Here is a 55385-nt window from a genome sequence, read left to right as displayed (position 1 = left end):
CCGAGCGTGCCGCGTTCCTCGGTGATCGACTCGCGGCCCGCGAGCGCCTCGGACGGATCGGTGCTGACGTGCTCGGCGAGCCGTCCGGCGTCCGGATGCGCGAGGCGGATGCCCGCGTCATCGGTGATCACGACGAACAGCGCACCGTTGCGCTGCGTCGCGTCCACCGCGAGCCGCTCGAGCGGGCCTGCGGCCAGCTCCCGGCGCACGGCGGGATCGTCGGCGACCGCCCCCGGCGCGTACCTCCCCACCTCGGCGCGCACCACCGGATCGGCGGCGACGGTGCGCGCGACGGCCAGCGCGCGCTGGCCGTAGGCGTCGCGCAGCCGCTGGTCGCTGAGGTAGCCGAACACCGCGAACGCGACACCGAGGGTCAGCGCGACGACCAGGATCTGCGACAGCAGAACCTGGGTCCGCAATCGCACGGCCCGCGCGCCCTCAGTGGCCATGGGCGCAGCATAGGCGCGAATTACCGCGCGCGGGGAGCGTGAGCGGAATGCGCAAAACCTGCGAATCCCGCGTTTGTGGCGGTTGTGCGCACAAGCTCCGAGGTGTGACCGGGGCCACGTACGTTCGCCCTACCCGATCTCGCAGGAGTAGGAAGCAATGACGCAATCACTCATCGAGCTGCGGAGCGCGACCAAGCGCTTCCCCGGCACCGGCGGTGGCATCCACACCGCCGTGCGCAATCTGAACCTCACGGTGCGGCCCGGCGAATTCGTCGCCGTCGTCGGCCCGACCGGATGCGGCAAGTCCACCACGTTGTCGCTGGTGTCCGGGCTGGAACCGGCCTCGGCCGGCCGGACGCTGGTGCGCGGCGAGGACGTCGACGGCATCCCGGACGGCATCGGCTACATGTTCCAGCAGGACGCGGTGCTGCCGTGGAAGAGCGTGCTGGACAACGTCGCGCTCGGCCCGCGCCTGCGCGGCGCGCCGAAAGCCGAAGCGCGCGCGAAGGCGTCGGGATGGGTGCGCAAGGTGGGCCTGGCCGGATTCGAGAGCTACTACCCCCATCAGCTGTCCGGCGGCATGCGCAAGCGGGTGGCGCTGGCGCAGACGCTGGTCAACGAGCCGGAGATCCTGCTGATGGACGAGCCGTTCAGCGCGCTGGACGTGCAGACCCGCCAGCTCATGCAGGACGAGCTGCTGCGGGTCTGGGCGGGCACCAACGCGGCGGTCATCTTCGTCACGCACGATCTGGAGGAAGCGATCGTGCTGGCCGACCGGGTGGTCGTGATGACCGCGAGCCCGGCCACCGTCTGCGGGGATTTCCCCGTCGGCTTGGCGCGGCCGCGCAGTGTCGAGGAGGTGCGCCTGACGACCGAGTTCCGCGACATCTACCAGGAGATCTGGCAGACGCTGCGCGATCAGGTCGAGGCCGCGCGCGCGAAGGGAGCTTCCCGTGTCGCATGACGTGCTGGCGCCCGACGCCGCCGCGCCGGTGGTGGAGAACGAGACCGAAGAGCAGATCCTGGCCAGGGTGCGCACCACCGCGCGGCGCGCACGGATCCGCACCTGGGGCCTGCGCGCCGCGCTGGTGGCGCTGTGGCTGGGCGCGTGGGAGCTCACCGCCACGGTGTGGATCGATCCCTTCTTCTACTCCAAGCCCTCGCTGATCTGGGCGCGATTGGTGGAATGGTTCACCGAGGGAACGCAATTCGGCTCGATCTGGCTGCAGATCTACACCACCGTGCAGGAAGCCGTGCTCGGTTTCGCGATCGGCACGGTGGCCGGCGTCGTGCTGGGCGTGCTGCTCGGCCGCAGCCGGTACTGGGCCGAAGTGCTCGCGCCGTTCATCAAGGCGCTCAACGCCGTTCCGCGCATCGTGCTGGCCTCGCTGTTCATCATCTGGTTCGGGCTCGGGCTCAGTTCCAAGGTCGCCACGGTGGTGGTGCTGGTGTTCTTCGCGGTGTTCTTCAACGCGTTCACCGGTGCGCGCGAGGTCGACGGCAACGTGATCGACAACGCCCGCATTCTCGGCGCGAGCCGCAGGCAGGTGCTGGTGTCGATCGTCCTGCCCAGCGCGACCACCTGGATCCTGTCCAGCCTGCACACCGCCTTCGGCTTCGCGCTGATCGGCGCGGTCGTGGGCGAATACGCCGGTGCCAGTAAGGGTTTGGGCCTGTTGATCAGCAATGCGCAAGGCACGTTCGACTCGGCGGGCATCTACGCGGGCATGATCGTCATCACCGTGATCGCGTTGATCGCCGAGTGGGGGATCGGCATGGCGGAGAACCGGTTGCTGAAGTGGCGGCCCTCGCAAGCGACCTCGAACCACGGGATCTGATCATGAGGTATCGCAAGCAGCTGGCGCTCGTGGCCGTCGCGATCGCGGCACTGCTGACCGTCACCGGATGCCGGGACTCCCGCACCATTCCGATGGCCGACGGGCGGCCGCAGATCACCATCATGGTGGGTGGCCTGGAGAAGGTGATCTATCTGCCCGCCATGCTCACTCAGCGACTCGGCTTCTTCGAGCGCAACGACATCGACGTGAGATTGCTCGGCGAGCAGTCCGGTGCCACGGCCGAGACCGCGCTGCTCACCGGCGATGTGCAGGGGGTGGTCGGGTTCTACGACCACACCATCGACCTGCAGGCCAAGGACCAGTGCATCCGCTCGGTGGTGCAGATGTCCGATGTGCCGGGCGAGGTGGAGCTGGTGTCGAAGGCGGACGCGGACATCACCTCGGTCGCCGACCTGCGCGGCAAGAAGCTGGGCGTGACCTCGCTCGGTTCCTCGACCGACTTCCTCACCCAGGCGCTCACCGGCCAGCAGGGCATGACGACCGCCGAGTACACCCGGGTGAAAGTCGGTGCGGGACAGACCTTCATCGCGGGCATGAACCACGACGGCATCGACGCGGGCATGACCACCGATCCCACCGTGGCGCAGATGGTGAACTCCGGGGAGGCGCGGATTTTGGTCGACATGCGCACCGAGGCGGGCACCCGGGCCGCGCTCGGCGGGCTGTACCCGGCGACGTCGCTGTACATGAACTGCGCCACGATCGACGCCCACCCGGACATCGTGCGCAAGCTCGCCGCCGCGTTCGTGCAGACGCTGCAATGGATCCGGACGCACACGCCCGAGGAGATCGCCGCGAAGATGCCGCCGCAGTACGCGAGCGCGGGCAAGGACCTCTACGTCCAGTCGATCCGCGACTCCATCGGCATGTTCAACGGCGACGGCCTGATGAAACCCGAGGGCGCGCAGAACGTGCTGGACATTCTCGGCAAGTACTCGAAGAACGTGCGTCCCGTGCGCGATCGCATCGACCTGTCGGAGACCTACACCACGCAGTTCGTGGAGGAGGCGTTGCGCGCGCCGCGCCAGTAGGCCGGTGACCACCCGTGCCGCCCGAAGCCGGTTGCGCTCGGGCGGCTCGGCCGGTCAGTGCTCGAAGACGCTCACGTCACCGGGTTCGGTTTCGAGCGCCTGCCGGTCGAACGCCAGCAGGGCGAGGAAGAAGACGCCGCCCGTAACGACCAATCCGGCGACTATCACGACCGGGACGACGGCGTCCGAGGGCGTCACCAGGACGAACAACGCGACGGCCGACCACACCAGCGCGGCGATGGCGACCGGCAATTCGAAGCGCCCGAGGTCGAACGCGCCTTTCCTGCGGTCCAACCGGCGGCGCACCGCCAGGTAGAGAACGACCGTCGAGGCGTAGATGAGGGCGGGCAGGATGGTCGACGCCGTGATCAGCTCCAGTAGCGCGTCACCCGGCAGGGCGATCATCAGGACCACACCCAGGAGAAAGATCAGGATCGTCGCCGGGACCGGTGTGTGCGTGCGAGGGTCGACCCGGCGCATCAGCCGGTGGGCGGGGAAGCGCGCGTCGCGGGACATCGCGAAAACCAGTCGCGAGCAGGCGGCCAGCACCACCATCCCGGCGCCGAAGAACGCGAACGTGATCGCCGCCAGCAGCGTCCGCTCCATCACCGGGCCGAGCTGATCGCGCATGATCGCCGCGACCGGCGAGCCGCTGGCACTGATGCGGGGGATGTCGTCGATCGCGACGGTGAGCGCGATCAGGAACAGCAGCCCCAGCATCCCGGCGGCCACCACCGATCCCACGATCGCGCGCGGGACGCTGCGATGCGGGTCCTTGGCCTCTTCGGCGAGGTTGGCCGCGGCGTCGAAGCCGACCAGCGTGCCGAGGCCCATGAGCATGGCGAGCATCAATCCGCCGCCGACGGTGAAGTAGTCGGGAGCGTTCTCGGTGACGCCGCGGGAGGCGAGGTTGCCGGGGGCGCCTCTACCGGTGATCATCACCGCGACGACGAGGGCGATCGCCAGCACCACCACGAGCCCGAGTTCGAGCCCCACCGCGCTGGTGTTGATCATGCTGACGAGGCGCGTCGAGGCGATGGCCAGCACCGCCTGGATGAACAGCACGATGAGCGTGATCAGCCGGGCGGTGTCCTCGTCCGGCTCGATGCCCGCGAGCGGCATGAAGGCCTGGCTCGCCAGCGCGTTGTCGACGGCCACCACGGCGATCGCCAGGTAGCAGAAGGTCACCCACCCGAACCACCAGCCGATCTTGGGGTTAGCCAGTCGCGATGCCCACTGGTAGGAGGAGCCGCTGAGCGGGATGCGCGCCGCGAACTGCGCGACCACCAACGCCACCAGCGCCTGCCCTACCGCCGCGACGATCCAGAGCCAGATACCCACCGGACCGGCGTTGCGCAATACGTCGTCGTAGGTCGCGAAGATGCCGACCGCCACCGAGATGAACGCGAACGAGATCGCGAACACCTGGAAGGAGCCGAGGGTCCGTTCCAGCTCCTGCCGGTAGCCGCCGGCCTCGACGGAATTCTCGTCGGCCTGCGAGTGCGCCGAAGCTCGCGCCACCTTCGCCACCTCACCTTCGATAGACGTGGTGTACCGACCCGGAGGTCGATCGGGAAGGCATCAGGTTCAGAGATTGTGGCGACCGGTCTGCCACCGATCATCCCTTTCCACCCGGGCGATGTCACTGCTCCTTCGCGGAACTAAGTTCCGGAGCCGCCGCTGATCTTCTCAACCGTGGAGACACCGCACCATAGACCGACATGAGAGTTGGTCCCACAAGCCGGTGTACGCCACGGCGGCCGAGGTGCGCGTGCATTATCTGATCGGATTCGTCGGGCTGGCGTGCTTCCTGCTGCTGGCATGGTTGCCCAGTACCGACCGCCGCGCCGCCGCCGGAAGGCTGCCGCGGATCGCGGTCCTGTTGCTCCTGCAGTTCGCGCTCGGTTACCTGTTGCTGAAAACGGGGATCGGGGGGACCGTGATCCGGGCGGTCAGCGACACTTTCGCCCATATCCTCGGCTACGCCGCGCAGGGCACCGCGTTCGTGTTCGGCGACCTGCCCGGCGTCGGCGACAGCGGGCCCGCCTTCCTCTTCGCGGTGCTGATGCCGATCGTGCTCGTCTCCGCGCTGATCGGGATTTTGCAGCATCTGCGGGTGCTGCCGTTCGTCATCAAGTACCTCGGCCTGCTGCTGGCGTGGGTGAGCGGCTTCGGCAAGATCGAGTCGTTCAACGCGGTCGCCTCCGCCATCCTCGGTCAGTCCGAGGTGTTCATCTCGCTGCGCGCCATGCTCGACGACATCCCGTCGCAGCGGATGTACACCTTGGCGGCCTCGGCGATGTCGACGGTCTCGGCGGGCATCCTCGGCGCCTACATGCAACTGATCGACCCGAGGTACGTGATCGCGGCCATCGTGCTGAACATGCTGGGCGCTTTCGTGGTGTGCTCGCTGATCAACCCCTACGCGGTTACCGCCGAAGACGACGCGCGGCTGCTCGGCGAGGAGATCTCCGACAGCCGTAAGGCGCAATCGTTCTTCGAGATGCTCACCGAATACATCCTGGTGGGATTCAAGGTGGCCTTCACCGTCGCGGCGATGCTGATCGGATTCATCGCTCTGCTGGCGATGATCAACGGAATCTTCGCCGCCCTGTTCCACGGCACCACGTTCCAGGATCTGATGGGGCACATCTTCGCCCCCGCCGCCTGGCTGACCGGCATCCCGTGGGACGAGGCGGCGGCCGCGGGCCGATTCATGGGCACCAAGCTGGTGTCCAACGAGGTGGTCGCCATGCAGGAGCTGAACCGGCAACACGGGGGACTGTCCGACCGCACCGTCGCGATCGTGTCCACCTACCTGGTGTCGTTCGCGAACTTCTCCACCATCGCCATCGTCACCGGCGCGGTCCGCAGCCTCAGTGCGAAGCAGGGCAGCGTCATCGCCCGCAACGGGCTCCGCCTGCTCTACGGCGCCACCCTGGTCAGCTGCCTGTCCGCCACCATCGTCGGGCTCTTGAGTTAGTACCGCTTCAGCCGCCCCTCATCGAGTATTCCTGCGCTCGATGAGATCGATAGCGGTGAACTCGCCGAGCCGCGCGCTGGTCTTGCCCTCCGAAACTTGACGAACAATATCTTTGAATTGCCAGAAAATAGTTCTCGATTGCGGTGTGGTGCCCTCCACGGTCTGGGCGTAGGCGGGATCGAGCAATCTGATTTCATGCGCCTTCGGGAGATTCCAGTACGGAATCATCGGCGAGAGGTGGTGATCCAGGTGGTAGCCCTCGTTGTGTATACCCAGCAAATGGTAGGAGATCGGACCCAGCGCGCGATGGCGAGTGGTTTTTAGGTCGATGTCGTTGTTCCCGACGAGGGGGAAATGTTCCAGCAACGCCAGATACCAGTTGATCAGCGGGAACACGAGCAGCAGTGGAATGATCCAGTAGAGCATGAATTGGGAGCCGTAACCGGCTGTCCAGCAGAGTAGACCCAGCATCGCCACGTAGCACACCACTGCCAACCCGGGACGGATCTCGGCCCGGGTTCCGGAGAGTCTCAGCTCCTTCACGATAGCCGATATCTCCCGCCCCAGTAGCGGCATCAGCATGTGACGCCGTACGAAATTCGTGCCGGATTGTGGCTTGTACAAGCCTGCGGCGATATGTGCCCGAAAGTCGGGATCTCTGCGCACATCGCCGAAACTGCCGTGATGATCTCGAATGTGGCTCCGCCGGAACGCTTCGAACGGTTGAAGAATCACATACCCCGAGAACCACGTTCCCAGAAACTTGTTGACGCGCTCGTCCTTGGCCAGCGTCCCGTGCACGGCTTCGTGAACCAGTGTCCCGAGCGCGCGCTGCCTGGTTCCGATAACAGTCAGCCCCACGGTGAGATAAACGAGCCACCACAGCCACCCCGACAGTTGCTCGCAGATTATTACAACGGCCGCGATGACAGCCCAGTCACCGAGCAAGGCCAAGGGCCCGTGCCAGTTGTCCAGCTGTCGAAGGGTTTTGATCTCGGCGTCGATTTCGGGGGCGAACCTGTAGCGGGGTACTCGACCAGGAAGTGGAGCGATGCCATCATTTTGCCGTTCCTCGATCAACATCGCATCCTTGCTGCGGCTTCCTGCCGCTGACGGGTCCGCTGCCGACCGGTGGTACTCGACCGGATCGGCACGTGGGGTGAAGAGAGGCGGGAGTCCTCGATGCAAACACCTCCGGCTCCGCTCGGCACGCGTCGCCATCGATCTTCTCGGCGTGTTTGCACCGACTCGCCGGTCCGGCGCCGCCGGAAGCCGCCGGTAACGCGGACGGCCGTGGGCGGATGCGGCGGCTGATGGTCAGGCGTTTGCTTCCTCGGCCGCACGCAGTTCGGCCTTCCATTCCCTGAAGCCTTCCTCGGTGCGGCCCCGGCGCCAATACCCGGAGATCGACGCTGCCCACTCCGCGGTAACGCCTCGATCCCGGCGGATATACCGCCGCAGATTCTTCATGATCGCCTCTGCTTCGCCGTGGATGAACACCTGGACCTGTCCCGGCGCCCACGACGCGGCGCGGACGGTTTCGGCGAGCACTTCGCCGGGCGACCGGACGCCGCGGTGCAGCCATGTCAGCTCGATGCCGTCTGGCTTCTTCAACGGCAATTCGTCGTCCGGACCGGCGACCTCCACGAACGCCAGTCCGGACGCTTCGGCGGGCATCGCCTCCAGCGCGGCGGCGATGGCGGGCAGCGCAGCCTCGTCACCGGCCAGCAGATGCCAATCGGCATCCGGGCGCGGGGAGTAGGCGCCGCCGGGGCCGTACAAGTCGATGGTGTCACCGGGCTCGACGGCGGCTGCCCAAGGTCCGGCGATGCCCTCCGTGCCGTGGTAGACGAAATCCACCGCGATCTCCCCGGCGACGGGGTCGACCGACCGGACGGTGTAGGTGCGGACCACCTCGTCTCCGTCCTGCGGGAAGATGAACTTCACATACGAGTCGGTGAACTCGCTGGGCCGGAACGCGGCGAAGCCGGGGCCACCGAGGTGCACCCGGATCAGGTGCGGGGTCAGCCATTCCGTGCGCTGCACCGTGAGGGTGGTGCGGGGACGTGCCAAGGGAACCTCCGATAAATGTTATTAGGATTGCCTTACTTACCCTACTCGTGTTCGGCTCAGGGTGCGGCCAACCGCTGACGGCGCGCCGCGCGGGCGAGAAGATGATGCCCATGACGCAGTCCGTGCCGACATCGACCCACGCCGTGCAACAGCGCTACCGCGATCCTCGACCGGTCGAACCCGCGCAGTGGAATCAGGTCCTGCAAGTGCTGCACGAACACCGCTCGGTGCGCCGCTATCTGTCCGATCCGGTGCCCGATGCCACGCTGCGACTGCTGATCTCCGCGGCGCAGTCCGCGCCGACCTCGTCGAATCTCCAGGTCTGGAGCGTCGTCGCGGTGCGCGACCCGCAGCGCAAGGCACGCTTGGCCGCGCTCGCGGGCGACCAGGCCCACATCGTCCAGGCGCCGGTGCTGCTGGTCTGGACGGCCGACTTCGCCCGCCTGCGCCAGCTCGCCGAAGACCGGAGCGCGCCGCTGGAGGGCGCGGACTACCTCGAGTCGAGCTACGTCGGCTTCATCGACGCCGCGCTGGCGGCGCAGAACGCGGTCGTGGCGGCGGAATCGCTCGGACTCGGCACCGTCTACATCGGCGCGCTGCGCAACAAGCCGGAAGAAGTCGCCGCCGAGCTGGGCCTGCCGCCGCAGGTCTTCGCCGTCTTCGGCTTGGTGGTCGGCCACCCCGACCCCGCCGAGGCCGCGCGGGTGAAACCGCGTCTTCCGCAGGAAGCCGTTCTGCACCGAGAAACCTACGATCTTGCCGCGCAGCGGGCGCACGTGGCCGAGTACGAGACCCGGATCGCGGAATTCTATGCCGAGCAACAGCTCGCGCATTCCTGGACCGAGCGTGTGCTGGCCCGGCTGGCCTCGGCGGCGGCGCTCAACGGCAGGCACCGGCTGCGCGAATCGCTGACCAACCACGGCTTCCGGTTGCACTGACCGGCCTCATGCCGCGACCTTCTCGGTGAGCAGTTCGAACGATCGGGCGCGGTCGTCGATGTCGTAGACCAGCGTGTTGATCATCAGCTCGTCGGCCCGCGTGCGCTCGAGCAGGTCCGCGAGCTGACCGCGCACCGTCTCCGGCGAGCCGAGCACCTGCCCGGCCCGGCGCTGCCGGATGAACGCGCGCTCGTGCTCCGACGGGCGGAACGCGGCCGCTTCCTCCGGCGTGGCCAGCGCCTGCGGCGTGCCGCGCACCAGGTTCAGGAAAGCCAGGTCGCGCGGACCGGCGAGGGCATCGGCGCGCTCGTCGGTATCAGCGCAGATCGCCGCGACCGCCACCATCGCGTACGGGCGCTCCAGCTGCTCCGACGGCCGGAAATGCTCGCGGTAGAGCGCGAGCGCGGGCTCGGTGTTGTCGGGGCTGATGTGGTGCGCGAAGGCGAACGGGAGCCCGAGCATCGCGGCGACCTGGGCGCTGTAGCCGCTGGAACCCAGCAGCCAGATCTCCGGTTCCTCGCCGCGACCCGGCGTCGCGGCGATGCCGCCGGGATCGGCGCCGCGGAAGTAGCCCAGCAAAGCGGCCAGTTCCTGAGGGAAGGATTCCGCCGACAATCCGTCCGCGGTCCGTCGCAGCGCACGGGCGGTCGCCTGATCGGTGCCGGGCGCGCGTCCGATGCCGAGGTCGATCCGGCCGGGATGCAGCGCGTGCAGGGTGCCGAACTGCTCGGCGACCACGAGCGGCGCGTGATTGGGCAGCATCACCCCGCCGGAGCCGACCCGGATCGTCGAGGTGGCGGCGGCCAGGTGGGCCAGCAGCACGCTCGGCGCCGAGCTGGCGATGCCGGGCATGTTGTGGTGTTCGGCGACCCAGAAGCGGTGATAGCCCAAAGCCTCGGTGCGCCTGGCCAATTCGGTGGTGGCGTCCAGCCCCTCACGGACGGTGCGGCCGGACTGCACCGGCGCCAGATCCAGCACGGACAGCGGGACGTCGATCATGGGTCTCCTCCACAGTGGCGAACTCCACTGCCAACGCCGCCCGTCCCCGGTGTATTTCGCGCGGCCGCCTCAGCCGCGTGCGATCGTACGAAAGACCTCGATGGTCTCCTGCTCGTCCTGGGTGGTGCCGTGGTCGCTGAGCTTGACGATGACGGTGCCGCTGGGCGGGTCCACGTAGACGTACTGGCCGTACACGCCGACGGCGGTGAGGTCGGCACCGTCCCCGCCGGTCGGGTGCCACCATTGCGCGCTGTAGGGCCAGCCGCCCACCCGGTGCGGCGCCGGCGTGCGAATGCGGTCGATCCAGGCGGGCGGCACGATCTGCGCGTCGCCTGCCCGCCCGCCGTCCAGCACCAGCCGGCCGATCTTGGCGAAATCGCGGGCGGTCGCGTTCAGGCAGCAGAACGCTTTCTCCTGGCCCCCGGAGCGATCGAGGTTCCACAGCGCGTCGTCCTCGGCGCCGATCGGCCCCCAGATGTCGCGCTCCAGCAATTCGGCCAGCGGCAGGCCTTCGACCCGCGCCAGCGCCATGCCCAGCAATTGGGTGTCCACGCTGCGGTACTCGCCCGCGCTGCCCGGCGGGAACCGCAGGCCGTGATGGTCGCGGACGAAGCCGGCCAGATCCTCGGTGAGATACATCCGCGCGGTGCCCGTCAGTGGCAGATACTTGTTGTAGTTCTCCGATACGTCTACCCCGGAGGCCATGTCCAGCAAGTCGCGGATGGTGACGCTGTCGTACTCGCCGCCGGTGGTCAGCTCGGGCAGGATCCGGACCAAGCGGTCGTCCTCGGTGAGTTTCCCCGCCGCGACGGCTCGGCCGGTCAGCAGCGACACGATGGACTTCACCACCGACCACGAGGACTGGCGGGTGGTCGCGGTGAAGCCGTCGCGATACCACTCGTGTGTCACAGTGCCGTCGCGCAGGACGAGAAACGAATTGGTGTGCGTGGTGCCGAGGAAATCGGCCATCGAGAGGTGCGAGCCCTTCCAGGGCACCTGGTCTGGCAGCGGCCGCGGTGCTCTCGGGAGGGGACGCGGGGCGGGGGAGGCGGCCACCGTCCGGCTCTCGAACAGCGCGCCCTGTGCCGACGGCGGGTCGGTCAGCAGGCGCAGCAGTGTCGGCGGCGACGGGATGTGCAGGACGGTCGCCGTCGCGAACGCCGCGCCGACCAGGACGGCGACGATCACGAACAGGACGACGACGGCGCGCAGCGCGAAACGGCCGGGTCGCCGCCTGCGCCGGGGCGATGCTTCGGTCATGACGAAAGCCCATCAGTAGGGGATCCGATGATGGCACGCCCGACGCCCGCTCCGGTAGGTCCGCACCGCGGCGGCGGTCGGCCCAGAGACGACGCGCGCGCCGGCCGGGCGGTAGCGTGGCCCCCTGGGCCGGACCGTGCGATGATCCGACATCGTGTTCCGGCGTACCGGCAGGCGACCGGCGCCGCTGCCCAGCGAGGGAAGGACCGCAGTATGACAGCCTCCGACCGTCACCTTCAGGACGCGGGACCCTCGGATCCGGCGGACGGCGGGGACTCGGAAGGCTACGCGCGGGGCCTGAGCCCGCGCACCATTCAGATGATCGCCATCGGCGGCGCGATCGGCACGGGCCTGTTCTACGGCGCGGGCGGCGCGATCGAGCAGGCGGGCCCCGGTCTCATCCTCGCCTATCTGGCGGCGGGCCTGGCCATCTTCGTGATCATGCGGGCGCTCGGCGAATTGCTGACCTACCGGCCGATCTCGGGCAGTTTCGCCGAGTACGCGCACGAATTCCTCGGCCGCTTCGCCGGTTTCGCGACCGGCTGGTCGTACTGGGCGGTGTGGGTGGCCACCTGCATGGCCGAGATCACCGTGGCAGGCAAGTACGTGGAGTACTGGTTCGACATCGCGCCGTGGGTCACCGCGCTGGTCGTGCTCGCGGTGATGTTCTGCGCCAACTTGATCTCGGTGCGGCTGTTCGGCGAGGGCGAGTTCTGGTTCTCCACCATCAAGGTGACCGCGATCGTCGGCATGATCCTGCTCGGCATCGGCGTGCTGCTGTTCGGTTTCGGTCACGCGCCCGACCCCACCGTCACCAATCTGTGGGCCGACGGGGGCGTGTTCCCCAACGGTCTCGGCCAGTCGCTGCTGGTGTTGCAGATCGTGCTGTTCGCCTATGTCGGTGTGGAGTTGGTCGGCGTCACCGCGGGGGAGGCGCGCGAGCCCCGCAAGACGCTGCGCAAGGCGATCAACACGCTTCCCTTCCGGATCGGCCTGTTCTACGTCGGCGCGCTCGTGGTGATCATGGCGGTGTCCAGCTGGCGCACCTTCCACGCGGGCAAGAGCCCGTTCGTGGAGGTCTTCGAGCAGATCGGCATCCCCGGCGCGGCGGGCATCGTCAACTTCGTGCTGCTCACCGCGGCATTGTCGTCGTGCAACTCGGGGATCTACTCGACCGGCCGGATGCTGCGCACCCTGTCGCTGCGCGGCGAGGCGCCCGCCGGGCTGAGCAAGCTGAGCGCGAACGCGGTGCCCTACACCGGGATCATCGCGTCTGCGGCGGCGATGGTGATCGGTGTGGTGGTCAACATCATCTCCCCGGACAAGGCGTTCGCCTACATCACCTCGGTGTCGACCATCGGCATCATCTTCGTCTGGGGCGTCATCCTGGTCTGTCACCTGCTCTACCGGGCCAAGGTGGCCCGCGGTGAGTTGCCCGCGAGCGACTACCGGCTGCCCGCCGCGCCCTACACCACCGTGCTGGCGCTGGCGTTCCTCGGGCTGGTGGTCGTGCTGCTGCTGTTCACCGACAGCGGGCGCACCGCGATCGTCGTCGGCGTGGTGTGGGCGGCGCTGGTGTCGGCCGGGTACCTCGCGCTGCGCAAGATCGGTGACTCCAGCGCCGCGACCGACCCCGTGCGCACCAGCTGACGGGCGGTCGTCGCTAGGCGGCCGCGAAGAGGGCGACAGCGCCGGCCGTCTCCACCACGCCGTAGAACCAGGTCGGGTAGAAGGCCGTCCGCTCATCGAGCACGGCGGACGCCACCCGGCCGACGGCCATGCCCGCCAGCGCCGCGCCGACGGCGACCATGATCCCGCCACGCAGCGTTCCGAGGTCCGCCGCGGCCACCGCGAGCACGGCCGCCATCGCGAGGCCGAAGCCGCCGTAGACGGCGCGCACTTCGTATCGGGCGCTCGCCTCGGTGAGCCGGACGCCGAACGGCCGGATCAGCGCGGCGGGCGCGGCGAGTGCGTACACGCCCATGCCGAGGAAGAAAACACCGACTACTCCGCACACTGCCTGCGCCACTGCGACCTCCAACTCTCCGGTTCGGTTCGGGAAGCCCAGCTTGCGCCAGGGTCGGGGCCGGACGCTTCCGAAAACCCGCTGCCTCGAGTCGTGTCGGCGCTCACCGGGCCTGCTTCGCGAGTCGGTCGGTCGCAGGCCGCCGGGGCATCATGGCCGCGGCCACGACCATCACCACGGCCATCACCGCGATCGTGACGAAGACCAGATGCACCGCCGAGGCCAGTGCGGCGGGCAGCGGGTGATCGGTATGGCCGACCCGCGAATTCACGATCGCGCCGAACACCGCGACGCCCACCGCGCTGCCGATCGAGCGCGCGAACATGTTGGCGGAGGTCACCACGCCCCGTTCGGTCCATTCGGCGCTGGTCTGCGCCGCGATCAGGGTCGGAGTCGCGACCAGGCCCATACCGGCGCCGATGACGAAGCACGACCCGGCGACCTGCCACAGCGCCGAGTGCTCGGTGATCAGCAGCGTGCTCGCGGCGCCGAGCGCCGCCAAGCCGCTGCCGATCAGGGCGGTCGCGCGGAAGCCGATGCGCAGGTACACCTTTCCGGCTTGGGACGCGGCCAGCGGCCAGCCCAGCGTGAGCGCGCCGACCGTCAGGCCCGCGACCAGCGCTCCCGTGCCGAGCACACCCTGGGTGAAGGTCGGCACATAGGAGGTCGCGCCGAGCAGGACGGCGCCGATCAGCACCGACACCAGGCTGCTGGCGATCACCACCCGCCGGGTGAACACCCACAGCGGCAGGATCGGATTGCGCGCCCTGCGTTCGACCAGCCCGAACAGCACGAGCAGGAGCACGCCGCCCGCGAAGATCGCGACGCTCACCGGCGAGGACCACGCCCAGGCCTGGCCACCCTCGAGCAGTCCGAGGATCAACGCGCCCGCCCCCACCGCCAGCAGCGCCGCACCCGGATAGTCGACGCTCTGCCTGCGGCGCGGCGCGGCCTCGGCGAAATTGCGCACCAGCATCCATCCGGCCAGCGCGCACAGCGGAAGGTTGATCAGGAAGATCCAGCGCCAGCTGACGTACTCGGCGAACAGGCCGCCCAGCAACGGGCCCGCCACACTCGACATGGCCCACACGCTGGCCAGATATCCCTGGACCTTGGCGCGCTCCGACAGCGTGTACAGGTCGCCCGCGATCGTCATCGTCATCGGCTGGATCGCTCCGGCGCCGATGCCCTGGACGGCGCGGAAGAAGATCAGCCCGAGCATGCTGGTCGCCACGCCGCACAGCAGCGAACCCAGTGCGAACATCGCGATCCCGAACAGGATCACGGGTTTACGCCCTACGGTGTCGGCGAGCTTGCCGTAGATCGGCACCGTCACCGCCTGCGCCAGCAGATAGATGGAGAACAACCAGGGGAACTGCGCGAAGCCGCCGAGGCTGTCGGTGATGGTGAGCACCGCCGTGGCGATGACCGTCGAGTCGAGCGCGACCAGCGCGGTCGCCAGCATCAGCGAGCCGAGGATGGCGCCGCGCTCGGATCGGAGCCCTACGGACGCCGTCACAGTCTCGGTCGCCACCGCGGCCCCTCTCGTTCGCCTGTCTAACCACTCGAACGACCGTATCCGCCCTCCGGCTATTCCCGCATACGGATTTTTCGTGTTCGGAGCGGCCCGGCCACCGCGGCGTCGGTCCGGCGGGACCGAAATCGTCGGTGGCCGGCGCCCCGGGTCACCGGTGCGGGTCCGCCCCGGTCGGGGGCGGCTGTGCCTCGAGGACGGCGAGTTCCTCGTCGGTGAGCAGTCGCGAGCGGATCAGGAAGCGCACCCCTTCGGGCGCCTCCAGGGAGAACCCGCTGCCCCGGCCCGGCACCACGTCGACGGTGAGATGGGTGTGCCGCCAATACTCGTACTGGTCGGCGCTCATCCAGAACGGGGTGTCCGCCGCCGGATACCCCAGCAGCACGTCCGACGCGCCGACCCGGAATTCGCCGCGCGGATAGCACATCGGCGCACTGCCGTCACAGCAGCCGCCGGACTGATGGAACATCACCGGGCCGTGCTGCTCGATCAGTCGGCGCAGCAGCGCTCGCGCCGGTCCGGTGAACTCGACGCGACCGTCCGGATCCGGCATCAGAAGAATCCGAGTTTGTCCGGCGAGTAGCTGACCAGCAGATTCTTGGTCTGCTGGTAGTGGTCGAGCATCATGCGGTGGTTCTCGCGCCCGATGCCGGACTTCTTGTAGCCGCCGAAGGCGGCGTGCGCGGGGTAGGCGTGATAGCAGTTGGTCCACACCCGGCCCGCCTTGATCTGGCGGCCGAGGCGGTAGGCGGCGTTGATGTCGCGAGTCCATACCCCCGCGCCGAGTCCGTAGAGGGTGTCGTTGGCGATCTTCAGCGCCTCGTCGACGGAGTCGAACGTGGTCACCGACACGACCGGTCCGAAGATCTCCTCCTGGAAGATCCGCATGTCGTTGCGCCCGGAGAAGATCGTCGGCTCGACGTAGAAACCGCCGGGGAACTCGTCGACCTTGCGCGGGCCGCCGCCGGTGAGCACCTCGGCGCCCTCCTGACGGCCGATGTCGATGTAGGACAGGATCTTTTCGAACTGGTCGTTGCTGGCCTGCGCGCCGATCATGGTGGCCTCGTCGAGCGGGTTGCCGCTGCGGATGGCTTTGGTGCGTTCGATACACCGGGCGATGAACTCGTCGTAGATCGAGGAGTGGATCAGCGCGCGGGACGGGCAGGTGCACACTTCGCCCTGGTTGAGCGCGAACATCACGAAGCCCTCCACCGCTTTGTCGAGGAAGGCGTCGTCGGCGGCCATGATGTCGGGCAGGAAGATGTTGGGACTCTTTCCGCCCAGTTCGAGCGTGACCGGGATGATGTTCTCGCTGGCGTACTGCATGATCAGCCTGCCGGTGGTGGTCTCCCCGGTGAAGGCCACCTTGGCCACGCGCGGGCTGGCCGCCAGCGGCTTGCCCGCCTCGACACCGAAACCGTTGACCACGTTGAGAACTCCCGGCGGCAGCAGATCGGCGATCAGCTCCACGACCTTCAGGATCGAGGCCGGGGTCTGCTCCGCGGGCTTGAGCACCACCGCGTTCCCCGCGGCGAGGGCGGGTGCGAGCTTCCAGGTGGCCATGAGGATCGGGAAGTTCCAGGGAATGATCTGCCCGACGACGCCGAGAGGTTCGTGGAAGTGGTAGGCGATGGTGTCGGCGTCGATCTCGCTGATGCCGCCTTCCTGGGCGCGGACCGCCCCGGCGAAGTAGCGGAAGTGATCGACCGCCAAGGGCAGGTCGGCGGCCAGCGTTTCCCGGACCGGCTTGCCGTTCTCCCAGGTCTCGGCCACTGCCAGCGCCTCGAGGTTGTCCTCGATCCGGTCGGCGATCTTGTTGAGCAGGTTGGCTCGCTCGGTGGTCGACGTGGCGCCCCACGCGTCGGCCGCCTGGTGCGCGGCATCCAAGGCCAGTTCGATATCGGCGGCCGACGACCGCGCCACCTCGCAGAAGGTCTGGCCGTCCACCGGCGAGGGATTCTCGAAGTAACGGCCTTCCACCGGGGCGGTCCACGCACCGCCGATGAAATTGTCGTAGCGCTTTGCGAATTCGACGACGCTGCCCTCGGTTCCCGGCTTCGCGTAACTCATGGCGGGTGACTCCTCGCTGGTTGCGGACGTGATGCACACGGCGCGGCGGCCGTGATGCGGGTCACTATGCCTCGCGAGGGTTGACGAAACGTTGAGGCGCGCGAGCTCAGTCGCGCAGGGCGCCGTGCAGCCGGGCGGCCGCCAGCGCACGACGCCCGTCGCCCGCGGGAAGCAGGCGAAGCGCGTGTTCGTGGATCTCGATGTCGTGCGGCGCGCGCTCGCCGTAACGCAGCGCGTGCTCGACGTTTCCGCTGGACAGCACCGCGGTGCGCACACCGACCGCCAGGTACTCGCGCCACTGCGCGATGCCGGGGGTGTCCGAGTCCGGCAGCAGCGGCCCGCGATACAGCTCGACCGCCGTGGCGGTATCGCCCGCTTCGAGCGCGGCGAGTACGTCCACGGCGTCACAGGACAGCGGGCTCACCAGGCGATAGACCCGGCTGGTGATGTCGCCGCCGGTGGCGCGCCGCAGGTAGGACATCTCGGATTTGAGCGTGCTGGCCCCGACCGGCCGGTCGCCGTACACCGCGAAGTGCAGACGTTCGTGGGTGAACCCGTCGGGTTCGAGTGCCAGCAGGGTCAGGATCTCCAGGTGCCTCGGCCGTAGCCGTACGGGGGCGCCGTCACGGATCAGGCGGGCGGCGCCGAGGCAGGTCAGCCGGACCCCGGGCGTGGTGATGCGATGGTGCAGCTTGGTCTCGATGGCGGTGACCAGAGTACGGGCGGTGGACAAGGCCAGCGGGTGCGCGCGATCCCAGGTGGTGGACAGGTCCAGCACGCCGAGCTGGCGACCGTCCGCGGCGCGGATCGGCGCGCAGTAGCAGACCCAGCCGTGCAGGGCGGCCACCAAGTGCTCGGCGGAGAACACGGTGTGCGGCCGCGCGGTGCGCAACGCCAGCGACAACGCGTTCGTGCCCATGTGCGCCTCGTCCCATCGACCGCCCGGCGCGAAGTTGACCTGTTCGGCGCGGCGGCGCATCACCGGACCGCCGTGCGACCACAGGATGGTGCCGGTCTCGTCGGTGATCGCCGCGACGTAGCCGGCGCCTTCGGTGATGTCGCGCAACTGGTCGGTCAGCTCGGATACCGGTGTGCGCAGCGGGGACTCGGCCCAGCGGGCGGCCACATCGGCGTCGGCGTGGGGTGCGTGCGCGCACGCCGGATCGACGGTGCGCAATGATCGCAGCCACGATTGCGCGACCTCGCTGCGCAGCGCGGAATCACCCTGCGGTGTCCCGGCGGGTATCCATCGGGACCACTCTCGTTCCAGTGCAGCGCGTCGCTGCGAGAGGGAACTGCGCTGTGCCATCTCCGCGGGTCCTGTGTCTTCGCTCCGATCGTCTCCGTGCCCTCCCATCATGCCCCAGCACACGGGCGGGCATTCCGTTTCGGCGTGACGTCCACGGGTCTGGACGAACGACGATCGGGCCGCCGCGTTCGCCTCGGCCGACCAGCGCGAAAGTGCGCGGACACCCAGGCGATCCCGGCGGCGCGACCGGCGATCGGTGTGCGGCCGCCTTCCCGCCGCACACCGACTCGGCCGATTACGGCGTGGAGAAACCGATCAGCGCACCGATGCCCGCCCCGATCGGAACGGTGACCAGCGCGCCGACTCCGCCGAGGAAGAAGCCGATCACGGCGCCGATGCCCGCGCCGATGAGGGCGCCGATACCGGCGTTGTACTGCTTGCGCGCGAGCGTTTCGTCCTCACCGACGAACTGGATGAGGCGCTCGGTGCTCGCGGGTGCGTCGACCGGCGTCACCGTGAGGGTGCGGCCGGCATCGGTGATCGTGGGCGCGAGCCCGTGCGCCGCGCCGGAGGCCTGGAACGCCAAGGGCATGGTCGCGACGACCTGTCCCGTCCCGTTGCGCAGTTCGACGGCGGCCGCGTCGGCCGTCAACGCGAAGGTGCCCGCGTCGAGGGTGGTGACCACCCCCGTGCCGTCGGCGGCGGGAGCCGAGGTGAAACCGATTCCCTGTTCGACGCCGTGCACGCTGACCTGTGCCGGTGCCGCGGGCTGTGCGTGCGCGACACCCGTCGCAATTCCGGTGGCTCCGACCGCCAGCAGGGCGGTTGCGGCGAATCTGTTGACTCTCATCGTTTTTCCCCACATAGTCGTGTCGGCCACGAGTGCCGACGAATCCCCAAGATGCCGGTTCTCGGCCCCACCCATTCTGGCCGTAGGGCTTTCGCGAAGCAATCGTTCTGCGAATTTCACGAAAAATCGGTGACGTGCCCGCGTCCGGTGCGCTACTGAATTGCGCACGGACATCGCTTGTTTCGCTGTCCGATTCGGCCGAATTGCAGAATGTGTGCTGATTCGCTTGGCGCGATGCAAGATTCGCGCGACGAAGGCTGATATTCCCGGAAAATTCCGACGTGGCAACCGGATCGGTACGAGTTCGTCGGCCGAGCGCTGCCGGGGTGCTGGGTTTATCGCGGCCCGGTTCGAGATCGGAGGGTGAACTTCGCCGCGCGGGCGGTCGCTCGGCGCGAGGCCGTGATTCGAGGCCGCTGCGGGGTTGCGGCACTCGATCCGCAGATCGCGTCGGTACGTATGGCTACCGGGCCTGGGGGATCGATTTCGCCAGGTGCCAAATGATTCCGGGGCCGCGCCCATGCGGAGCCCGGCCGCGAACAAGACGCCGGGTCGGCGGCGCGGAGCCGGAATCATCTGGCGTGCAGCGGGAGCGCTCCGCTCAGAACGCGCTACCGGTGCCGGGCAGCATCCAGGCGATGCCGGGCCAGATGCCGAACGGGCTGCCGTAGAAGCCGAACGGGTTGCCCCCGTAGCCGTAGCCACCCCAGCCGCCGTAGCCACCCCAGCCGCCGTAACCGCCCCACCCGCCGTGGTGGCCCCAGCCGCCGTGGCGGTGCCAGCCACCGTGGACCTCCTGCGCCTGGCTCACCTGCGCGACGGTCGGCTGCTGCGCCATCGCGGGCGCGGCGACCGCGGCGACGGGGGTCAGTGCGAGCGCGGCGACCATCGCCACGCGGACAACCGCTCGCCGGGCGCGTCCGGTCTCGACGTCGTGAATCATCGGTACTCCCTCACTTCGGTACGTCTTCGTCCGGTCGGTGACCGATTCGGAGGTCATCGACCCAATCTAACCAATGCGTATCGTACCGTTGAATAACGGTACATTCAATGTGGTTCGATCGTGCGAGAATTCCCCCGCGGAGCGTCGCCGGTCGTGACGGGTGGTCGCGCTGGGTACCGTCGGTGGCAGCGGACCACCCGAGAAGGAGTCGATAGATGGCGACCAGTGCCGATGTGCTCACCGACGCCTACGAGCGGATCAAGGAGGTGGTGCACGAAGCGGTGGACGGGCTGGCGGACGAGCACCTCGTCCACCAGGTCGATCCGGGCGCCAACTCGATCGCGTGGCTGATCTGGCATCTCACCCGCGTGCAAGACGACCACCTCGCGGAAGTGGCCGGCACCGAGCAGGTCTGGACCGCGCAGGGCTGGTACGACCGCTTCGACCTGCCCATCGACGCGGGAGCGACCGGCTACGGTGACCGCCCCGCCGACGTGGCGGTCATCCGGGCGTCGGCCGAATCGCTCACGGGCTACTACGACGCGGTGCACGAACAGACGCTGCGTTTCGTCCGGAAATTGACCGACAGCGATCTGGACCGCGTCGTCGACGTCCGCTGGGATCCGCCGGTGACGCTGGGTGTGCGGCTGGTCAGCGTGATCTCCGATGACCTCCAGCATGCTGGCCAGGCGGCGTTTCTGCGCGGCGTGCTGGAACGGACGGAGTAACCGGCACCGGGAAGTCCTCGCCCCGTGCGCGGCCCTCGTCGTGACGTAGGTTGATGCCGCGCAAGCCGAATGTTCACAGAGAGTGCCGTCGTGGTCGTGAAGAGTGTTCTGGTCGGTGTCGCCGTGCTCGTACTCGTGGGCGTCGTCGTGCTCACGGTCGTCGGCGCCCACTGGTATATCTGGCGGCGGCTCGTGCGGGATACGACCGCGGCCGGGTCCCGCGCGCGGCGCGTCGGCACCGCCATCGTGCTGGCCGGGCCATCGCTGCTGTTGGGCGCGACGGTGTCGGAGCTGGCGTCCGCCCCCTTCGCGGTGGTCCGGATCATCGCCTGGCCCGGCTATCTGTGGGGCGCGTTGTTCGTGTACCTACTGCTGGCGCTGGCGGTCGGCGAGCCGATCCGGATCCTCGCCCTGCGCTGGTTCGATCGGGGCCGGGCCGGACCGAACCGGGAATCTGCTGCGGGAATCGATTCCGTCCCGAAGTCTTCCGGGGGAAGCGGTTCCGAAGAGGCGTCTTCCGGGAGGAGCGGTTCGGCGTCGGAGTCTCTCATGGGGAGCGGTTCCGGGCAGTCGTCTGCCGCGGGAAGCGGTTCGGCGTCGGCGTCTGCTGTGGGCAGCGGTTCCGGACGGGCGTCTGCTGTGGGCAGCGGTTCGGCGTCGAAGTCTCTCGTGGGAAGCGGTTCCGGACAGGCGTCTGTTTTCGAGAGCGGTTCGGTGTCGGCGTCCGCTGTGGGGAGCGGTTCCGGGCAGGCGTCTGTTGTGGGGAGCGGTTCGGCGTCGGAGTCTCTCGTGAGCAGCGGTTCCGGACGGGTGTCTGCCGCGGGAAGCGATTCCGCGTCGAAGTCTCCTGCGGCACACGGCTCTGCTCGCGAGTCATCGACGGGAGCCGGTTCCGCGCTGGAGTCCCCGCCGGACACGGCCGCTCCCGGCGAGTCCCCGAAGACTCGCCTACCGCGCCGCGTCTTCGTCGCGCGGGTGGTGAGCGGCGCCGCGGTCGCCGCCGCGGCGGCCACCGTCGGCGTCGGCGCCTACGGCGTCCTGGACGGACCGAGTGTCAAGCGCGTCGCCGTGCCGCTGGCGAAGTTGCCGCGCCGAGCCGACGGGTTCCGCATCGCGGTGGTCAGCGACGTGCATCTCGGTCCGATCCTGGGGCGCGGCTTCGCCCAGCGAGTGGTGCGCAGTGTCAACGACACCCAGCCCGACCTCATCGCGGTCGTCGGCGACCTGGTGGACGGCAGCGTCGAGCACCTGCGATCGGCCGTCGAGCCGCTGGCCGGACTGCGTGCCCGCCACGGCGCGTTCTTCGTGACCGGAAACCACGAGTACTTCTCCGGCGCCGAGCAATGGGTGGAGCACGTTCAGGAACTCGGCATGCACCTGCTCGCGAACGCCCGCACCGAGCTGCCCGGGTTCGACCTGGCCGGAGTGAACGACGTACAGGGCGAACGCATCGGGCAGGGACCGGATTTCGGCAAGGCGCTCGGCGACCGTGACCGGGCGCGCACCGCGGTGCTGCTGGCGCATCAGCCCGTGCTGATCGAGGACGCGGTAGCGCACGGCGTCGATCTGCAGCTGTCCGGCCATACCCACGGCGGCCAGCTCTGGCCCGGCAATTACCTTGCCGGGCTGGCGAATCCGACCGTCGCCGGGCTGGAGCGATACGGCGACACGCAGCTGTACGTCTCCCGTGGAGCCGGGGCGTGGGGCCCGCCGGTGCGGGTGGGCGCGCCGTCGGACATCACCGTCGTGGAACTCGTATCGCTCCAGGCTTGACCGCAGCTCTCGCCGTCAGCCGAACAGGCCGCCCAGCACACCGCCGCTCTGGCCGGCCTCCTGTCCGCCGCCGGTGCCTCCGACGAAGCCGCCCGGCGGCAGCTCCGACGGCTGCACGATGACGAAACCGTGTCCGGAGAACGACAGCGTCATCCCCTCGCCGGTGCTGCGGCCCATCAGCCTGCCCAATCCGAACGAATCGTTGCGTTTGATGCCGGTCTGCAGGCTCGACGACCAGGCCACCGCCGCCTGCGGGTCGGCGTAGGTCGGCTGGTCGACGTTGAGTACCACCGGCGTGCCGTGGGTGGTGATGGCTATGCGGCCACGGCCGGTGAAGACGCAGTTGAACAACCCGGCGTTGCTGGCGAATCCGGCGGCGCCCTGCACCATCCGGATGTCGTAGCGCAGGGTGGAATCGAAGGCCAGCACGTTGGCGCCGTTGATGGTGAGCCCGTCGGTGCCGTCCAGGTCGATGGTGTGCACGTCGGCGGCGCCGTTGGCGACGAACAGGTCGCCGCGCCCGGACACCTTCATCAGCGGAACGCCCTCGCCGGTCAGCCGCTGCTGGATCGCCCGGCCGATCCCGCCCGCACCGAGCGCCTGGAATTGCAGATCGCCCTGGTAGGCGACCATCGATCCGGCGCGAGCCATGACCTCGCCGTTGACGGCTACCTTGATCATCTTGCCGCCCTGCTTCTGGATGCCCGCGCCGGTGACTTCGGCGTGGCTGGGGGCGAACAGTTCGCTCTGCATCGGCAGCGCTCCTTGCTGAGGTGAGTGCATCGGTGGTGGCGGCACCGCGGCGGCCGGCGCGGAATAGGCCGGTGGCGGTGGGTAGGACGGCGGTGGGGCGGGCTGGTACATCGGTGGTTGGTTCGCCGGTGGCGGGGGAGGTCGATAGGCGGGCGGGGGAGCGGGCGCCGGGGTCTGCGGGGCCGGTCGATTCGCCGGTGGGGGAGCCGCGGCGGGCGGCGGGGCCGGTTCGTCGTCGATGCTCACGCCGAAGGCCGTCGCGATTCCGGCCAGTCCGTTGTCGTAACCCTGCCCGACCGCGCGCACCTTCCACGCGCCGCCGCGACGGTAGATCTCCACACACACCACGGCGGTCTCGGTGCTCAGCCCCGTCATCGGGAAGGCGAGCGTGCCGGCGGGGGACGCGATGGTCGCGCGCAGCGACCCCGCGGACGCGAAGGTGGGCGGGCCGTTGCCGTCCAGGCTCGCGGTGACGACGACGCGATCCACGTCGCCGGGCAGCGCGCTGGTCTGGATGTCCACCACGTCGCCCGTACCCCGGCCGTGCCGATAGGTGACGCCGGGGGCGACCGGTTGATTGAAGAACACGAAATCGGCGTCGGAGCGCACGCGCCCCGCCGAGTTCAGCAACAGCGCAGAGACATCGACGGGGGCCGAGCAGGTCACGGTCACCGTCAGCCGGTCGCCGGGCGCGGGGCGGTTCTCACCGCGGGCGAGGTCGGTCACGGCAGGCCGTCCGATCCGCGGCGGCGCCGTCGGGTTGACATGCGATTCACGGGCTCCAGTGTGTCGTGCGGGCGGAAAGCGCGCCACAGGCACACCGGGTCGTGCCTCGACCTGGCGCTTCGAGTCGGTGCGCGGGCCGGTCCATCACCGTCATCGAGCGCGGGGCGTTCGCCGATCGGAGGACCGATGCCGGCCGGAGGACGCGGGCGGGGACCGGGACTACTCCGGCGGCGGAACACCGATGGTTGGGCCCGCCGCGGCCGACGTGCACGCGGTCGGGCCACTCACTCGCATCCGGCCTGCGGCGGCGAATCCCCGGAACGCGTGAGAGCCCGGCCTGTCGACCGGGCTCTCGTCAAGGATTCCGGTCAGAGGACTTCGGCGTACATGGTGCCGTCGAGGATGCCGAATTCGACCTGCCCCGGGAACAGGGGCAGGGCGCCGGTGGCGTGCTGGGTGTGGTTGAGCGCGATGGTCTCGGTGGCCCACCGGTGCAACGGCTCGGGTAGACGCAGGACCCGGTGGTCGGTGCAGCGAACATACGGATAGGTGGTCTCGCCGGGCCGGGCGAGCGGGTTGTGGATGTCGAGGGTGGCGATGTCCAGGACCAGGCCGGTGTGCTTGGCGGAGGCGACGGTCGGTGGCTGCAGTTCGATGTCGTCCATGACCGAAGACGGTAGCTCGAAGGATGCCCGAAGCGGGTGATTCCACGCGAATGTCCCTGCGATTTCCCGGGAAGCGCCGGGACGGCGAGGTTCATCCAATGCGGTGAACCCCACCGCTACCACCAGCGATCGCGGCAGGCTTGGGCATACCGATGCCGCGTCGGCTGTCCCGGAGCCACCGGGACTGTGCCGAGCCTAAGCGACGCTGAACGTTCGCGGGGCGTTTCCGGGGAATCGGCGGACGTTGCCGCCCGGCCCGGATCCGGTGGCGACCGGTCGGTAACCGGCGTCGGAATGTCCGATTCCCGGTGCTGCGGCTTACTATGCCTGCGGCGTCAAAGAAGCTGTGCGCGTTGAGTATCCGGCACGGCGGTGTGCTATTCGATTTTTCCTTCAGGAGGTTGGAAGACGTGCTCTACGTAGTCATCGCGGCCATTGTCGTCGCGTTGCTGGCCGTGTCGGCCGTGGCGATGGTGTGGGATCCGCGCCGTCGTACGGAGTCGGACGAGTACGACTACGAGTACGGCATGGACGAGGACCGTATCGCTCCGGGCGAATACGCCCGGACGGGCAGCGTCGAATGGCCGCGTAAAGAGAGTGTCTGACCGGCGGTCAGGGCCGCCCGGCAGGCGGTGACGTAGCTGATGCCCAGCCGAGTGCGGCTGGGCATCAGTTGTTTTCAGCGAACCCCGGGTCGCTCGGCGACGCCGGTCACTCCACCGTGAAGTCGCGCCACGACGCGTGCAGTCCCTGTCCGCGCAGCGACGTGCTGTGTCCGTCTTCGATCGGATGCAAGGTGATGATGCCGAAACCGATCTGCACCGTCTCGGGCAGCTGCGGCGCGCGGGTGGTGTACACCGGGGCGTCGTCGACGTACCAGCCCGCGGTGCCCGCGGCCCGGTCGATCGTGACGCGGTAGCGGTGGAATTCTCCGGGTTTGATGTCGATTCCCGCCAGCGGCGCGTGCACCACGTGGGTGAACGCTTCTTCCGCGGGGACGACGCCCGGCACGAACAGCCGCTCGTGGATGGCGTAGGCGTGCTTGCTGGTCGCGATCAGGTCGAAGACCTGGGCGCTGCTCATATCGAGGACGTTGAACGCGGCGAAGCCGTCGCGGTAGTCGTCGCCGGTAGCGCCGATGTTCTCCGCCGCCATCTCCACGGTGAAAGTCCGTGGACCGCCGGTGAGATCGACCGCTTCGGTCGACACCAGCAGGTGCTTCGGGTTGTCCAGGATCTGGACGTCGGCGTGGGATCGGGTGAAGGCGTCGATCCGGACCGACACGGCGCCCTCGCCGACCTCGGTGCGGGCGGCCGGGTCGGCGTAGCGCCAGCTCTGGCCGGGCCCGAGCGGGACTTCCAGGTGACGCCACCGGTCCTCGCGGAGGTCCGGTCCGTTCAGGTCGTCGTAAGTCATTGCGGCAATTACCCTTCAGCCGTGTGGTCCGGCGGTATCCGATAGGTCGTCCCCGGTCGCGCGGCGGCGCAGTGCGGTCACGACGCCGTTCGACGACCCGGACTTGTAGCCGACGCCGCCCAGCAGCAGACGTTCCTCGGTCATCCGCGGGCGGATCGCGGGGCCCATCGGCCACCAGTCGTCGAGTTCGACCAGGCCGGGCTCGATCAGTTCCAGATCACCGAAGTACGAGGCGATCTGCTCGCGGGTGCGGTACCAGCCCGAGCCCAAGCCCATTTCGGTGAAACGCCGTTGCAGTTCGATGGCCATCTCGTGCGCCTCGCCGCCGTCGGCCGGATCGTAGAAATGCGTGATCGCGACGTAGGAGCCCGCGGGCAGCGCCTCGATGTACTGACGCATGATCCCGGCCGGATCGAGGTCGTCGTCGACGTGATGCAGGATGCCGCACAGGATCAGCGCCAGCGGCCGGGTGAGGTCGAGGTGGTGGGTGACGTCGGAGTGTGACAGCAAGGTCTTCGGCACGGTGAGATCCGCGGGCACGAAATGCGTGAACTCGTTGCGCTCGAGCAGGACGCGGCCGTGGATGTTGCACACCGGGTCGTTGTCGACGTACACCACGCGCGCCTGGGGATTCTGCTGTTGGGCGATCTCATGGGTATTGCCGACGGTCGGCAGCCCCGCGCCGATGTCGAGGAACTGGTCGATGCCGACGGTCCCGGCCAGATAGCGCACCACGCGGTGCAGCCAGCGGCGATTCATGCGCGCCACATCGCTCTGCCGCGGCGCGACTTCGGCGACTTTGTCGCGCACGTAGCGGTCGACTTCGTAATTGTCCTTGCCACCGAGGGTGGCGTCGTAGACGCGGGCGATGCTCGCGCGTGTCGTGTCCACGCCTACCGGCGCACGAACACCGGTCCGGGGAGCGTGCTCGGACATGGAGACCTCTCTGTAGTTTCCGTCGCCTGGCTCACCAGCCTAGGGTCCGCCGAATCGGCGGGCAATCCGTGCGGATACGTTCGGCGAGCGCTGATTTCGTGGACCGACGGCGATCTCGCCGACCACGACCGAGCATACGAACCGGTCGATACTCATCGGCCGATCGCGGTGGTGACCGTTGGGGTTTCCTGCCACCGAGGACGGCGGCCGGCTCGTCTCGGACGCCCTGCTCGGTGATCTGCACGTCGTTCGAAGTCATCTCGGGCTCCGTGGTGGGGACGGGTTCAGGTCTTGCGGCCGACGCCGCCGAGGATCAGCCGTTCGTCGGGCCACGGCGTGCGCAGCGCGGGGCCGCCGGGCCACCATTCGTGCAGCTCCACCAATCCCGGTGGAACCATTTCCAGTCCGTCGAAGAACGCCTGGATCTCCGCGCGGGTGCGCCACCGGCCGGTGCCGAGACCCCCGTCGTGCAATGCCCGCTCGGCCCGCCTTGCCAGGACGTGCAGATGCTCGTTCTCGTCGGCCGGATCGAAGAAGTGGCTGATCATCACGTAGGAGCCCGGCGCGAGCCGATCGATGTACCGCCGCATGATGCCCGCGGGGTCCTGCTCGTCGTCGACGTGGTGCAGAGTGCCGCACTGCATCAGCAACATCGGGCGCGACAGGTCGAGGTAACGGTTGACCGCGAGGCTGTCGAACAGATCTGCGGGGCGGGTGAGGTCGGAGTCGAGGAAGTGGGTGCGTTCGTTGGCTTCGAGTACTTCCCGCCCCCGGACGACGCAGGCCGGGTCGTTGTCCACGTAGACCACCGCGACCGCGGCGTCGAGTTCCTGGGCGATCTCGTGGGTGTTCTTCTGCGTGGGCAGTCCGCTACCCAGGTCGAGGATCTGATCGATGCCCGCCGATCGGGTGACGTACCGGACCACCCGCTCGAGCCAGCGCCGATTCGCGGCGCCGACGTCGTCCTGGTGCGGCACCGCCCGCTTCAGGTGCTGGTATACCTGCCGGTCGGATTCGTACCAGTCCGTCCCGCCGAGGGCGTAGTCGTACACGCGCGCGATGCTGGGCACCGCCGGGTCCACACCCGCTAGGCGGGTCGATCCCTCTGCCGACGTCATGGCGCTCCTCCTCCGCGTGGCCACCGTCGGGGGCGACTCTACGCATACCGCCGCGGGCTCGCTCGGATTTGTGGGCAAGATATTGCGTTGGCACTCTTGCGAATACATGTTTGCGCACCAGCCGTTCCGGGCACGCGCTCGCGCCTGGACCGCCGTCCGGGAACGGACTAGTAGGATTTGCAGCCGACGTTCAGACAGCTGTGATGGTGGAGGCACAACGCCCCGCGGTCTAACCCCCGATCGGCCGGAGGCATGCATGAGCAACGACGAGGATGCCGGTGACAACGCGGATTTTCCTGCGGCAGAACGTGGTCCGACCGTCCTTCGGATCGCGTTGGGCAGCCGGTTGCGGCAGCTGCGCGAGGGCTGCGGAATCAGCAGGGAGGCCGCGGGCGACGCCATCCGCGGATCGCACGCCAAGATCAGCCGACTGGAACTGGGCCGGACCGGTTTCAAAGAACGTGACCTGCGCGACCTGCTGAGCCTCTACGGCGTTGTCGACCCCGCTGAACGCGAAACGTATCTCGAACTGGCTCGCCGGGCCAACGATCCCGGCTGGTGGCAGCACTACAGCGATCTGCTTCCCGCGTGGTTCGAGACCTACATCGGCCTCGAACAGGCCGCCACCACGATCCGCACCTACGAGGCGCAATTCGTGCCCGGGCTGCTGCAAACCGCCGATTACGCGCGCGCGGTGATCCAGCTGGGCAATACCGACGAGACCGAACGCCGCGTCGCCATTCGCATGCGCCGCCAGCAGATCCTCTATCGGGCGGCCGCCCCGACGCTCTGGGCGGTCATCGACGAGGCCGCGCTGCACAGGCCGGTCGGCGGGGTGGAGGTCCTGCTCGAGCAGATCGAACATCTGGTCGGGATGGCCGACCGTCCCAGCATCCGAATACAGGTACTGCCGTACTCGGCGGGCGGGCACTCCGCCGCGGGTGGCCCGTTCAGCATCCTTCGATTCCCGGAACCCGAGCTGGCCGACATCGTCTACACCGAGCAGCTCACCAGCTCGTTGTATTTCGACAAGCAACGTGATGTCGAGCTGTACATGTCGGTCATGAACCGGATCAGTGTGGAGGCGCTGTCTCCGGCCGAGAGCATCGGTTTCCTACGCGAGTTGCTCAGCGGCATGCGCTCGGGCGAATAGGACGAACGACGCCGCCGAGCGGGCCGCGCTCGTCGTTCGGCTTGCGCGGGGAGTTTGCTCAACGCATCGATCTTCTCCGTTCCCCCGGTGCTGCGCACATTCGGAGCGAGATCATCTGGGCCGTTTGAAAACCGGGCGGTCGGATCGGTTCAGGGCGTCGCGGTCAATCGTGCAGCACCCGAATCGAATCCTCGCATCGGGGTGTGAATTCTGTTGTCCTCGGCCATAACTCGTCGAACTGAGACCTGCGAAGGGTAACAGTTCAGCATCGTCGAACCCTTGCCGATGCTCATCTGTTATCGATCGGCGTCGGTCCACCTCGATCTTCGAGTATTTCGAGACCGGTGGCGCCAATGCACATGCACGGGCGCATGTACGTACCGATGGAAGATCACCGATGCGACGCGGCCGCGGTGATGTGGCAGGATTCCTGGCGAGGTCGGGGTCTGAGGAAAGGCTCGGGCAGCGGCTGGTTCGGCCACGGCGACCCCAACGCGAGTTGGGGTCGCCGGCGGAGCCGTTACGAATCGCTCCGACGTCCGGATTGCCGGAAGTTCACGGTGTCAGCACGATTCGGATCGGATTGCCTTCCTTGTTCTCCAATGCCTGTACCGCTTTGTCCGCTTCGGCCAGCGGGAGCACGGCACTCACCGATGGGGCGAAGTCGATGCGATGGGCGCGGCGCAGGCGCACCAGTTCGAGCACATGATCGGGTTCGGAGCCGTAGTGTCCACGCAGCTGCTGCTGGCGGAAGCTGAAGATGGTGCCGTTGGTGATCGTGATCGGCTTGTCGGTGAGTCCGACCAGCACCAGGCGGCCTTCGTCGGCGAGGCACCCGACGGCTTGTTCCCGCACGGGCGCGGCGCCGGCGAAGTCGAACGCGACATCGAGTCCGGCGCCTCCGGTGGCGGCGTACACCTTCTTCGTCAAGTCCGCATCGGACGGATCGAGCGCGAGGTCCGCGCCGAATTCGAGCGCCCGCTGCCGGGCGGCGGCCAGCGGGTCGACGGCGATGATCGGCGCTGCGCCGATCAACCGGAGCAACTGGACGCCGTGCGCGCCGAGCCCGCCCACGCCCCACACGCCCGCCGACTCGGCGGCCCGGACCTGTCCGGTGCGGGTGATGGCGGCCCACGGCGTCGAGACGGCGTCGGGAATGAAACACGCCTGCTCGAACGGCAGGTCATCGGGAATGGGCACCACGGTGTCGGCGGCGGCCAGCGCGTACTCCGCCCAGCCGCCGTCGTAGTCCACGCCGCGGGTGTAGGTCTTGCCGTCCCGGATCTCGCCGGCCTGCAACAACACTCGGTCACCCGGTCGCGGCCCCCGGACCTCGGGCCCCACGGTGTGCACCCTGCCCGCGACCTCGTGGCCGAGGGTGACCGCCTCGTCCGTCAGATACATCGGCGACAGCACGCCCTCGATGAGGTGGACATCCGACAAACAGACACCGGCGGCGGCGACCTCGATCAACACCTGGTCGGGCCCTGGAGCGGGTACCGGCACCTCCTCCAGGCGGAACCGCTGCCCGTCGGCGGCGCGCGGGAACAGTCGTCCAGCAAGCATGTCCTCAACTCCTTCTTCGGCACTCGCCGGTGCGGTCAGGGCGTCCAGGTGATGCGGCCACCCTCGAAGTCCTGGGCTTTGCCGTTCTCGAAGTCGTATTCGTCGCTGGTGGGATAGCCGTAGCGTCCGGCTTCGGCCGCCGCGGCCTCCCAGGACTCACGGATGGACCCCCAGACGACGTGGGTGCCGCTGCGCGGGGCCGAATAGATCGCTCCGCCGCCGAAGAGGTTGTAGCGGCCGTTGCCCGAGCGGGCGGGGGATTCGTCGGTGATGGGGAACCCCAACGGGCTGCTCTCCCACCCGAATGCGCCCCACTTGTCGCGGATCGCGCCGCCGATCTGATGCGCGGCGGTGCCGAGGGACCAGTAGATGGACCCGTTCTGGAAGACGCTGTAGCTGCCCGGTTTCGAGGGTGTCGCCGCTTCCCGTGCCACGGGATAGCCGAGTGCTCCGCCTTCGTAACCGAGATTGCCCCATTTGTCGCGGATCGCCCCGCCGACTTGATGGGCTCCGGTGTCCGGATGCCAGTAGATGGAGGAGCCGCGCTCGAACGCCTGGTAGCGGCCACCGCCTGCGGCGGGCGAGTCGGGCGTGACCGGGTCGCCGAAGAACGCGGGCCCACCGGCCTCGTCGTATTCGACCTCGATCGCGCCGCCGACGTCGTAGGGGCCGATCGGGCGAGCCGCCGCGTCGGTTCCGATGCCGGTGAGCAGAGTGCCGAGCGCGGCGGCGATGGCGAAAGCGCCGCGGGTGGTCGAGCGGTTCGGGCGACGGTGCCGTGCCAAAGTGAACTCCTGGGCATCTCGGGTGGGTGCGGGATGGAGCTGAAGCTGTGGTCGGCGTAGCGAAGATCAAATTACCTCGCCGCGTCCCGATACGGAGGAATACGAGGTAGTCGACGGGTCTGGTGTCGTGCCGCCCGATAGTTGCCGTGAGCGGCCCATCCAAGTCGTCCGGGGCTCCGAACAAACTGGCGGTGCTACCGTGCCCACGGTCGCACCTTCTCGGATACGGCGCCGCCGGGGCAGGGGGCCTGCACCTCTGGCCCGGCGGCGTGTCCAGCCCGAAAAGGTTTTCGGGCACAGAGATTTCGTTGCCTTCAGCGCGACGCGCGCGCCGCTTCCGCTAAACACTGTGGCCATATCTGCTCCGTCGCCAGTATTTCCGAGCCCGGGTCACCGGGGGGCGATGCTGCGTGGCCTCCTCGGTTCACCGGGGGGCGATGCCGACTGGCGTCCTAGGTTCACCGCGCTGGGCTTCGGCGGACGGCTGCACGGCCCTTTTCACCTGGCGGGTGGGGGAGATGCGGGATGGCGGCGGTGCGTCTCGGCTGCACGCGGGGATCGCCGCGCGCCGGGGGCTTCGGCACCAGCGCCGACGGCCACCCCTTCGCGTTCCGCACCATCCGCGCCACCTCGACCCTGGAGGTCTACCGCCGCGCCCTCGGCGAACGATCAGAGCTGTGCCTTGATCTTCGCGGCGAACTCGTAGCCGACCTGCCATTCGCTTCCGGACGGGGCAAGGATGACGCGCGCGGCGCCCGCCTCGGCGTAGGCGGCCAGTTGCTCGGCGGCCTGGCCGGGATCGGTCGCCAAAGGGGGCGCCACGATCGTCACTTCGAGCGGTGGGCGGCCGTATTCCTCCGCCAGCGTCGCCAATTCGGCCGCGGCCGCGGCGACCTGAGGCGGCTCGAGTCCGAGGGCGATCCAGCCTTCGGCGTAGGCCGCGGCGCGCCGCCGCGCCCGTTCTCCGTCACCCGCGATCAGCACCGGCGGCATGGTTGCACCCGGTGCCAAGGTGACCTCGGTGCCATTCGGGAGTACCGCGGGCCGCCCGGCGACCAGATCGGGCAGGACGCGCAACGCCTCGTCCGTGCGACGGCCGCGCTCGGCGAAAGACGCGCCTGCCGCCCGCCATCCGGTATCCCCGTGCGCCGGGTTGCCGGTGCCGACGCCGAGGATCAAGCGGTCGCCGGAGACATACTGGAGCGCGGCGATCTGCTTCGCGGCCCACGCGACCGGCCGCAACGCGAGCAGCAGCACGCCGTAACCGATGCGGACGCGATCGGTGACGGCGGCGGCGGTGGCCAGCACCACGGTGCTGTCCAGGATCGGCGCGCTGGCCACGAGATGATCGGTGGACCACACCGAGTCCAGACCGATCTGCTCGGCGAGACGGGCGGCGGCGCGCACGTCGCCCAGGATCGGTCGCGCGGGATCGGGCGTCGAGGTGGGCAGGATCGTGCCGATTTCCAAGGTCATGGTCACGACGCTACGAAGCCGCGGCATTCGCGCCAATGTTCCGCTCGCTCGAGTCGATATCCCGGACGCTCATCCCGAAGCTGCGGCCGGAAGCAGTGCCTCGACCAAGCCGCGCGACCGGGCGGCCGGACCCGTCGCGCCGAACGCCTGTGTCGTGGCGTAGACACCCTCCATCACCAGCATCAGCTGATCGGCCAGCGCCCGCGGGTCGGCGACCGGCGCGGTCGCCGCGAGTTCACCGACCAGCGTGCCGAACTGCGCCCGCACCCAGCTCTTCATCGCGACGGCGTGTTGGTGGCCGAGCACGTCGCGGTCCGGGAATTCGCCGAGCGCGATGAGGAACGGACACCCGCGACAGGATTCGGGGCGCACCTGCTCGGCCAGCGCCTCGAACAGCGCCAGGATGCGCTCGCGCGGGCCGTCCCCGCTCGCCGCCGTGGTGAACCACTCTCGATAGTGGCGGTCCTCGCGCTCCAGGTACGCGGCGACCAGATCGTCCTTGGAACCGAACAGCCGGTACAGGGTGGGCGGCGCGACGTTCGCCTCGGCGGCGACGCGATCCACGCCGGTCGCCCGAATCCCTTGTTCGTAGAACAACTCCCGCGCGACGACCAGGATGTGCTCCCTGGTCTCCGCGGCGGCTCGACGTTTCGGTTCCACGGGAATAGAGTAGCCGCTGTCAGCGATGTTAGGGAACGTTACCTAACGACAATGTGGGAGTGCATCATGACCGATCCGAACGGAAAAACCGCCCTGGTGACCGGCGCCTCGCGGGGGATAGGCCGGGCCATCGCCGAGCGGTTGGCCGCCGACGGCGTCGAGGTGGCCGTGCATTACGGCACCAACGAGGAGGCGGCGGAGCAGACGGTGTCGGCGATCCGTCGCGCGGGCGGCCGTGCGTTTCCGGTGCGCGCCGAACTGGGTGTCGACGGCGACATCGACCAGCTGTTCGGCGAACTCACCGCGGGGCTCGGCGACCGGCCGCTGGACATCCTGGTGAACAACGCCGCGATCATCGCCTACGAGGCCACCGTCGAGCAGGCCACGCCCGAGGACTTCGACCGGCTGTTCGCGGTCAACGTGCGGGCGCCGCTGTTCATCGTGCAGCGGGCGTTGCCGTTGCTGCGCGACGGCGGGCGCATCGTCAACATCTCCTCCGGCGTCACCTGGTTCGCCACGCCGGAAGTCGTCTACGGGATGACCAAGGGCGCGCTCAACGTGTTCGGCCGCTCGCTGGCCAACACCCTCGGCCCCCGCGGGATCACCGTGAACACGGTCTCGCCCGGCATCACCGACACCGATATGAACTCCTGGCTGCACACCAACGACGGCGCGATCGCGGGCGTCGCGGGCATGACCGCGTTGGAGCGCGTCGGCAGTGGCGCGGACATCGCCGACGCGGTGGCCTTCTTCGCCTCCGAGGACGGGCGCTGGGTCACCGGCCAGACCCTGGAGGTGAACGGCGGCTTGTTCCTGGGGCCGAAAGCGCCGTCCTGGTGATCGCCGGACACGGTTGCGCGCGGGCGCCGCGCGGCCGCCCTTGCGGTTAGGGTGAGCGGATGGTCGAGTCGACGCGAATCGTGCTTGCCTCCCGGCCGGTGGGTGCGCCCACCCCGGAGAATTTCCGGATCGAGACCGCGCAGCTCCCCGCTCCGGCCGAGGGTGAAGTCCTGCTGCGCACCCGGTACCTGTCGCTGGACCCGTACATGCGCGGCCGGATGAGTTCGGCCGAGTCGTATGCCGCGCCGGTGGAGATCGGCGCGGTGATGGTCGGCGCGACCGTGGCCGAAGTACTCGAATCGCGCGACTCGTCGGTGGCGAAAGGCGATGTGGTGCTGGCTTATTCGGGCTGGCAAACCCATGATGTCGCCCGCGCGCGCGATGTCCGCAGGCTCGACCCGGCGAAGGCTCCGGTCTCGACCGCCCTCGGTGTGCTCGGCATGCCGGGATTCACGGCCTACGCGGGATTGCGCAAGATCGGCAAACCGCAGCCGGGTGAGACGCTCGTGGTCGCCGCGGCCACCGGACCGGTGGGCTCGGCCGTCGGCCAGATCGCCAAGATCGGTGGCGCCCGCACGGTAGGCATCGCGGGTGGCCCGCGCAAGGTCGCCTACCTGAACGAACTCGGCTTCGACGTCGCGCTCGACCACCGCGCGCCCGATTTCGCCGAGCAGCTGGCGGCGGTGGTCCCCGACGGCATCGATGTGTATTTCGAGAACGTCGGCGGCGCGGTGGCCGACGCGGTCTATCCGCTGCTGAACACCTACGCGCGCGTGCCCGTCTGCGGGCTGATCGCCAACTACAACGCGGCGGGCGCGCCGGACGGCCCGGACCGGCTGCCCGCCTACTACGGCCGCATCCTGACCAAGAGCCTCACGGTGCGCGGATTCATCCAGACCGAATTCGTCCGCGAGCTGTACCCGGATTTCCTGCGTGAGATGGGTGAGTGGGTCGCGGAGGGGCGCGTGCGCTACCTCGAGGACGTCGTGACCGGCTTGGCCGCCGCTCCCGAGGCGTTCATCGGGATGCTGGAGGGCCGCAACTTCGGCAAGGTGGTCGTGCGGGTCGCCGACTGATCAGCGTGCCGCCGCGCCGCCGCCGATGCTGAGATAGACCAGCATCAGGATGAACAGGAACCAGCCCGCGCCCTGCCAGATGGGCCAGGTCCGCCCGCGGCGCCACTGCACGTAGGTTTCGACGAACGCGCCGATGCCGCCGATCAGCAGGACCACCGCGGGGCCGAGTACCACGGCGACCTGGGCGGTGCTGTCACACAACAGCCGATCCGCATCCGCGCACTCGCGCTGGGCGGCCCACAGCAGGCTCAGCAGGAAGACCAGCGCGGCGGTGGCGAGCACCGAGGCGACGTAGGTCGCCGCGCGGCGGAACCCGCGCGGATCGTGCCAGCGCTTCTCGACGTCGTCGACCATGTCCACCACCTCACCCGTCCGCGTCCGCCGGATACCTCCGACGTGATTGCCGCGCGGCAGCGACTCAAACGCCGCTCAGGGTTTGCGCCCGACGCCCGCCCAGTACCAGGCGGACCGTGCCCCGGCCGGAGCGGCATCCGTGTCCGGCCGCCAAGCGTCGACCGCGACGATGCCCGGCTCGACGAGGGCGGTTCCGGCGAAGAAGGATTCGACCTCGTCGCGGCTGCGCGGACGGAAGCCGATGCCGGCCTGCTCGGCGGCGGCCGCCGCGCGCGCCATGGCCCGCCGGTCGAAATCAGCGGTGGAATGGGTCAGTACCAGATAGCTGCCGGACGGCGCCGCCTCCAGCAGTCGGCCGACGACACCGTGCGGGTCGTCGCTGTCGCGGAAGAACATCATGATCGCGACCAGCATGATCGCGATGGGCCGGTCCGGGTCGAAGGTGTCGGCCAGGACGGGCGCGTCCAGGACGGCGCTCGGATCGCGCAGATCGGCGTCGAGGAACTCGATCCTGCCCTGCGGTGTGCTCGCCATCAGGGCCCTGGCGTGGGCGAGCACGAGCGGGTCGTTGTCGACATAGACCACGCGTGCGGCCGGATCGATCCGCTGGGCCACCTCGTGTGTGTTGCCCGCGGTGGGCAGGCCGGTGCCGATGTCGAGGAATTGATCGATGCCCGCCTCGCCGGCCAGATGGCGCACCGCGCGGCCGAGGAACGCGCGATTGGCGCGGGCCATGTCGCGGATGGCCGGGATGTGCATGGCGATCGTGTCGCCGAGGGCGCGATCGGCGGGGTAGTTGTCCTTGCCGCCGAGCCAGTAGTCGTAGACCCGCGCCTCGTGGGCGAGGCCGGTATCGAGCTTGGTCGACGACCCGGCGCGCACCCGCGCGTGACCGTTCGTCATGCGACTCCTTTCCCAGGCGACGCCGGACCGTGCCCGGCGCGGCGCCGCTGTCGCCTCCCGAACGACGACCTCGCGCTATCGATTACGCGTCAACAATAGGGTGGAGCACCTGCGGCAGGCGGATTTTCGACCGGATCGTCCTATTTTCCGGGGACCTGGTCGGCGGTGGCGAACCCGGCAGAGATCTCCTGCGCGGTAACCTTCGCGCGCTCGACGAAGAACGGCACGCGTACGGCGTCGTCGTCCGGTGTAGACCGAGCGTGAACGCCGGATCGAGGATGGGCAGGGGCCGCTGGCGAGGGACCCGGTATCGCGTTCCTCGTCGTCGTAGGCGGGTGGCGACCGAGGAACGGCGGGCCGGGTGTGAAAAATCCGACCCGTTCCTGGTGTCCGAGAAATGTCAACGCGGCGAGATATTCGGCCGCCCGCCGTGTCTTTCGGTGGAGCGCAGCTCGAACCAATAGGCTGCGACAGCGGTGGCGTAACCGGCGACGACGGCCGTCGCGGTGACGATCAACAGCGTGATGAACAGTGGAATCAAGAAAGCGGTGTGCATTGTGCCCTCCCCGCGGTCACGGTGATCTCAGCGGAAGGTTCGGCGCCGCACTGCACCGACATCATGTCAGCCCCTGCACTCAGTGAAATCGTAGAGGTCGCAGCGTCGTCCGGCACGGCCGGAGGCTGTGAGTTGAATCATGCGGATGACGGTGTGTCGCCGGGAATACACCTTCGCCATACGATCTAATCGATCTTGTCACGCGTTTTTCGGCGAACCACCGGAAAACAGGACACGGCCACGACACGGGACCGCCGGATCGGCGGCCGTGAGCGTCGCAGTGCCCGTGGCGCGCCGAATTCCTCGGTAGCGCAGCTCTTTCTCTCGAATCTGTCTCCGGCATCACCTCGGCATGCGAAAAGGAGCACGAACGTGAGCATGATTCTGGCCGCGCTGCACGACACCGTGATCGCGCAGCAGTTCGAAAATCCGACCGCGGAAGAGCCGCCGCTGGCGGACAAACTGATGCAGATGGGCCGCTATTTCACCTGGCTGGTCCAGCTGTCCGGGATCACGGCGATCACCTACGGTGGCGGCCGGTTCGCATGGGAGAAATGGAACGGCGGCAGCCTCCAGTCGCCGAAGATGGTCGCCAGCGCGATGGCCGGGGGCGCGGTGGCCACCAGCGCGGGGACGATCATGAACTCGATCATCGGCTGACACGGCCCCTGACTCGTGACGCGCCGGCCCGACGTCGACCGTCGGGCCGGCGCTCGCGTTTCGGTGGCGAGGATTGTCGGATGTGTCCTGAAAGGCGGCCACCGCGGCCCGCTCGGCGGACGAGGCCGTCGATGCCGCACTCGACCAGCCGGGGTGGTGGAACATGCGCATTGCGCGCGGCGCGAGCCGAGACGCCGTCGGTGCGGTAGAAAGCAACCGCGAACCGGGTCCGTCTCGAAGGTGACGGCCCGACCGTAGGCAAACCCGTAAGGCGGAGCCCGGCCGTGACGTTCTCGACAGCGGAACCGGCCGTGCCCGGCGACGACGGCAGCAGTGGAGAAAAGGAAATACCATGGGCACCATCGCAGTTCACGAGTTCATCGCACTCGACGGGGTGTACGAGGATCCGTCTTGGACCTTCGGATACGGGTTCGACCCGAAGATGGGGGAGACCCTCGGCGCGATCACCTCGGCATCCAAAGCGATCCTGCTGGGCCGCACCACGTTCGAGATGTTCGCCCCGGCCTGGTCGACCCGCACCGTGGAGGACGATCCGGGCGCGCCGTTCTTCAACGACACGACGAAGTACGTCGTCGGGGCGCGGGAGCCGCAGGTGGAATGGGCCAACAGCATTCGCCTCGGCGCCTACGATCCCGAGGTCATCCGCAACCTCAAGAACGAGGTCGACGGCAGCATCTACGTCAGCGGCAGCGGCACGCTGGTGCGGGCGCTGCTCGCGGACGGCCTGGTCGACGACCTGCACCTGTTCGTCTATCCGATCGCGCTCGGCAAGGGCAAGCGCCTGTGGGGCGATGGTGTCGACGCGACCGAACTGGCACTCGAAGAGCACGAGGTCTACGCCAACGGCGTCGTCCACCTCGGATACGGCCCCGCCGAGGCCTGATGAAACGCGGAAGGGCGGCCCTTGCGGGCCGCCCGGGCGATCCGGCTCACCGCCGGGTGTGGCGAGCGGAGCCGGATATGTCAGCGCCCTCCGGTGCAGTAACCCTCGGGGGTGTACTGGCACGGGCGCTCGTTGCGTCCTTGGTATCCACCGTGGTTGCTGCTGCGGGCGCGCTCACCCACCCCGGAACCGCGCTTGTCGGCCGGGTTGTGCGAATACCGATCCGCTGTGGTGGTCACCGAGGACTCGGGCGAAGCGACTGCCGCCGCTGTGATGACCGCCCCGCCGATCAGCGCCGAGGCCACCACTCGACGCACTGTCACGCGCTTGCTCGTGTTGTGCATAAGATTCATCCCGTCGATTAACGTGCCGTCATATAACGATACATTGATCGGTGGACCACCAGCTAGTAACTTCCCCATGGCTGGGAAGTCTTTCCCGCCGAAGGTTGTGATTTTCGGGGGTGACCAGGGCGATGGCCTTTGGTTAGGCGGGCTTGACCTGAGCATCGTGCCGTTCATCAGGTCTTGGGGTCCTACCGCGCCTGCCGCGGGGCCCCGAAGCTATGCGTCTACGACGGGTTCTGCCGCGCTCTATCGATCGGCGCGAAGTCCCGTGCCGCGAGACTTACCGACGCGCGGAACGCGCGCCACTGTCGACGGATCGGTGGGGTGTGACGGTCCGATCGCGCACCTTGCGCGGCAGGCGGTCACGATCATGAACCGTCCGTGCCGTGCGCCCGGCGCTTGTGCTGCCAGCGCTCCGGGTCGGCCTCCAGGGCGGCGCGGTCCCAACGGCCGAGGTCGGCGGCGGCGGCGTACGTCGTGTCGAGGAACTCGAGCAGCGCTCGCTCCGGCGCCTCGGCCGTGCGCACTGCCTCGTACGGCAGGAGGAATTGGCGATAATCCTGGCTGTAGAAGGCCTCTCGTGGACCGACCCGGTAGTCGGCGAACCCCTCGGGCTCCGGGTACGCGTAGGCGTAGAAGGCGCCTTCCGCGCCGCCGCCCGGCCAGAAGCCGCAACTGCTCAGCTCGTGCGAGTAGCCCTCGACCATGACCCAGTCGCCGCAGTTGGGAGCGCCACCCGGATGTCGCGGAGCGGCTCGGCCGGAGAATCTGGTGCACGCCAGATCCATCGCGCCCCAGAAGAAGTGCACCGGGCTCACCTTGCCGATGAAGCGGGAGCGGAACTGGTGCATGACGCGATCGGCGGCGAGCAATTGCCGCCAGAACAAGCTGGCGGCCGTGGCGTCGTAGGAGCGATGCTCGTAATCCTCGGCGAACGGGATGGCCGGCTCGACCTCGTTCGGCTTGGCTTGGATTCGTACCGGAATGCCGAGTTCGCCGAGCGCGGTGACGATTTCGCCGTAGAACGCAGCCACAGGCTTCGGTTCGAGCGCGATCTGCCGGGTTCGGCCGTCACTGGACCGGATGTGCAGCCGATGATCGAGGAAGTCGAATTCGATATCGAAACACCCTGTCGGGTGCGGCACGGCGGAGGTGGTCAGCCCCCTCGGGCTGAGGTAGAAGGTGACCTGCCACCAGTGGTTGACCAACGGAGCGTGCGAGAGCCTGATCTTGCCGACGATCTGCGTCCACATGTGCAGCGTCTCGCGCGTGGGCGTCCAATCATCGACGCGCAACATCGGCCACGGCCCAGGGGTGGTCTCGGAGCCTGTCACTGCCACACCTCCGTCTTTTCGGGATTCTCGGTGCCAGTGCCGTGCGCGGACGCCGGGGAAGGCGCGGCGCAGCGTTCGATCGTCACCGTACCTGCTGGTAACGCCCCGGGAAGCCCGACATGCGCTGCGGTTGGCAACTGTCTGGCAACGTTCGGGGTGTGACTTCGGGTTCGATGACTCGGAGCGAGGAGCGGCTCCGCGGCCGACGGCTGCGGCTCAAGGTCGGCGGGGCCAACTGTCGTGCGGTGATGGCATGGTCGCCACCGGCAGCGCGGCACCCTTTCCGGTTGCCCGGGCTCGCCGGCGGGAATTCGGATCCCACACCATAGCCGCGGCCGCACCGCCGAGAAGAATCACGACGATGGCGACGATCGCCACCCACAGCAGTACCAACGCTATTTCTCCAGTCATCCCCGTCCGCTCCATAGGGCACGTTATGCGAAGGCGGACAATTGATTTCGCAATTGCGAGCATTCTTCCCGCCCCGGGTGAACAGTGCGAATCGGCGCGCGGATTCTGTGGTGTGACAGCACCACTGTCACCGAGGTTTGGGATACGTCTGGTAACGCATAATGTCGCGGGCAGGAAGCTCGGGTGTTATGCGAGACCTTCGACCGTCCCCTGCGTACGGACGAGAAGAAGACGCTCTACGCCGAATGCTGCGAGTGGTACCGGCGCTACGGGATCTCCGCACGGCACATGCCAAGGACCTGGGCGGATTTCGGCGACTACCTGAAATCCGTGTGCGCCACCGAACTCGCCGTCACCCCGGACAGCGACAAGCTCGCACCGGAACTGCTGCGGCCCGACGCCTGGGTGCCACGCACACTGCCCGACTTCGCGGTACGGACGCTGTTGCATCACCGAACCCGTGAGCTGCTGCGAATCCCGTTGCGGCCCAACGACTGTGCCGCGGCCGCCGCCTACGCGAACGTCGTGAAGACGGGCATGCGCGCGTTGACCTCACGAGCCCGACTGGTACCCGCGGCACGCGCCTGACATCTGCTCCCCGCGTTCAATTCGCCTCGAACGCGGTGGCGACGATCGGGCGCACCTGGTCCATGGTGGCCGTCCCGGATTCGCGTGCCACGGAGGTCATGTCGACGTCGGGGAGCCCGCAGGCAACCGCCCAGTGCCAGGGTTCGAGGTCACCGTTCACGTTGAGCGCGAAGCCGTGACTGGTGATCCCGCGGCTCTGGCGCATCCCGATGGAGACGATCTTGCGGCCGGTGTGCCTGGTCCACACGCCCGTGAGCAGCTCGGAGCCGGGCGGGGTATCGCGGCGTTCCGCGGCGATACCCAGCCGGCCGAGTGCCTCGATCAGGCGGAACTCGACCTCGCGGATGTAATCGACCACTCCTTCGCCGGGATCGAGCCGGACGATGAGATAGCCGACCAGCTGGCCGGGGCCGTGATAGGTGAGCTGACCCCCGCGCGTGGTCTGCACGACCGGGATGTCATGGGCCGGGTCGGGCAGGTGGTCCTGCGGCGTTCTGCGTCCGATGGTGTAGACCGGCGGGTGGCTCAGCAGCCACAAGGTATCCGGCCGCGCGCCGCTGTGGCGTTGGTCGACCAGTTCACCCATGCGCTCCATGGCCTTGTCGTAGTCGACGAGGTCGTCCTGGATCAACGTCAGCGGCCTGGATCGCATGCTCCGACGATAACGCTCTCCCGCGCAGGGGGAGTTCACCGCCTGCGGGGGAGGTGTCGAGCAGATCGGCGACCTCCGCGGCGGACCAGGCGAGCACGTCGCGCGGGAGGAGCACCGCGCGCTGGCGGGCGGGCAGGTATTGCAGCGCGGCGATGAAGGCGAGGCGGATCGCGATTCATCGCGGATGCGGAAATTCGCCGCGAAGTCGTACCGCGATCCTCAGCCCGGCTGCGGGGCCCGGCGGGCGCTGCGCCGCCGGACGGAATACGGACCTACCAGCATGTACAGACCGGAGAACAGGAGCAGGGCGAGCGGGAGCAGCGGCAGGTAGGACACCCAGATGACCGGCTGCTCCTGGGCCAAGGCGACGAAGGTAGCGATGACGGTCGCGACGAAGACTATGCCCGACCCACGGTGCAGTTGCCGGACCCGTGGTGCGGAAGCGCGGGAAGCCCCGTCCTGCTGGACGTTCGCGGCTCGGCTTCGTCGCGTAGCGGCATACGACAACACGAAGATGCCGAGACCGGACAAGAGCAGCAAGGCGAGTGGTGCCAGCGGCACGTAGGACACCCAGACCGGGCCCTTCAGCGCCAAGGTGACGACGGTGACCACGATCGTCACCGTGAAGGCGATGGCAAGCCATCGGTGTGTCCGTCGAACCCGCTCGTTCCAAGTCATGCGTCCTCCTCGGCCTGCGATCCATCCGTGGCCCGGCGATGCGCCGGGCGGACCTCCGTGCCGATGACGGTAGTTCCGGCTCGGTGACCAGCGCTTCTCGAATCCTGATCGTTCGCGGAACTTCTGCCGGTTGAGCTTTGTCGGCACGGGTATGCATGATCAGCGGTGCGCTTCCGCCCTCCGCTGCGCGGCGCCTGTCTTCGTGACCGATCCGATCACCACGGAAGGGTGCCTTCGGCATCGAAGTAGCCCCCGGTGGGCCCGTCCGGACCCACCTGCGCCATCCGCACGATGATCTCCGCGCCGCGCTCCACTGTCTGGTGGCCGGTTCCGCCGTTCAGGTCGGTCTTGGTGAACCCGGGCTCCACCGCGTTGATCCGCATTTCCGGAAACGCCTTCGCGTACTGCACGGTGATGACGTTGACCGCGGTTTTCGACGCCGGATAGGCGACGCCCGGGTAGGCATACGCCGGGGTGCCCGGGGTGGTGACCCTGCTCAGCGAGGCCAGGCCGCTGCTGACATTGACCACGACCGGGGCCGGAGAACGCCGCAACAGCGGCAGGAACGCGTGCAAGACGCGCACCGTGCCGAACACGTTCGTCTCGAATGTCCGCCGCATCAATTCGGCGGTGAGGTCCGCCGCGCCGGTCACGGTGTCGGTGGCGCTCCATTCCGGTGCGATGCCGGCGTTGTTGACGAGTACGTCCAGGCCTCCATCTGCCTCGATGGTCGCGACGGCGGCCGCCACGGACGCGTCGTCGGTGACGTCCAGCCGCACCGGCCGCGCGCCCAACTGCTCGGCGGCCAGGCGCCCGCGCTCGGCGTCGCGGCTGCCGAGGTAGACGGTGTGGCCCGCGGCGAGGAGTCTGCGGGCGGACTCGAAACCGAGCCCCTTGTTCGCTCCGGTGATCAGTGTCGTTGTCATGATCACCGACGCTAAGAGCTGGAGCGCGCTCGAAGTCAAGCCGAGCCGCATGCCGATCTCGAACGTGATCCAGCCCTAGTGGTCGAGCTGGGACAGCGCGAAGGCGGTGAGGAAACCCGCCACCGTGATCAACCCGACCCACAGGTGGGCGTCCTCGAACGCCTCCGGAATCATGGTGTCGGTGATCATGGCCAGGATCGCGCCCGCGGCCAGGGCGGTGATCGCCGCGAGCACGGCGGGCGCGGCGTCGCCGAGCAATCCGTAACCCGCCATGGCGGACACGCCGCTGATCACCGCTATCGCGCCCCACAAGCCGAACACGTAACGCGGATGGCGGTGGGCGCGGCGCATACCGGCCGCGCTGGACAGGCCCTCGGGGATATTGCTGATGAACACCGCGGCCACGGTGACGGCGCTGACGGTCTTGCCGCCGAGCAAGCTGGTCCCGATGACGATGGACTCGGGCACACCGTCCAGTAGCGCGCCCAACGCGATGGCCGTGCCGGAGCCGGACTGTTCGGCTTCGCTGGGTTGCTGGTCTCCCGAACGCTTGCGGTGGCGAGCGCCGCGGCGGGCCAGAGCGAGGTTGGCCAGGGTGTAGATCACCGCACCGGACACGGCGCCGAGCGCGGTGGGCGGCAATCCGGCGCGTTCGTGCGCGTCGGCGATCAACTCGAACGACACCGCCGACAGCAGCACCCCGCTGCCGAACCCCATCACGCTCGCCACGATCTTCGTCGGGACGCGCGCCAAGAATCCCACCAAAGCCCCTATCAGCAGGGCGGATCCGGCCAGCAACCCCCACCCGCCCGCAGCCCACAACCCTGACACCCGACCGTCTCCTCACTGCTCGAACCCGCAGAAGCCAGCGCTCATCATCGCTGACTTCTCGTCCGAGCTACCCGCACCGCCGGGGTCGGAAACGAGGCGCCGCCGGTGCACGGCATTCTGTTCCCCGGAGGGTTGAGCTGTTCTGTGCTTGACTTGCGGTCGAACACCAATGGTCGGACGAGCTCCGGCGGACAACGGCGAGAGCAGGACGGTAGGCGGCCCGTGGTGATGGAAAGCGCTGTGTCGGCGCGCGGCAGTGAGTACGCGGTGTTGCTGCGCCGGGTGCGGGGCGCGGGACTGCTGAGCAGGCGGCGGCGGTATTACCTCTGGAAGAGTGCGCTCACCGCTGTGGCGTTCGCTGCCGGGTGGACGGCGTTCGTGGTGGTCGGCGACTCGTGGTGGCAGCTGGGCGTCGCCGCGTTCCTGGCCGCGGTGTTCGCCCAGATCGCCTTCCTCGGCCACGATGCCGGACACCGGCAGATCTTCGGCACCCGGCGCGCCGACTACCTGTACGGCGTGCTCTTCGGCAACCTCGGCATCGGGGTGAGCATCGGCTGGTGGACCAGCAATCACAACCGGCACCACGCACACCCGAACACCGAGGGCGCCGACCCCGACGTCATGGGTGTGCTGGCGCATTCCGGCGATCGAGCACACGCGGCCCGGGGCCTGCGGCGGCTGATTTTCCGGCACCAGGCCTGGCTGTTCTTCCCGATGCTGCTGCTGGAGGGCTGGAGCCTGCACTACGCGAGCGCCCGTGCGGTGCTGCGATGGGACATCCCGCACCGCGCCTGGGAGGGACTGTTGCTCGCCGCGCACGCCACCGGGTACCTCTGCGCGGTGTTCCTGGTCCTGTCCCCGGTCGAGGCCGTGCTTTTCATCCTCGTGCACCAGGGCCTGTTCGGGCTCTACATGGGCTGCACCTTCGCGCCCAACCACAAGGGGATGGAGGTGCTGACGGCCGACGACTCGAAGGACTTTCTGCGACGTCAAGTGCTCACCTCCCGCAACGTCCGCGGCAGCCTGCTGATCGATACGGCCCTGGGTGGCCTGAACTATCAGATCGAGCATCACCTGTTCCCGTCCATGCCCCGGCCCAACCTGCGCCGAGCCCAGCCGCTGGTCGCGGAGTTCTGCGCCGAGCGCGGGCTGCCCTATTGCCAGACCGGCCTCCTGGACTCCTATATCCACGCGCTGCGCCACCTGCACAGTGTCGGTCGACTCGCTCGGCCGCTCGCCCCTGCCGGTCCGATCGAGCCCTCGGCAGGCGCGGCGACCGATCGGGTCGGGTGAACCCCGCTCCGCACCGACGTTTTCGCCGTGGCGGTGGTGGTATGCCCAGCCGGTGACGACCTCGTCCGAATACGACAGCCGCCTGCGGAGTCTGGCCGCCGAGAAGTTCGGCTGGCCACACCTGCACGACGAGCAGCTGCGGGCCATGGAACAGGTCATGGCCGGTAAGGACGTGCTGGTCGTGCTGCCGACCGGTGCGGGTAAGTCGGCGATCTATCAGGTGCCCGCGTTGCTGCTGGACGGTCCGGCCGTGGTGGTGTCTCCGCTCATCGCGTTGCAGAACGATCAGATCGACAGCATCGAGGACAGCCGGGCTCCGGATGCCGTCGCGTTGAACTCCACCCAGAGCAAGAGCGAGCGTCGAGCGGCCTGGGACGCCCTGCGCCGTGGCGATGCCGGTTACATCTTCCTGTCGCCGGAGCAACTGGCCAACGAAGATCTGGTCGACGACCTGGCCGCCCTGCGGGTTGCCCTGTTCGTGGTGGACGAGGCGCATTGCGTTTCGGCGTGGGGGCACGACTTCCGGCCGGACTACCTGCGGCTCGCTCCGGTGATCGATCGCCTCGGCCATCCCAGGGTGATCGCCTTGACGGCGACCGCCGCACCGCCGGTGCGCCGCGATATCGTGTCGCGGCTCGGCATGCGCGACCCCGGCGAAGTCGTAGCCGGTTTCGATCGGCCGAACCTGCACCTGGCCGTCGACCGATTCACCGACGACGCCGACAAGCGCGACGCCGTGATCGCCCGCATCCGAACACTGACCTCCGACCCGGTGACGTGCCGCGGACTCGTGTACGTGGCCAGCCGCAAGGACAGCGAGTTCTATGCCGCGGAAGCAGCGGCGACCGGCATCCGGGTGGCGGCCTACCACGCGGGCATGAGGGCCGCTGCCCGCGAGCAGGTGCATCAGGACTTCCTCGCCGGCGCGATCGACGTGATCGTGGCCACCTCGGCCTTCGGCATGGGCATCGACAAGCCCGACGTCCGCTTCGTCCTCCACGCCTCGGCTCCGGATGCGCTGGACTCCTACTATCAGCAGATCGGCCGCGCCGGACGGGACGGCGAGGCCGCCGAGATTACGTTGTTCTACCGTCCCGAGGATCTGAGCCTGCAGAAGTTCCTCACCGCGACGACGGCCCCCGAGGACACCATCGCCGAAGTGGCACACGCTCTGTACCGGCACGATCATCCCGTCCGGCCGTCCCAGCTCGAGGTCGCCGCCGCCCCCGCTCGGCGCACTCGGGCGATCAACCTGCTCGAACAGGTCGGCGCGATCACCACCACCGAATCCGGCCTGCTCGCAGCGGATTCCGGGCGTACACCCGGCCGGGCGGTCGAGCAGGCGGCGGAGGCCGCGCGGGCCTACGAAGAACTGACCCGCTCGCGCATCGAGATGATGCGCGGCTACGCCGAGACGACAGGGTGCAGGCGACAGCATCTGCTCGGTTACTTCGGTGAGCAACTGCTCGACCCGTGCGGCAACTGCGACACCTGCGATGCCGGAACCGCCGCGCGGCGCACGCCGGGCGCCGACGAGTTCCCGGTGCACACTGCTGTGCGGCACCGGGATTGGGGCGCCGGGAGCATCATGTCCGCCGAAGCCGATCGCATCACGGTGCTGTTCGAGGAAGTCGGATACAAGACCCTGTCCCTGCCCGAAGTGCGTAAGCACGACCTTCTCACCCGAGGCTGAGCGAGGTGGTGGGCGACCGCGGCCGCGGGATGAGCGCGTGGACGAGGCGGTCAGCTCTGCGATCTGGCGATGAGCACGGGTACCGAGGCCCCGTGCAGCACCGCCTGACTCACCGAACCGAGGGTCATTCCGGCGAAACCGCCGCGCCCGTGGCTGCCCACGACGATCAGCCGCGCGTGCGCGCCCACCTCGAGCAGTCGTCTGGCGGGGCGGTCTTCGACCACCACTCGCCGCACCGGCACCTGCGGATAGCACTCGCCGTACCCGGCCAGGCTCTCGGACAGCAATTCCTCTCCCTCCTGCTGCATCTCGGCGCGCGAGTCGTAGCGGAAGAACTCCGACCAGGTGTGTACCGCGACCAGTTCGGCGCCACGGTGGGCGGCTTCCTCGAAGGCGATCTCGACGGCGCGCGCACTGCACGGCGAGCCGTCCACGCCCACTACCACCGGGCCGTCCGCGTGCTCGGCATCGACGGGAACCACGGCGACCGGGCATGCCGCGTGCCTGGCCAGCGCGGTGCTCACCGAACCGAGAATGCTGCGGCTGAAGACGCCCAGCCCATGGGTGCCGACCACGAGCAGTCGCGCGCGCTCGGATCGGTCGCGTAAGAGCGGGATCGGTGGTGCTTCGGCCAATTCGGTGGTGATGTCGAGTTCGCCGATCGGGGCGGCCGCCGTCGCGGCGGCTTCCCGCGCGGCCTCGAGTGCCGCGGTCGCCTGCGTGCGGTAACTGTCGAAGTCGATCTGCTCGAGTGCGACGCCCGGTCCGAAATCGGAGGGTGCGGGAATCGAGTCGATGATGCGCAGCGGTGCGTGGCGGTGGGCCGCGGCGGCCGCGGCGAAGCGCACGGCGGCCAGCGCGGACTCCGACCCGTCGACGCCGACGAGGACGGGGGGATTCTCGTGGTCGGCAGACATGAATTTCGCTTTCTGAACCTGGTGGGCGGCCATGACCGGGCAGTGGGCATGGCGTGTACTCGAAGAGTAGGGATCGGCGAGGCCGCCCACGCCTGGCGTTGGTCCCGGATGCGAAGGGCTTTCGGCAGCATGACCGGACCGGGGAAGCACCGGTGTCCGGCGCTGCCGACCTACCGCGAGAACCGTGATCCAGGGTCCGAGGTCCCCTCCGGGCAAGGACCTTCGTCTCTGCCGATGACCCGCCCGAGGCTCGATGCTCGAAGGGGCCGCAGTGCACGCGGAGTGGAAAGGACGACGGCATGGACATCGACAAGGTCTCGCGCGCAACACAATCGAACTCTCCGATCCTGGCGGCGGTGGACGGGTCGGCCAGTTCGTATCAAGCGGTGGCCTGGGCGGCAGCCGAAGCGGCGCTGCACCGTCGCGCGCTGCACATCATCACGTCCATGGCCATACCCACCGGTTTCGGGCCGGGTATCTCGCTGGGGGAGGCCGACCTGGAGTGGCTGCGCCGCGACGGCGACCGGATCCTCGCCGAGGCCGCGCGGGTGGCGCGGACAGCCGCGCCCGGCGACGAACCCGCGATCACCACCGAGGTGAGCTTCGAGCTGGCCATCCCGCTGCTCATCGACCGGTCCGCGCGAGCGCGGATGCTGGTGGTCGGCAGCCGCGGGCTCGGTGCGTTCCAGCGTGGGCTGCTCGGTTCGGTGAGTACCGCGACCACCCACCACGCGCACTGCCCGGTCGCGGTGATCCATGGCATCTCCGCGATCGACGCGGTGTCGGCCCGCCAACCGGTGCTCGTCGGCGTCGACGGCACCGGCAACAGCGTGCCCGCGGTCGAACTCGCCTTCGAGGAGGCGTCTCGGCGGAAGGTCGACCTGGTCGCGCTGCACGCATGGAGCGATACCAGCGGTCTGGACATGCCCGCCCGAGGGTGGGACGCGGCCCGCGAATCGGCGGAGGCGGTCTTGGCCGAGAGCCTGGTGGGTTGGGGGGAGCGCTATCCGGACGTCACCGTGCGACGCGTCGTCACGGCGGATCGGCCGGTGCGGTCCCTGCTGGAGCAGTCGGCGGATACGCAACTGGTGATCGTGGGTACGCGCGGTCGAGGCGGATTCGCCAGCACCGTGCTGGGGTCGACCAGCAACGCGCTGCTGCACTCGGTGGAGGTGCCGATGATCGTCGTTCGTTCCCGGTGAGGTGGGACGGCCGAGGTTCTCTACGCGCCGTCGTTGCCATCGCGCAGGGAATGGATCATGCTCCGCAGGATCCGGAACGCGTTCGACTGCTCGGTCTCGCTCAGGCCGGACAGCATTCTGACCTCGACGGACCGGACCGCTACGGTCGCTTTCTCGAGACTCCGCCGTCCGCGAGGCGTGAGCCGCGTGGGAAGAACCTTTCCGACGGGTGCCTCCGCGGGCCTGGTCACGTAGCCGTCTCGTTCCAGGGCCTGGAGTAGCACGTTCATCGACTGCCGCGTCACGAACGCGCCCCGCGCGAGTTCGGAGTTCGACAGGCCCGGTCGTTGAGCCAGCAGCTCCAGGCAGGAGTAGTGCGTCACGCTCATCCCGAGTGGCCGCAGCACCTCCTCCATGGCCGCGCGAAGGGTGCTCGAGGCCTCTTTCAGCAGGTAGCCCAGTGACGTCTCCAGGTCGACGCCCGCACCGTCTTGACTCATGTCAGCATTCTGACATAGATTCATCTGTGTCAGAAAACTGACACAGATTGAGGAGCATCACCATGCCCGTCACCGGCCCCGACTTCATCTCGCTTCAGGCGCGCGACCTCGCCGCTTCACAGGCGTTCTACGAGCAGTACCTCGGCCTTGTCCGCTCGCAGGCCGGACCTCCGCACGCTGTCGTCTTCGAGACGGAACCGATCGCGTTCGCACTCCGCGACGTCGTTCCCGGTACCGATCTCGCCTCCGTTGCTCAGCCCGGCATCGGCGCCGCGATCTGGCTGCACGCCACGGACGTGCAGGCCATTCACGATGCGCTCGTCGCCGACGGTCACACCATCGTCTCCGCGCCGATCGACGGCCCCTTCGGTCGGACATTCACTTTCGCCGACCCCGACGGCTACCAGGTCACTCTCCACGACCGCGTCTGATCGGCCCGGCGTCACCGGACGGATCCCTGTCATGTGCGCGAGAGTCGCCTGATCCGTCGCCGATTCGCCCCGGCTCGGCTACCGCGATGACCCGGTGACAGCGCCGCGCAACCGGGTTACGCGTCGAGCACGCGTGGCCGCCGTCGCACTACCGGCGGCTCGGTGGACCACGGGAAATTGATCCACCGGTCGGTGCGCCGCCACACGTACTCGCTGTCGACCTTCGACCACGGCTTCTGGTAGATCACCGCGCAGCGCACCTCGGCGACTTTGCCGGAGCAGAAGTCGCGAACCAGCTTCAGGGTGGCGCCGGTGTCGGCGACGTCGTCGGCGACCAGCACCGTGGCGCCGGCCAGATCCACGGTCTGCGGCACCGGCGGCAGCATCACCGGCAGTTCCAGGCGCTCGTCGATACCGGTGTAGAACTCCACGTTCATCACGTGCAGGTTCTTCACGTCCAAGGCGTAGCCGAGGGCGCCCGCCACGAACAGCCCGCCCCGCGCGATCGACAGGATCAGATCGGGCTCGAAGCCGTCCGCCGCGATGGCCGCGGCGAGTTCCCGGCTCGCGGAACCGAACGAGTCCCAGGTCAGTACTTCGCGTTCCGTCACAGGCTCTCCCTCTCGCTGGACGCGACGCAGTGAGCATACGAGGGCCGCCGGGGTTTCCCGGCGGGTTGCTCGGCGCAGTGGGAAGAGGAAGGGAAGATGGCCGGAAATCTCGATATCCCGTCCGTATCTCTCGTCCGGCCTGCGTGTTTGCCGCCATACGCTCGAGCGCATGGACAGCCACTACGACGTGCTCGTCATCGGTTCCGGCTTCGGCGGCAGCGTGGCCGCACTGCGAGCGACCGAGAAGGGATACCGGGTCGGCGTACTCGAGGCGGGCAGGCGGTTCGCCGACGACGAGTACGCGAAGAACTCCTGGCATCTACGCGAGTACCTGTGGGCGCCGAAACTCGGCTGCTACGGCATCCAGCGGATGACCTTGCTCAACGACACCTTCATCATGAGCGGAACGGGAGTCGGGGGCGGGTCGCTGGTGTACGCCAACACACTGTACGAGCCGCCGGAGAAGTTCTACCGCGACAAACAGTGGGCGCACATCACCGATTGGCGCGACGAGCTGACGCCGTATTACGACCAGGCCAAACGCATGCTCGGCGTCACCCAGAATCCGGCGACCACACCTACCGACCGGATTCTGCGCGAAGTCGCGGAGGAGATGGGCATCGGCGACACCTATCGCCGCACACCGGTCGGAGTGTTGTTCGCGGACAACGATTCCCGTCCGGGTCAGCAGGTCGCCGACCCGTTCTTCGGCGGCGTCGGACCGGCGCGCTCGACCTGCACGCACTGCGGCGAGTGCATGACCGGCTGCCGGCACGGCGCGAAGAACACCCTGGTGAAGAACTACCTCTACCTGGCCGAAAAGGCGGGGACCACAGTGCATCCGCTCACCACCGTGACCGACGTGCGCCCACGGCCGGAGGGCGGTTACGAGGTGCGGACGGTGCGCACCGGGCGGTGGGTGCGCAAGGAGAGGCGGACCTTCACCGCCGATCAGGTGATCTTCGCGGCCGCCGCGCTCGGCACCCAGAAGCTGCTGCACCGGTTGCGCGAGAACGGCAGTTTGCCGCATGTCTCGCCCCGGCTGGGCCATCTGGCCCGGACCAACTCCGAAGCGGTGCTCGCGGCGCGCTCCCTGCGCAAGGACTCCGATTTCACCAAGGGCGTCGCGATCACCTCGTCCATCCACCCCAACGAGTACACCCACATCGAGCCGGTCCGCTACGGCAAGGACAGCAATGCGATGAGTTTGCTGACCACCGTGCTCGTGGACGGCCAGGAAGGCAGGGCCCGCTGGTGGCTGGGAGTGCGCGAACTCATCGCGCAGCGCCGTCACCTGCATCGGCTGCACAATCCCCGGCGCTGGTCGGAGCGCATCATCGGCGTGCTCGTCATGCAGAACGTCGACAACTCGATCGTGACCTACACCAAGCGCGGCTTGTTCGGCAGGCGGATGACGACCAAGCCGGGCGACGGCACCGCGCCGCCGACCTGGATTCCGGAGGGCCACGAAGTGACCAGGCGGATCGCCGAGAAGATCGGCGGCCTGCCGCAGGGCGCGTGGACCGAGCTGATGAACATTCCGATCACCGGCCACTTCATCGGCGGCTGCGCCATCGGCGATTCGCCCGAGACCGGCGTCGTCGACGCGTATCACCGGGTCTACGGCTATCCCGGCCTGCACATCACCGACGGGTCGACCATTTCGGCGAACCTGGGCGTGAATCCCTCCCTGACCATCACCGCCCAAGCCGAACGCGCCATGGCGCTGTGGCCGAACAAGGGCGAGGACGACCCGCGCCCGCCCCTCGGGACCGCCTACCGCAGGCTCACCGCGATCGAACCGAAGAACCCGGTGGTCCCCGTGGCCGCGCCGGGCGCGCTGCGGCTGCCGATCACTCCGGTCTGAGCGGGCGGAAATACGGTCGCGCGTAGTCGGATCCGGTGACAGGATCGGCGCTGTGCCCGTCCATGTCACCCTGGAACCGCTCGACGAGCGATGCCTCACCGATCTGCTGCATGCGGCCGTGGCGGACGCGGAGCCGGGCGAGGTGATGCCGGTCGAGGAGCCGGGTGGCGGCTGGGATGCCGACCGGACAGCGCGCTTCCTGGCGTTCCACCGAGGCCGGGCGCTGGCGAGTACGCCGGTCGAGTCGACCTACGGCATCCGAGTGAGCGGCGAGGTGGTCGGGGCGGCGCGCCTGTGTCCGCTGCCCGAAGCGCCGGGAGCCGCCGAGGCCGGGGTGTGGATCGGCCGTTCCCACAGGGGAGCGGGCATCGGGACCGCGGTGCTGGGTGGACTGATCGAGCGGGCGACGGCGGAGGGTTACACGAAGCTCTTCGTCAGCACGACGGCGGACAACGCGGCCGTGCTGCGCCTGCTGGCCGCCCGCGGAATCGACTACGCGGTGGACGGCAACGCGGTCAGCGCTTGGGTGAGCTGCGGCTGACCCGCTGTTCTGTCCGTGCGTGACCTGATCGGAGCGGGAGAATCGCTGTGGCGGAACGACAGCGGCCTTCCCGGTGGCGAACCGACGATGCTCGCGCGTGCTTCCATTCGTGCGCGCGCTGAGACTGTGGCGAAACATACGTATCCCGGCGACCACGCAGCATCGCAGGCGCTGCAAAATGAACACCGTGCGCATCTTCCTGGCCGGGGCTACCGGCGTGATCGGCGTCCGCTTGCTTCCGCTGCTGGTCGCGGCGGGACACGAGGTGGCGGGGATGACCCGGTCGGCGGCGAAAGCCGACCGGTTGCGGGCGGCCGGCGCCGAGCCGGTGGTATGCGACGTCTACGACGTGGACGCTCTGACCGCCGCCGTGGTCGGGTTCGGCTCCGACATGGTGATGCATCAACTCACCGACCTGCCGGACGACGTAGCGCTGCTGCCGGAGCGGGCGGAGGCCAACTCGCGCATCCGCACCGAGGGCACCCGCAACTTGATCGCCGCCGCGCGGGCGGCCGGTGCGAAACGCTTTCTCGCGCAGAGTATCGCGTGGGAGCTGCCGCCCGGACGGGGCGCGGCGATCCAGGAACACGAAGCCGCCGTGCTGGACTTCGACGGTGTGGTGGTGAAGTACGGCCAGTTCTACGGTCCGGGCACCTATTACGAGACCGAACTGCCCACGCACCCGCGCGTGCACGTCGACGATGCCGCGGAGCGCACGATTCCGCTGCTGGACGCCTCGAGCGGAGTGGTGATCGTCGCCGACGCGTCCTGACACCGGTCAGGAGGCGCAGGGGCCGGTGTCGACCGGCCGGTCGGATCGCCATGCGTGGTCGAGCCGATCGAGGACCTCCGGCAGGCTCGTGGCGAACCCGACGTTGCTGTTGTTCTCGTCGACACCGAACACGATGCCCAGCACACGGCCGGCGCGGTCGACCAGCGGTCCGCCCGAATTGCCGTGCTGGATCGACCCGTCCACGGTGTAGATCTCGCGTTCGCCGAGACCGGTGCGGTAGATGTCGCGTACCTGACGCGCGGCCCGGCTGCGCACCCGGGTGGCGGACGCGGTGTAGGACCCGCCCCGCGGATAGCCGAGCGCGATGGCGTCGGCGCCGGGACCGGCGGGTTGGGGCGCGACGGTGAGGGCGGGCGCGGCGAGACCGGGGACGGCGAGCACCGCGATGTCCATGGTCGGATCGAACTGCACGACGTCAGCGGTGAGCGATCCGGCCGGGGCGTCGACGGAGACCTTGCTGGATCCGGCGACGACGTGCG

57 protein-coding genes and 1 pseudogene (2 of these 58 only partly in view) are annotated in these 55385 nt (G+C 68.5%); 22 read left to right on the top strand and 36 right to left on the bottom strand.

Annotated elements, in window-relative coordinates; genetic code table 11:
* Nucleotides 1–449: the 5' portion of a sensor histidine kinase gene (locus ABZ803_RS18590; protein ID WP_357039300.1), read on the bottom strand. The gene continues 1240 nt to the left of window position 1, outside the view; 449 of the gene's 1689 nt are visible here — the first part of the coding sequence; the start codon lies at nt 447–449; its stop codon lies beyond the left edge, outside the window.
* A 157-nt stretch (nt 450–606) separates the two neighbouring features.
* On the opposite strand from ABZ803_RS18590, the gene ABZ803_RS18585 reads away from it, so the two are divergent.
* The 3 genes from ABZ803_RS18585 to ABZ803_RS18575 are packed head-to-tail and all read left to right on the top strand — an operon-like array spanning nt 607 to nt 3339.
* Nucleotides 607–1413 (top strand): ABC transporter ATP-binding protein, encoded by an 807-nt coding sequence (locus tag ABZ803_RS18585; RefSeq protein WP_357039297.1) that lies wholly within the window; start codon nt 607–609, stop codon nt 1411–1413.
* Nucleotides 1403–2287 carry an ABC transporter permease gene (locus ABZ803_RS18580; RefSeq protein ID WP_357039294.1) on the top strand — a complete coding sequence of 295 codons (885 nt, stop codon included), beginning with the start codon at nt 1403–1405 and terminating at the stop codon, nt 2285–2287. Before ABZ803_RS18585 ends, ABZ803_RS18580 begins: the two co-directional genes overlap by 11 nt.
* A 2-nt stretch (nt 2288–2289) precedes the next feature.
* Nucleotides 2290–3339, top strand: coding sequence for an ABC transporter substrate-binding protein (locus tag ABZ803_RS18575; RefSeq protein WP_357039291.1), 1050 nt, complete (start codon nt 2290–2292; stop codon nt 3337–3339).
* 54 nt (nt 3340–3393) lie between these two features.
* Here ABZ803_RS18575 and ABZ803_RS18570 read toward each other — a convergent pair whose 3' ends face one another.
* The gene (locus tag ABZ803_RS18570; RefSeq protein ID WP_357039288.1) at nt 3394–4860 is read right to left on the bottom strand and encodes an amino acid permease; all 1467 of its coding nucleotides are present in this window, start codon (nt 4858–4860) and stop codon (nt 3394–3396) included.
* Between the two features lie 250 nt (nt 4861–5110).
* Here ABZ803_RS18570 and ABZ803_RS18565 point away from each other — a divergent pair, with 250 nt between their 5' ends.
* Complete coding sequence (locus ABZ803_RS18565) at nt 5111–6322, top strand: nucleoside transporter C-terminal domain-containing protein (protein ID WP_357039926.1); 1212 nt, start codon at nt 5111–5113, stop codon at nt 6320–6322.
* Nucleotides 6323–6340: 18 nt separating this feature from the next.
* On the opposite strand, the gene ABZ803_RS18560 is transcribed toward ABZ803_RS18565, so the two are convergent.
* Complete coding sequence (locus tag ABZ803_RS18560; protein WP_357039285.1) at nt 6341–7405, bottom strand: fatty acid desaturase family protein; 1065 nt, start codon at nt 7403–7405, stop codon at nt 6341–6343.
* Between the two features lie 234 nt (nt 7406–7639).
* A complete protein-coding gene (locus tag ABZ803_RS18555) occupies nt 7640–8395 on the bottom strand; it encodes a siderophore-interacting protein (RefSeq protein ID WP_357039282.1) in 756 nt (251 codons plus the stop codon).
* A 110-nt stretch (nt 8396–8505) separates the two neighbouring features.
* Between ABZ803_RS18555 and ABZ803_RS18550 the strand changes: the two genes are divergently transcribed.
* On the top strand, nt 8506–9333 hold the full coding sequence (locus ABZ803_RS18550) for an NADPH-dependent oxidoreductase (RefSeq protein ID WP_357039279.1): 828 nt from the start codon (nt 8506–8508) through the stop codon (nt 9331–9333).
* Nucleotides 9334–9339: 6 nt separating this feature from the next.
* Here ABZ803_RS18550 and ABZ803_RS18545 read toward each other — a convergent pair whose 3' ends face one another.
* Together ABZ803_RS18545 and ABZ803_RS18540 are read right to left on the bottom strand one after the other, a co-directional pair.
* Nucleotides 9340–10332 (bottom strand): LLM class flavin-dependent oxidoreductase, encoded by a 993-nt coding sequence (locus tag ABZ803_RS18545; RefSeq protein WP_357039276.1) that lies wholly within the window; start codon nt 10330–10332, stop codon nt 9340–9342.
* Nucleotides 10333–10401: 69 nt separating this feature from the next.
* Nucleotides 10402–11592 (bottom strand): serine hydrolase, encoded by a 1191-nt coding sequence (locus ABZ803_RS18540; protein WP_357039273.1) that lies wholly within the window; start codon nt 11590–11592, stop codon nt 10402–10404.
* Nucleotides 11593–11805: 213 nt separating this feature from the next.
* Here ABZ803_RS18540 and ABZ803_RS18535 point away from each other — a divergent pair, with 213 nt between their 5' ends.
* Nucleotides 11806–13242: an amino acid permease gene (locus ABZ803_RS18535; RefSeq protein WP_357039270.1), complete on the top strand. Its 1437-nt coding sequence runs from the start codon at nt 11806–11808 to the stop codon at nt 13240–13242.
* Between the two features lie 13 nt (nt 13243–13255).
* Here the strand turns inward: ABZ803_RS18535 and ABZ803_RS18530 are convergent, their stop codons facing one another.
* From ABZ803_RS18530 to ABZ803_RS18500, 7 genes are all read right to left on the bottom strand, one after another.
* On the bottom strand, nt 13256–13621 hold the full coding sequence (locus ABZ803_RS18530) for a DUF4345 family protein (RefSeq protein ID WP_357039267.1): 366 nt from the start codon (nt 13619–13621) through the stop codon (nt 13256–13258).
* A gap of 100 nt (nt 13622–13721) precedes the next feature.
* Nucleotides 13722–15152 (bottom strand): MDR family MFS transporter, encoded by a 1431-nt coding sequence (locus ABZ803_RS18525; RefSeq protein ID WP_357039264.1) that lies wholly within the window; start codon nt 15150–15152, stop codon nt 13722–13724.
* Between the two features lie 151 nt (nt 15153–15303).
* A complete protein-coding gene (locus ABZ803_RS18520; protein WP_357039261.1) occupies nt 15304–15705 on the bottom strand; it encodes a DUF779 domain-containing protein in 402 nt (133 codons plus the stop codon).
* A complete protein-coding gene (locus tag ABZ803_RS18515; protein ID WP_357039258.1) occupies nt 15705–17222 on the bottom strand; it encodes an aldehyde dehydrogenase family protein in 1518 nt (505 codons plus the stop codon). Before ABZ803_RS18515 ends, ABZ803_RS18520 begins: the two co-directional genes overlap by 1 nt.
* 106 nt (nt 17223–17328) lie before the next feature.
* Nucleotides 17329–18531 (bottom strand): transcriptional regulator, encoded by a 1203-nt coding sequence (locus ABZ803_RS18510; protein ID WP_357039255.1) that lies wholly within the window; start codon nt 18529–18531, stop codon nt 17329–17331.
* Nucleotides 18532–18766: 235 nt separating this feature from the next.
* Entirely contained in the window at nt 18767–19321 is a 555-nt protein-coding gene (locus ABZ803_RS18505; RefSeq protein WP_357039252.1) for a hypothetical protein, read from the bottom strand.
* Nucleotides 19322–19922: 601 nt separating this feature from the next.
* Nucleotides 19923–20321, bottom strand: coding sequence for a hypothetical protein (locus ABZ803_RS18500; protein WP_357039249.1), 399 nt, complete (start codon nt 20319–20321; stop codon nt 19923–19925).
* Nucleotides 20322–20479: 158 nt separating this feature from the next.
* On the opposite strand from ABZ803_RS18500, the gene ABZ803_RS18495 reads away from it, so the two are divergent.
* Both ABZ803_RS18495 and ABZ803_RS18490 read left to right on the top strand, forming a co-directional pair.
* Nucleotides 20480–20992 (top strand): DUF664 domain-containing protein, encoded by a 513-nt coding sequence (locus tag ABZ803_RS18495; RefSeq protein ID WP_357039246.1) that lies wholly within the window; start codon nt 20480–20482, stop codon nt 20990–20992.
* A 90-nt stretch (nt 20993–21082) separates the two neighbouring features.
* On the top strand, nt 21083–22765 hold the full coding sequence (locus ABZ803_RS18490) for a metallophosphoesterase (protein ID WP_357039243.1): 1683 nt from the start codon (nt 21083–21085) through the stop codon (nt 22763–22765).
* A 15-nt stretch (nt 22766–22780) separates the two neighbouring features.
* Here ABZ803_RS18490 and ABZ803_RS18485 read toward each other — a convergent pair whose 3' ends face one another.
* Complete coding sequence (locus tag ABZ803_RS18485; RefSeq protein ID WP_357039240.1) at nt 22781–24244, bottom strand: AIM24 family protein; 1464 nt, start codon at nt 24242–24244, stop codon at nt 22781–22783.
* Between the two features lie 368 nt (nt 24245–24612).
* Entirely contained in the window at nt 24613–24909 is a 297-nt protein-coding gene (locus ABZ803_RS18480; RefSeq protein ID WP_062971377.1) for a hypothetical protein, read from the bottom strand.
* 410 nt (nt 24910–25319) lie between these two features.
* On the opposite strand from ABZ803_RS18480, the gene ABZ803_RS18475 reads away from it, so the two are divergent.
* Nucleotides 25320–25514 (top strand): hypothetical protein, encoded by a 195-nt coding sequence (locus ABZ803_RS18475; protein ID WP_357039236.1) that lies wholly within the window; start codon nt 25320–25322, stop codon nt 25512–25514.
* Between the two features lie 106 nt (nt 25515–25620).
* Here ABZ803_RS18475 and ABZ803_RS18470 read toward each other — a convergent pair whose 3' ends face one another.
* The 3 genes from ABZ803_RS18470 to ABZ803_RS18460 form a co-directional block, all read right to left on the bottom strand.
* Nucleotides 25621–26325, bottom strand: coding sequence for a DUF6081 family protein (locus ABZ803_RS18470; protein ID WP_357039233.1), 705 nt, complete (start codon nt 26323–26325; stop codon nt 25621–25623).
* A 15-nt stretch (nt 26326–26340) separates the two neighbouring features.
* Nucleotides 26341–27261 (bottom strand): SAM-dependent methyltransferase, encoded by a 921-nt coding sequence (locus ABZ803_RS18465; RefSeq protein ID WP_357039230.1) that lies wholly within the window; start codon nt 27259–27261, stop codon nt 26341–26343.
* 284 nt (nt 27262–27545) lie between these two features.
* Complete coding sequence (locus ABZ803_RS18460) at nt 27546–28379, bottom strand: SAM-dependent methyltransferase (protein ID WP_357039227.1); 834 nt, start codon at nt 28377–28379, stop codon at nt 27546–27548.
* 256 nt (nt 28380–28635) lie between these two features.
* On the opposite strand from ABZ803_RS18460, the gene ABZ803_RS18455 reads away from it, so the two are divergent.
* Nucleotides 28636–29532: a helix-turn-helix transcriptional regulator gene (locus ABZ803_RS18455; protein WP_357039224.1), complete on the top strand. Its 897-nt coding sequence runs from the start codon at nt 28636–28638 to the stop codon at nt 29530–29532.
* A gap of 555 nt (nt 29533–30087) precedes the next feature.
* Here the strand turns inward: ABZ803_RS18455 and ABZ803_RS18450 are convergent.
* The 4 genes from ABZ803_RS18450 to ABZ803_RS18435 all read right to left on the bottom strand — a co-directional run bounded on the left by ABZ803_RS18450 (nt 30088) and on the right by ABZ803_RS18435 (nt 34019).
* A complete protein-coding gene (locus ABZ803_RS18450; protein ID WP_357039221.1) occupies nt 30088–31098 on the bottom strand; it encodes a zinc-binding dehydrogenase in 1011 nt (336 codons plus the stop codon).
* Between the two features lie 35 nt (nt 31099–31133).
* On the bottom strand, nt 31134–31883 hold the full coding sequence (locus ABZ803_RS18445) for a hypothetical protein (protein WP_357039218.1): 750 nt from the start codon (nt 31881–31883) through the stop codon (nt 31134–31136).
* Between the two features lie 669 nt (nt 31884–32552).
* On the bottom strand, nt 32553–33359 hold the full coding sequence (locus tag ABZ803_RS18440; protein ID WP_357039215.1) for an LLM class flavin-dependent oxidoreductase: 807 nt from the start codon (nt 33357–33359) through the stop codon (nt 32553–32555).
* 69 nt (nt 33360–33428) lie between these two features.
* Entirely contained in the window at nt 33429–34019 is a 591-nt protein-coding gene (locus ABZ803_RS18435; protein ID WP_357039212.1) for a TetR/AcrR family transcriptional regulator, read from the bottom strand.
* A gap of 66 nt (nt 34020–34085) precedes the next feature.
* On the opposite strand from ABZ803_RS18435, the gene ABZ803_RS18430 reads away from it, so the two are divergent.
* Together ABZ803_RS18430 and ABZ803_RS18425 are read left to right on the top strand one after the other, a co-directional pair.
* Complete coding sequence (locus tag ABZ803_RS18430; protein ID WP_357039209.1) at nt 34086–34859, top strand: SDR family oxidoreductase; 774 nt, start codon at nt 34086–34088, stop codon at nt 34857–34859.
* A 59-nt stretch (nt 34860–34918) separates the two neighbouring features.
* Complete coding sequence (locus tag ABZ803_RS18425; RefSeq protein ID WP_357039206.1) at nt 34919–35935, top strand: NADP-dependent oxidoreductase; 1017 nt, start codon at nt 34919–34921, stop codon at nt 35933–35935.
* On the opposite strand, the gene ABZ803_RS18420 is transcribed toward ABZ803_RS18425, so the two are convergent.
* The 3 genes from ABZ803_RS18420 to ABZ803_RS18410 form a co-directional block, all read right to left on the bottom strand.
* Nucleotides 35936–36289, bottom strand: coding sequence for a hypothetical protein (locus ABZ803_RS18420; RefSeq protein WP_062971491.1), 354 nt, complete (start codon nt 36287–36289; stop codon nt 35936–35938).
* Between the two features lie 75 nt (nt 36290–36364).
* On the bottom strand, nt 36365–37192 hold the full coding sequence (locus ABZ803_RS18415; protein ID WP_357039202.1) for an SAM-dependent methyltransferase: 828 nt from the start codon (nt 37190–37192) through the stop codon (nt 36365–36367).
* A gap of 400 nt (nt 37193–37592) precedes the next feature.
* Nucleotides 37593–37748 (bottom strand): hypothetical protein, encoded by a 156-nt coding sequence (locus ABZ803_RS18410; protein ID WP_357039199.1) that lies wholly within the window; start codon nt 37746–37748, stop codon nt 37593–37595.
* A 378-nt stretch (nt 37749–38126) separates the two neighbouring features.
* On the opposite strand from ABZ803_RS18410, the gene ABZ803_RS18405 reads away from it, so the two are divergent.
* Nucleotides 38127–38408: a hypothetical protein gene (locus ABZ803_RS18405; protein WP_040866379.1), complete on the top strand. Its 282-nt coding sequence runs from the start codon at nt 38127–38129 to the stop codon at nt 38406–38408.
* 352 nt (nt 38409–38760) lie between these two features.
* Nucleotides 38761–39312 carry a dihydrofolate reductase family protein gene (locus ABZ803_RS18400; RefSeq protein ID WP_357039196.1) on the top strand — a complete coding sequence of 184 codons (552 nt, stop codon included), beginning with the start codon at nt 38761–38763 and terminating at the stop codon, nt 39310–39312.
* An 80-nt stretch (nt 39313–39392) separates the two neighbouring features.
* Here the strand turns inward: ABZ803_RS18400 and ABZ803_RS18395 are convergent, their stop codons facing one another.
* Both ABZ803_RS18395 and ABZ803_RS18390 read right to left on the bottom strand, forming a co-directional pair.
* Nucleotides 39393–39635 carry a hypothetical protein gene (locus ABZ803_RS18395; protein ID WP_157114064.1) on the bottom strand — a complete coding sequence of 81 codons (243 nt, stop codon included), beginning with the start codon at nt 39633–39635 and terminating at the stop codon, nt 39393–39395.
* A 392-nt stretch (nt 39636–40027) separates the two neighbouring features.
* Entirely contained in the window at nt 40028–40957 is a 930-nt protein-coding gene (locus ABZ803_RS18390; protein WP_357039923.1) for a DUF5996 family protein, read from the bottom strand.
* Between the two features lie 630 nt (nt 40958–41587).
* Between ABZ803_RS18390 and ABZ803_RS18385 the strand changes: the two genes are divergently transcribed.
* Nucleotides 41588–41992, top strand: coding sequence for an oxygenase MpaB family protein (locus ABZ803_RS18385; RefSeq protein WP_357039193.1), 405 nt, complete (start codon nt 41588–41590; stop codon nt 41990–41992).
* 16 nt (nt 41993–42008) lie between these two features.
* Here the strand turns inward: ABZ803_RS18385 and lipB are convergent, their stop codons facing one another.
* From lipB to ABZ803_RS18360, 5 genes and pseudogenes are all read right to left on the bottom strand, one after another.
* Nucleotides 42009–42644: a lipoyl(octanoyl) transferase LipB gene (gene lipB / locus ABZ803_RS18380; protein WP_062971337.1), complete on the bottom strand. Its 636-nt coding sequence runs from the start codon at nt 42642–42644 to the stop codon at nt 42009–42011.
* A 43-nt stretch (nt 42645–42687) separates the two neighbouring features.
* Nucleotides 42688–42816 (bottom strand): annotated as a pseudogene (locus ABZ803_RS18375) (sigma factor-like helix-turn-helix DNA-binding protein); the annotation flags it as partial.
* Between the two features lie 47 nt (nt 42817–42863).
* Nucleotides 42864–43322, bottom strand: coding sequence for a hypothetical protein (locus tag ABZ803_RS18370; protein WP_357039189.1), 459 nt, complete (start codon nt 43320–43322; stop codon nt 42864–42866).
* A 215-nt stretch (nt 43323–43537) separates the two neighbouring features.
* Complete coding sequence (locus tag ABZ803_RS18365; RefSeq protein ID WP_357039186.1) at nt 43538–44248, bottom strand: SDR family NAD(P)-dependent oxidoreductase; 711 nt, start codon at nt 44246–44248, stop codon at nt 43538–43540.
* A gap of 75 nt (nt 44249–44323) precedes the next feature.
* A complete protein-coding gene (locus tag ABZ803_RS18360) occupies nt 44324–45079 on the bottom strand; it encodes a ZIP family zinc transporter (protein ID WP_357039183.1) in 756 nt (251 codons plus the stop codon).
* A 228-nt stretch (nt 45080–45307) separates the two neighbouring features.
* Here ABZ803_RS18360 and ABZ803_RS18355 point away from each other — a divergent pair, with 228 nt between their 5' ends.
* Both ABZ803_RS18355 and ABZ803_RS18350 read left to right on the top strand, forming a co-directional pair.
* Complete coding sequence (locus ABZ803_RS18355; RefSeq protein ID WP_357039920.1) at nt 45308–46372, top strand: acyl-CoA desaturase; 1065 nt, start codon at nt 45308–45310, stop codon at nt 46370–46372.
* Between the two features lie 52 nt (nt 46373–46424).
* A complete protein-coding gene (locus tag ABZ803_RS18350; RefSeq protein WP_357039180.1) occupies nt 46425–48065 on the top strand; it encodes a RecQ family ATP-dependent DNA helicase in 1641 nt (546 codons plus the stop codon).
* Between the two features lie 50 nt (nt 48066–48115).
* On the opposite strand, the gene ABZ803_RS18345 is transcribed toward ABZ803_RS18350, so the two are convergent.
* Entirely contained in the window at nt 48116–48982 is an 867-nt protein-coding gene (locus tag ABZ803_RS18345) for a universal stress protein (protein WP_357039177.1), read from the bottom strand.
* Nucleotides 48983–49281: 299 nt separating this feature from the next.
* On the opposite strand from ABZ803_RS18345, the gene ABZ803_RS18340 reads away from it, so the two are divergent.
* Entirely contained in the window at nt 49282–50184 is a 903-nt protein-coding gene (locus ABZ803_RS18340) for a universal stress protein (protein ID WP_357039174.1), read from the top strand.
* Between the two features lie 20 nt (nt 50185–50204).
* Here ABZ803_RS18340 and ABZ803_RS18335 read toward each other — a convergent pair whose 3' ends face one another.
* Entirely contained in the window at nt 50205–50663 is a 459-nt protein-coding gene (locus ABZ803_RS18335; protein WP_357039171.1) for a MarR family transcriptional regulator, read from the bottom strand.
* A gap of 62 nt (nt 50664–50725) precedes the next feature.
* On the opposite strand from ABZ803_RS18335, the gene ABZ803_RS18330 reads away from it, so the two are divergent.
* Entirely contained in the window at nt 50726–51094 is a 369-nt protein-coding gene (locus tag ABZ803_RS18330; protein WP_357039168.1) for a VOC family protein, read from the top strand.
* Nucleotides 51095–51210: 116 nt separating this feature from the next.
* On the opposite strand, the gene ABZ803_RS18325 is transcribed toward ABZ803_RS18330, so the two are convergent.
* Nucleotides 51211–51705 carry a phosphoribosyltransferase gene (locus tag ABZ803_RS18325; protein ID WP_357039164.1) on the bottom strand — a complete coding sequence of 165 codons (495 nt, stop codon included), beginning with the start codon at nt 51703–51705 and terminating at the stop codon, nt 51211–51213.
* Between the two features lie 169 nt (nt 51706–51874).
* On the opposite strand from ABZ803_RS18325, the gene ABZ803_RS18320 reads away from it, so the two are divergent.
* From ABZ803_RS18320 to ABZ803_RS18310, 3 genes are all read left to right on the top strand, one after another.
* The gene (locus ABZ803_RS18320; protein ID WP_357039161.1) at nt 51875–53572 is read left to right on the top strand and encodes a GMC family oxidoreductase; all 1698 of its coding nucleotides are present in this window, start codon (nt 51875–51877) and stop codon (nt 53570–53572) included.
* Nucleotides 53573–53624: 52 nt separating this feature from the next.
* Nucleotides 53625–54113, top strand: a complete 489-nt coding sequence (locus ABZ803_RS18315; protein ID WP_357039158.1) for a GNAT family N-acetyltransferase — start codon at nt 53625–53627, stop codon at nt 54111–54113.
* 178 nt (nt 54114–54291) lie between these two features.
* A complete protein-coding gene (locus ABZ803_RS18310) occupies nt 54292–54885 on the top strand; it encodes an NAD(P)-dependent oxidoreductase (protein WP_062971315.1) in 594 nt (197 codons plus the stop codon).
* 6 nt (nt 54886–54891) lie between these two features.
* On the opposite strand, the gene ABZ803_RS18305 is transcribed toward ABZ803_RS18310, so the two are convergent.
* Nucleotides 54892–55385 carry the 3' portion of a MarP family serine protease gene (locus ABZ803_RS18305; RefSeq protein WP_357039917.1) on the bottom strand. The gene runs 640 nt beyond the window's last position, so the window shows 494 of its 1134 coding nt (coding positions 641–1134); its start codon lies off the right edge, out of view — the gene reads right to left on this strand; the stop codon is at nt 54892–54894.

It is taken from the genome of Nocardia sp. NPDC047648, assembly GCF_040642815.1.
GTDB lineage: Bacteria > Actinomycetota > Actinomycetes > Mycobacteriales > Mycobacteriaceae > Nocardia > Nocardia gamkensis.
The sequence above is the reverse complement of the archived record's forward strand: the minus strand, read 5'-3'. Positions and strand labels throughout refer to the sequence as shown.

What these genes read in the sequence shown, in the direction of transcription:
- ABZ803_RS18585 (WP_357039297.1), top strand. Translation starts at nt 607, where the DNA reads ATGACGCAATCACTCATCGAGCTGCGGAGCGCGACCAAGCGCTTCCCC.
- ABZ803_RS18575 (WP_357039291.1), top strand. Translation starts at nt 2,290, where the DNA reads ATGAGGTATCGCAAGCAGCTGGCGCTCGTGGCCGTCGCGATCGCGGCA.
- ABZ803_RS18560 (WP_357039285.1), bottom strand. Translation starts at nt 7,405, where the DNA reads ATGTTGATCGAGGAACGGCAAAATGATGGCATCGCTCCACTTCCTGGT.
- ABZ803_RS18550 (WP_357039279.1), top strand. Translation starts at nt 8,506, where the DNA reads ATGACGCAGTCCGTGCCGACATCGACCCACGCCGTGCAACAGCGCTAC.
- ABZ803_RS18545 (WP_357039276.1), bottom strand. Translation starts at nt 10,332, where the DNA reads ATGATCGACGTCCCGCTGTCCGTGCTGGATCTGGCGCCGGTGCAGTCC.
- ABZ803_RS18540 (WP_357039273.1), bottom strand. Translation starts at nt 11,592, where the DNA reads ATGACCGAAGCATCGCCCCGGCGCAGGCGGCGACCCGGCCGTTTCGCG.
- ABZ803_RS18535 (WP_357039270.1), top strand. Translation starts at nt 11,806, where the DNA reads ATGACAGCCTCCGACCGTCACCTTCAGGACGCGGGACCCTCGGATCCG.
- ABZ803_RS18520 (WP_357039261.1), bottom strand. Translation starts at nt 15,705, where the DNA reads ATGCCGGATCCGGACGGTCGCGTCGAGTTCACCGGACCGGCGCGAGCG.
- ABZ803_RS18515 (WP_357039258.1), bottom strand. Translation starts at nt 17,222, where the DNA reads ATGAGTTACGCGAAGCCGGGAACCGAGGGCAGCGTCGTCGAATTCGCA.
- ABZ803_RS18510 (WP_357039255.1), bottom strand. Translation starts at nt 18,531, where the DNA reads ATGGCACAGCGCAGTTCCCTCTCGCAGCGACGCGCTGCACTGGAACGA.
- ABZ803_RS18505 (WP_357039252.1), bottom strand. Translation starts at nt 19,321, where the DNA reads ATGAGAGTCAACAGATTCGCCGCAACCGCCCTGCTGGCGGTCGGAGCC.
- ABZ803_RS18500 (WP_357039249.1), bottom strand. Translation starts at nt 20,321, where the DNA reads ATGACCTCCGAATCGGTCACCGACCGGACGAAGACGTACCGAAGTGAG.
- ABZ803_RS18495 (WP_357039246.1), top strand. Translation starts at nt 20,480, where the DNA reads ATGGCGACCAGTGCCGATGTGCTCACCGACGCCTACGAGCGGATCAAG.
- ABZ803_RS18480 (WP_062971377.1), bottom strand. Translation starts at nt 24,909, where the DNA reads ATGGACGACATCGAACTGCAGCCACCGACCGTCGCCTCCGCCAAGCAC.
- ABZ803_RS18470 (WP_357039233.1), bottom strand. Translation starts at nt 26,325, where the DNA reads ATGACTTACGACGACCTGAACGGACCGGACCTCCGCGAGGACCGGTGG.
- ABZ803_RS18465 (WP_357039230.1), bottom strand. Translation starts at nt 27,261, where the DNA reads ATGTCCGAGCACGCTCCCCGGACCGGTGTTCGTGCGCCGGTAGGCGTG.
- ABZ803_RS18460 (WP_357039227.1), bottom strand. Translation starts at nt 28,379, where the DNA reads ATGACGTCGGCAGAGGGATCGACCCGCCTAGCGGGTGTGGACCCGGCG.
- ABZ803_RS18455 (WP_357039224.1), top strand. Translation starts at nt 28,636, where the DNA reads ATGAGCAACGACGAGGATGCCGGTGACAACGCGGATTTTCCTGCGGCA.
- ABZ803_RS18450 (WP_357039221.1), bottom strand. Translation starts at nt 31,098, where the DNA reads ATGCTTGCTGGACGACTGTTCCCGCGCGCCGCCGACGGGCAGCGGTTC.
- ABZ803_RS18440 (WP_357039215.1), bottom strand. Translation starts at nt 33,359, where the DNA reads ATGACCTTGGAAATCGGCACGATCCTGCCCACCTCGACGCCCGATCCC.
- ABZ803_RS18430 (WP_357039209.1), top strand. Translation starts at nt 34,086, where the DNA reads ATGACCGATCCGAACGGAAAAACCGCCCTGGTGACCGGCGCCTCGCGG.
- ABZ803_RS18425 (WP_357039206.1), top strand. Translation starts at nt 34,919, where the DNA reads ATGGTCGAGTCGACGCGAATCGTGCTTGCCTCCCGGCCGGTGGGTGCG.
- ABZ803_RS18420 (WP_062971491.1), bottom strand. Translation starts at nt 36,289, where the DNA reads ATGGTCGACGACGTCGAGAAGCGCTGGCACGATCCGCGCGGGTTCCGC.
- ABZ803_RS18415 (WP_357039202.1), bottom strand. Translation starts at nt 37,192, where the DNA reads ATGACGAACGGTCACGCGCGGGTGCGCGCCGGGTCGTCGACCAAGCTC.
- ABZ803_RS18410 (WP_357039199.1), bottom strand. Translation starts at nt 37,748, where the DNA reads ATGCACACCGCTTTCTTGATTCCACTGTTCATCACGCTGTTGATCGTC.
- ABZ803_RS18405 (WP_040866379.1), top strand. Translation starts at nt 38,127, where the DNA reads ATGATTCTGGCCGCGCTGCACGACACCGTGATCGCGCAGCAGTTCGAA.
- ABZ803_RS18400 (WP_357039196.1), top strand. Translation starts at nt 38,761, where the DNA reads ATGGGCACCATCGCAGTTCACGAGTTCATCGCACTCGACGGGGTGTAC.
- ABZ803_RS18390 (WP_357039923.1), bottom strand. Translation starts at nt 40,957, where the DNA reads ATGTTGCGCGTCGATGATTGGACGCCCACGCGCGAGACGCTGCACATG.
- lipB (WP_062971337.1), bottom strand. Translation starts at nt 42,644, where the DNA reads ATGCGATCCAGGCCGCTGACGTTGATCCAGGACGACCTCGTCGACTAC.
- ABZ803_RS18370 (WP_357039189.1), bottom strand. Translation starts at nt 43,322, where the DNA reads ATGACTTGGAACGAGCGGGTTCGACGGACACACCGATGGCTTGCCATC.
- ABZ803_RS18365 (WP_357039186.1), bottom strand. Translation starts at nt 44,248, where the DNA reads ATGACAACGACACTGATCACCGGAGCGAACAAGGGGCTCGGTTTCGAG.
- ABZ803_RS18355 (WP_357039920.1), top strand. Translation starts at nt 45,308, where the DNA reads ATGGAAAGCGCTGTGTCGGCGCGCGGCAGTGAGTACGCGGTGTTGCTG.
- ABZ803_RS18345 (WP_357039177.1), bottom strand. Translation starts at nt 48,982, where the DNA reads ATGTCTGCCGACCACGAGAATCCCCCCGTCCTCGTCGGCGTCGACGGG.
- ABZ803_RS18340 (WP_357039174.1), top strand. Translation starts at nt 49,282, where the DNA reads ATGGACATCGACAAGGTCTCGCGCGCAACACAATCGAACTCTCCGATC.
- ABZ803_RS18335 (WP_357039171.1), bottom strand. Translation starts at nt 50,663, where the DNA reads ATGAGTCAAGACGGTGCGGGCGTCGACCTGGAGACGTCACTGGGCTAC.
- ABZ803_RS18330 (WP_357039168.1), top strand. Translation starts at nt 50,726, where the DNA reads ATGCCCGTCACCGGCCCCGACTTCATCTCGCTTCAGGCGCGCGACCTC.
- ABZ803_RS18320 (WP_357039161.1), top strand. Translation starts at nt 51,875, where the DNA reads ATGGACAGCCACTACGACGTGCTCGTCATCGGTTCCGGCTTCGGCGGC.
- ABZ803_RS18310 (WP_062971315.1), top strand. Translation starts at nt 54,292, where the DNA reads ATGAACACCGTGCGCATCTTCCTGGCCGGGGCTACCGGCGTGATCGGC.